49 protein-coding genes and 2 tRNA genes are annotated in these 45,194 nt (G+C 60.1%); 29 read left to right on the forward strand and 22 right to left on the reverse strand.

All coding sequences use genetic code 11. From position 1 onward, the window contains the following. The 3 genes from ACIQ47_RS03230 to ACIQ47_RS03240 all read left to right on the forward strand — a co-directional run. Positions 1-952, forward strand: a 952-nt coding sequence (locus ACIQ47_RS03230; RefSeq protein WP_396436824.1) for a DNA ligase, incomplete at its 5' end; no start/stop codon positions are given. Between the two features lie 73 nt (positions 953-1,025). Beyond that, on the forward strand, positions 1,026-1,304 hold the full coding sequence (locus ACIQ47_RS03235; protein WP_396436858.1) for a BrnT family toxin: 279 nt from the start codon (positions 1,026-1,028) through the stop codon (positions 1,302-1,304). Then, a complete protein-coding gene (locus tag ACIQ47_RS03240) occupies positions 1,273-1,566 on the forward strand; it encodes a BrnA antitoxin family protein (RefSeq protein WP_396436825.1) in 294 nt (97 codons plus the stop codon). The genes ACIQ47_RS03235 and ACIQ47_RS03240 overlap by 32 nt, the downstream gene beginning before the upstream one ends. Positions 1,567-1,761: 195 nt before the next feature. On the opposite strand, the gene ACIQ47_RS03245 is transcribed toward ACIQ47_RS03240, so the two are convergent. Beyond that, positions 1,762-2,877 carry an acyl-CoA dehydrogenase family protein gene (locus ACIQ47_RS03245; protein WP_396429097.1) on the reverse strand — a complete coding sequence of 372 codons (1,116 nt, stop codon included), beginning with the start codon at positions 2,875-2,877 and terminating at the stop codon, positions 1,762-1,764. A 12-nt stretch (positions 2,878-2,889) separates the two neighbouring features. Beyond that, complete coding sequence (locus ACIQ47_RS03250) at positions 2,890-4,071, reverse strand: acyl-CoA dehydrogenase family protein (RefSeq protein ID WP_396436826.1); 1,182 nt, start codon at positions 4,069-4,071, stop codon at positions 2,890-2,892. Positions 4,072-4,190: 119 nt separating this feature from the next. Here ACIQ47_RS03250 and purN point away from each other — a divergent pair, with 119 nt between their 5' ends. Then, positions 4,191-4,802 carry a phosphoribosylglycinamide formyltransferase gene (gene purN / locus ACIQ47_RS03255; protein ID WP_396436827.1) on the forward strand — a complete coding sequence of 204 codons (612 nt, stop codon included), beginning with the start codon at positions 4,191-4,193 and terminating at the stop codon, positions 4,800-4,802. On the opposite strand, the gene ACIQ47_RS03260 is transcribed toward purN, so the two are convergent. After that, positions 4,759-4,995: a DUF1653 domain-containing protein gene (locus ACIQ47_RS03260; RefSeq protein WP_396429094.1), complete on the reverse strand. Its 237-nt coding sequence runs from the start codon at positions 4,993-4,995 to the stop codon at positions 4,759-4,761. The genes purN and ACIQ47_RS03260 overlap by 44 nt on opposite strands. Before the next feature lie 54 nt (positions 4,996-5,049). Between ACIQ47_RS03260 and ACIQ47_RS03265 the strand changes: the two genes are divergently transcribed. Both ACIQ47_RS03265 and ACIQ47_RS03270 read left to right on the forward strand, forming a co-directional pair. Continuing rightward, entirely contained in the window at positions 5,050-6,348 is a 1,299-nt protein-coding gene (locus ACIQ47_RS03265) for an RsmB/NOP family class I SAM-dependent RNA methyltransferase (protein WP_396436828.1), read from the forward strand. A 113-nt stretch (positions 6,349-6,461) separates the two neighbouring features. Then, the gene (locus ACIQ47_RS03270) at positions 6,462-7,673 is read left to right on the forward strand and encodes a fatty acid desaturase (RefSeq protein WP_396436829.1); all 1,212 of its coding nucleotides are present in this window, start codon (positions 6,462-6,464) and stop codon (positions 7,671-7,673) included. A 154-nt stretch (positions 7,674-7,827) separates the two neighbouring features. On the opposite strand, the gene rpmG is transcribed toward ACIQ47_RS03270, so the two are convergent. From rpmG to trxB, 3 genes are all read right to left on the reverse strand, one after another. Further along, the gene (gene rpmG / locus ACIQ47_RS03275) at positions 7,828-7,998 is read right to left on the reverse strand and encodes a 50S ribosomal protein L33 (protein WP_006298735.1); all 171 of its coding nucleotides are present in this window, start codon (positions 7,996-7,998) and stop codon (positions 7,828-7,830) included. Positions 7,999-8,024: 26 nt separating this feature from the next. Then, entirely contained in the window at positions 8,025-8,258 is a 234-nt protein-coding gene (gene rpmB / locus ACIQ47_RS03280; protein ID WP_396436830.1) for a 50S ribosomal protein L28, read from the reverse strand. Between the two features lie 391 nt (positions 8,259-8,649). Further along, entirely contained in the window at positions 8,650-9,609 is a 960-nt protein-coding gene (gene trxB, locus ACIQ47_RS03285) for a thioredoxin-disulfide reductase (protein ID WP_396436831.1), read from the reverse strand. Positions 9,610-9,802: 193 nt separating this feature from the next. Between trxB and ACIQ47_RS03290 the strand changes: the two genes are divergently transcribed. The 7 genes from ACIQ47_RS03290 (at position 9,803) to ACIQ47_RS03320 (ending at position 17,932) form a co-directional block, all read left to right on the forward strand. Continuing rightward, on the forward strand, positions 9,803-12,202 hold the full coding sequence (locus tag ACIQ47_RS03290; RefSeq protein WP_396436832.1) for a DNA translocase FtsK: 2,400 nt from the start codon (positions 9,803-9,805) through the stop codon (positions 12,200-12,202). 5 nt (positions 12,203-12,207) lie between these two features. Further along, the gene (gene lolA, locus ACIQ47_RS03295) at positions 12,208-12,894 is read left to right on the forward strand and encodes an outer membrane lipoprotein chaperone LolA (RefSeq protein WP_396436833.1); all 687 of its coding nucleotides are present in this window, start codon (positions 12,208-12,210) and stop codon (positions 12,892-12,894) included. A gap of 20 nt (positions 12,895-12,914) precedes the next feature. After that, positions 12,915-14,213, forward strand: a complete 1,299-nt coding sequence (locus tag ACIQ47_RS03300) for a replication-associated recombination protein A (protein ID WP_396436834.1) — start codon at positions 12,915-12,917, stop codon at positions 14,211-14,213. A 186-nt stretch (positions 14,214-14,399) separates the two neighbouring features. Further along, a complete protein-coding gene (locus ACIQ47_RS03305) occupies positions 14,400-15,329 on the forward strand; it encodes a branched-chain amino acid ABC transporter permease (protein WP_396436835.1) in 930 nt (309 codons plus the stop codon). Between the two features lie 11 nt (positions 15,330-15,340). After that, the gene (locus ACIQ47_RS03310; RefSeq protein WP_296290922.1) at positions 15,341-16,417 is read left to right on the forward strand and encodes an ABC transporter ATP-binding protein; all 1,077 of its coding nucleotides are present in this window, start codon (positions 15,341-15,343) and stop codon (positions 16,415-16,417) included. After that, complete coding sequence (locus tag ACIQ47_RS03315; protein ID WP_396429090.1) at positions 16,414-17,214, forward strand: ABC transporter ATP-binding protein; 801 nt, start codon at positions 16,414-16,416, stop codon at positions 17,212-17,214. Before ACIQ47_RS03310 ends, ACIQ47_RS03315 begins: the two co-directional genes overlap by 4 nt. Before the next feature lies 1 nt (position 17,215). Next, positions 17,216-17,932, forward strand: a complete 717-nt coding sequence (locus tag ACIQ47_RS03320; RefSeq protein WP_296290920.1) for an ABC transporter ATP-binding protein — start codon at positions 17,216-17,218, stop codon at positions 17,930-17,932. Here the strand turns inward: ACIQ47_RS03320 and ACIQ47_RS03325 are convergent, their stop codons facing one another. Beyond that, positions 17,933-18,898: a tripartite tricarboxylate transporter substrate binding protein gene (locus ACIQ47_RS03325; protein ID WP_296290919.1), complete on the reverse strand. Its 966-nt coding sequence runs from the start codon at positions 18,896-18,898 to the stop codon at positions 17,933-17,935. It abuts the gene before it with no gap. 23 nt (positions 18,899-18,921) lie between these two features. Further along, positions 18,922-19,962: a CDP-6-deoxy-delta-3,4-glucoseen reductase gene (locus tag ACIQ47_RS03330; protein ID WP_396436836.1), complete on the reverse strand. Its 1,041-nt coding sequence runs from the start codon at positions 19,960-19,962 to the stop codon at positions 18,922-18,924. Positions 19,963-20,009: 47 nt separating this feature from the next. On the opposite strand from ACIQ47_RS03330, the gene ACIQ47_RS03335 reads away from it, so the two are divergent. From ACIQ47_RS03335 to ACIQ47_RS03360, 6 genes are all read left to right on the forward strand, one after another. Beyond that, positions 20,010-20,960, forward strand: coding sequence for an SDR family oxidoreductase (locus ACIQ47_RS03335; protein WP_296290917.1), 951 nt, complete (start codon positions 20,010-20,012; stop codon positions 20,958-20,960). 20 nt (positions 20,961-20,980) lie between these two features. Further along, complete coding sequence (locus tag ACIQ47_RS03340) at positions 20,981-21,382, forward strand: RNA-binding S4 domain-containing protein (RefSeq protein WP_396436837.1); 402 nt, start codon at positions 20,981-20,983, stop codon at positions 21,380-21,382. 300 nt (positions 21,383-21,682) lie between these two features. Then, the gene (locus ACIQ47_RS03345) at positions 21,683-21,940 is read left to right on the forward strand and encodes a hypothetical protein (RefSeq protein ID WP_396436838.1); all 258 of its coding nucleotides are present in this window, start codon (positions 21,683-21,685) and stop codon (positions 21,938-21,940) included. Positions 21,941-21,958: 18 nt separating this feature from the next. Then, positions 21,959-23,029, forward strand: a complete 1,071-nt coding sequence (locus tag ACIQ47_RS03350; protein ID WP_396436839.1) for an integrase — start codon at positions 21,959-21,961, stop codon at positions 23,027-23,029. A 61-nt stretch (positions 23,030-23,090) separates the two neighbouring features. Next, positions 23,091-23,369, forward strand: a complete 279-nt coding sequence (locus tag ACIQ47_RS03355) for a type II toxin-antitoxin system RelE/ParE family toxin (RefSeq protein WP_396436840.1) — start codon at positions 23,091-23,093, stop codon at positions 23,367-23,369. A 10-nt stretch (positions 23,370-23,379) separates the two neighbouring features. Continuing rightward, positions 23,380-23,676: a HigA family addiction module antitoxin gene (locus ACIQ47_RS03360; RefSeq protein ID WP_396436841.1), complete on the forward strand. Its 297-nt coding sequence runs from the start codon at positions 23,380-23,382 to the stop codon at positions 23,674-23,676. A 463-nt stretch (positions 23,677-24,139) separates the two neighbouring features. On the opposite strand, the gene ACIQ47_RS03365 is transcribed toward ACIQ47_RS03360, so the two are convergent. Beyond that, a tRNA-Leu gene (locus tag ACIQ47_RS03365) sits at positions 24,140-24,224 on the reverse strand. Between the two features lie 38 nt (positions 24,225-24,262). Between ACIQ47_RS03365 and cysM the strand changes: the two genes are divergently transcribed. The 3 genes from cysM to ACIQ47_RS03380 are packed head-to-tail and all read left to right on the forward strand — an operon-like array spanning position 24,263 to position 25,978. After that, the gene (gene cysM / locus ACIQ47_RS03370) at positions 24,263-25,165 is read left to right on the forward strand and encodes a cysteine synthase CysM (protein ID WP_396436842.1); all 903 of its coding nucleotides are present in this window, start codon (positions 24,263-24,265) and stop codon (positions 25,163-25,165) included. Between the two features lie 28 nt (positions 25,166-25,193). Next, positions 25,194-25,751: an NUDIX domain-containing protein gene (locus tag ACIQ47_RS03375; protein ID WP_296290914.1), complete on the forward strand. Its 558-nt coding sequence runs from the start codon at positions 25,194-25,196 to the stop codon at positions 25,749-25,751. Continuing rightward, the gene (locus ACIQ47_RS03380) at positions 25,751-25,978 is read left to right on the forward strand and encodes a sulfurtransferase TusA family protein (protein ID WP_293752419.1); all 228 of its coding nucleotides are present in this window, start codon (positions 25,751-25,753) and stop codon (positions 25,976-25,978) included. Before ACIQ47_RS03375 ends, ACIQ47_RS03380 begins: the two co-directional genes overlap by 1 nt. Here ACIQ47_RS03380 and galU read toward each other — a convergent pair whose 3' ends face one another. Further along, on the reverse strand, positions 25,979-26,857 hold the full coding sequence (galU, locus tag ACIQ47_RS03385) for a UTP--glucose-1-phosphate uridylyltransferase GalU (RefSeq protein ID WP_396436843.1): 879 nt from the start codon (positions 26,855-26,857) through the stop codon (positions 25,979-25,981). It abuts the gene before it with no gap. Between the two features lie 26 nt (positions 26,858-26,883). After that, positions 26,884-29,931 carry a valine--tRNA ligase gene (locus tag ACIQ47_RS03390; protein WP_396436844.1) on the reverse strand — a complete coding sequence of 1,016 codons (3,048 nt, stop codon included), beginning with the start codon at positions 29,929-29,931 and terminating at the stop codon, positions 26,884-26,886. A 325-nt stretch (positions 29,932-30,256) separates the two neighbouring features. On the opposite strand from ACIQ47_RS03390, the gene ACIQ47_RS03395 reads away from it, so the two are divergent. The 3 genes from ACIQ47_RS03395 (at position 30,257) to ACIQ47_RS03405 (ending at position 32,743) form a co-directional block, all read left to right on the forward strand. Then, positions 30,257-30,679 (forward strand): rubrerythrin family protein, encoded by a 423-nt coding sequence (locus ACIQ47_RS03395; RefSeq protein ID WP_089953128.1) that lies wholly within the window; start codon positions 30,257-30,259, stop codon positions 30,677-30,679. A gap of 112 nt (positions 30,680-30,791) precedes the next feature. After that, complete coding sequence (locus tag ACIQ47_RS03400; RefSeq protein WP_396436845.1) at positions 30,792-32,141, forward strand: (Fe-S)-binding protein; 1,350 nt, start codon at positions 30,792-30,794, stop codon at positions 32,139-32,141. An 11-nt stretch (positions 32,142-32,152) separates the two neighbouring features. After that, positions 32,153-32,743, forward strand: a complete 591-nt coding sequence (locus tag ACIQ47_RS03405) for a DUF3501 family protein (RefSeq protein WP_296290910.1) — start codon at positions 32,153-32,155, stop codon at positions 32,741-32,743. A 139-nt stretch (positions 32,744-32,882) separates the two neighbouring features. On the opposite strand, the gene ACIQ47_RS03410 is transcribed toward ACIQ47_RS03405, so the two are convergent. The 3 genes from ACIQ47_RS03410 to ACIQ47_RS03420 all read right to left on the reverse strand — a co-directional run bounded on the left by ACIQ47_RS03410 (position 32,883) and on the right by ACIQ47_RS03420 (position 35,334). Beyond that, a complete protein-coding gene (locus ACIQ47_RS03410) occupies positions 32,883-33,506 on the reverse strand; it encodes an L-threonylcarbamoyladenylate synthase (RefSeq protein ID WP_396436846.1) in 624 nt (207 codons plus the stop codon). Positions 33,507-33,586: 80 nt separating this feature from the next. Continuing rightward, positions 33,587-34,483, reverse strand: coding sequence for a DMT family transporter (locus ACIQ47_RS03415; protein WP_396436847.1), 897 nt, complete (start codon positions 34,481-34,483; stop codon positions 33,587-33,589). Further along, positions 34,480-35,334: a 3',5'-nucleoside bisphosphate phosphatase gene (locus ACIQ47_RS03420; RefSeq protein WP_296290907.1), complete on the reverse strand. Its 855-nt coding sequence runs from the start codon at positions 35,332-35,334 to the stop codon at positions 34,480-34,482. Before ACIQ47_RS03420 ends, ACIQ47_RS03415 begins: the two co-directional genes overlap by 4 nt. Before the next feature lie 152 nt (positions 35,335-35,486). Between ACIQ47_RS03420 and ACIQ47_RS03425 the strand changes: the two genes are divergently transcribed. Then, positions 35,487-35,735, forward strand: coding sequence for a YfhL family 4Fe-4S dicluster ferredoxin (locus ACIQ47_RS03425; RefSeq protein WP_296290906.1), 249 nt, complete (start codon positions 35,487-35,489; stop codon positions 35,733-35,735). Between the two features lie 10 nt (positions 35,736-35,745). Here ACIQ47_RS03425 and pth read toward each other — a convergent pair whose 3' ends face one another. The 7 genes from pth to ACIQ47_RS03460 form a co-directional block, all read right to left on the reverse strand. Continuing rightward, complete coding sequence (pth, locus tag ACIQ47_RS03430) at positions 35,746-36,390, reverse strand: aminoacyl-tRNA hydrolase (protein WP_396436848.1); 645 nt, start codon at positions 36,388-36,390, stop codon at positions 35,746-35,748. A gap of 113 nt (positions 36,391-36,503) precedes the next feature. Then, a complete protein-coding gene (locus ACIQ47_RS03435) occupies positions 36,504-37,130 on the reverse strand; it encodes a 50S ribosomal protein L25/general stress protein Ctc (protein WP_396436849.1) in 627 nt (208 codons plus the stop codon). A 99-nt stretch (positions 37,131-37,229) separates the two neighbouring features. Beyond that, on the reverse strand, positions 37,230-38,207 hold the full coding sequence (locus ACIQ47_RS03440; protein WP_396436850.1) for a ribose-phosphate pyrophosphokinase: 978 nt from the start codon (positions 38,205-38,207) through the stop codon (positions 37,230-37,232). 41 nt (positions 38,208-38,248) lie between these two features. Then, positions 38,249-38,325 (reverse strand) — tRNA-Gln (locus ACIQ47_RS03445). 34 nt (positions 38,326-38,359) lie between these two features. Next, positions 38,360-39,205 carry a 4-(cytidine 5'-diphospho)-2-C-methyl-D-erythritol kinase gene (ispE, locus tag ACIQ47_RS03450; RefSeq protein WP_396436851.1) on the reverse strand — a complete coding sequence of 282 codons (846 nt, stop codon included), beginning with the start codon at positions 39,203-39,205 and terminating at the stop codon, positions 38,360-38,362. Between the two features lie 45 nt (positions 39,206-39,250). Further along, positions 39,251-39,772, reverse strand: a complete 522-nt coding sequence (locus tag ACIQ47_RS03455) for a lipoprotein insertase outer membrane protein LolB (RefSeq protein ID WP_396436852.1) — start codon at positions 39,770-39,772, stop codon at positions 39,251-39,253. Then, positions 39,769-41,514 (reverse strand): tetratricopeptide repeat protein, encoded by a 1,746-nt coding sequence (locus tag ACIQ47_RS03460; RefSeq protein WP_396436853.1) that lies wholly within the window; start codon positions 41,512-41,514, stop codon positions 39,769-39,771. Before ACIQ47_RS03460 ends, ACIQ47_RS03455 begins: the two co-directional genes overlap by 4 nt. Before the next feature lie 70 nt (positions 41,515-41,584). On the opposite strand from ACIQ47_RS03460, the gene mutM reads away from it, so the two are divergent. The 3 genes from mutM to ACIQ47_RS03475 all read left to right on the forward strand — a co-directional run bounded on the left by mutM (position 41,585) and on the right by ACIQ47_RS03475 (position 44,530). Further along, complete coding sequence (mutM, locus tag ACIQ47_RS03465; protein ID WP_396436854.1) at positions 41,585-42,400, forward strand: bifunctional DNA-formamidopyrimidine glycosylase/DNA-(apurinic or apyrimidinic site) lyase; 816 nt, start codon at positions 41,585-41,587, stop codon at positions 42,398-42,400. Continuing rightward, on the forward strand, positions 42,400-43,425 hold the full coding sequence (gene mutY / locus ACIQ47_RS03470; protein WP_396436855.1) for an A/G-specific adenine glycosylase: 1,026 nt from the start codon (positions 42,400-42,402) through the stop codon (positions 43,423-43,425). The genes mutM and mutY overlap by 1 nt, the downstream gene beginning before the upstream one ends. A 91-nt stretch (positions 43,426-43,516) precedes the next feature. Beyond that, positions 43,517-44,530 carry an MBL fold metallo-hydrolase gene (locus tag ACIQ47_RS03475; protein ID WP_396436856.1) on the forward strand — a complete coding sequence of 338 codons (1,014 nt, stop codon included), beginning with the start codon at positions 43,517-43,519 and terminating at the stop codon, positions 44,528-44,530. A 103-nt stretch (positions 44,531-44,633) separates the two neighbouring features. Here ACIQ47_RS03475 and ACIQ47_RS03480 read toward each other — a convergent pair. Then, a partial coding sequence (locus tag ACIQ47_RS03480) for a hypothetical protein (RefSeq protein ID WP_396436857.1) occupies positions 44,634-45,194 on the reverse strand: 561 nt, incomplete at its 5' end.

Below are 45,194 nucleotides of genomic sequence, written 5' to 3' on the forward strand. Positions count from 1 at the left end.
CCCAGCTTTGGCTTTTTTGCCAGGCCGCGACCCGGCCCCACTCGAGGGCCGCGCTTCGCGCCGGCCTCAGGCACCCACTTCAGGCCTGTGCCGACGCGCCAGCTTGTCGGCGCTGCTCTTGTCGCCTTGGCTGATGCCCAGTGTTTGGGCCCAGGCCGTGGGGCCGGTTCCGTCTGGGGAGCCGAGTGGCGTTCAGCTGGCCATGCCCTGGCCCCCAGGGCGTTCGCCACAAGGGTTTTCAGTGAGTGAAAAATTCGACGGCGTTCGGGCCGTCTGGGATGGGCAGGTCTTGCGTTTTCGCAGTGGCCGGGTGATTGCGGCCCCGGTTTGGTTTTTGTCGGCGCTGCCCCGGGTCGCGCTCGACGGCGAGTTGTGGATGGCCCGTGGGGCGTTTGACCGGCTGTCTGGCGCAGTGCGGCAAGCCGAGCCCGATGACGAGGCCTGGCGGGCGGTGAAGTACCTGGTGTTTGACGCGCCAGGCCACGCCGCACCGTTTGCACAGCGGGTGGCATTTATGCAGTCGACCTTGGCTCAGGCGCAGCAGCCCTGGCTGATGCCGGTCGCGCAGCTTGAGGTGAACGACGCCCGCGCTTTGCAAGCGCTTTTGCAGGAGACGGTGCGCCAAGGCGGCGAGGGGCTGATGCTGCACCGCGCCGATGCCCTGTGGCAGCCCGGCCGCAGCGATGCACTGTTCAAGCTCAAACCCGAACAGGACGAGGAGGGGCTCGTGGTGGGCCACCAGCCGGGTAAAGGGCGTTTGCTGGGCATGACCGGGGCTTTGCTGGTGCAAATGCCGTCGGGCCAGCGCTTTGCCTTGGGCTCGGGCCTGAGCGATTCCCAGCGCCGCAACCCTCCGCCCGTGGGGGCTTGGGTCACTTACCGATACCGTGACCGCACGCCTTGGGGCCTGCCGCGTTTTGCGTCTTTTCTGCGGGTGCGCGAGGCGGAGTGAGTCATCAAGGGTATTCGGAATGTATAAAAAACTTGCAACCTTCATTTAATGTGCATACAATAAGAGGACACACATTAGATTCGATCCAGCCAAAAACGGCTCCAACATAGCGAGCCGTGGTTTGTCGTTTGAGCTCGTCGAGCTGTCGGAGTGGGCCACTGCACTGATGGAGGAGGACACCCGCAAAGCGTATGGAGAGCGGCGATTTCAGGTGCTGGGGTACATCGGGGAACGCTTGCACGCCATGGTCTTCACGCCGCGCGAAGGCAAGGTGCATGTCATCAGCCTGCGCAAGGCCAATTCGAGAGAGGTCAAGAAATATGCCAAAACGCCCAAATTCAGAACTGATTGATTCCGACAACCCGGAATGGACGGATGCAGACTTTGCCCTAGCCCGCCCTGCATCTGAGGTGTTGCCCGAGCTGTTTGGACCCCAGGCCGCACAGACGATGCTCAAGCCACGAGGGCGTCCAAGGGCTGAGGTTGTCAAAGAACGCATCACCATCCGCTTTGATGCCGATGTACTGGAAGCTTTCCGGTCCACCGGCAAGGGTTGGCAGACCCGAATGAATGACGCCATGCGTGACTGGGTGCGAGCCCAATCCACGCTGTAGTTCGCAGATTTGCCAACACGAAGTTTTGAGAAAAAAACCCCTTTCGGGGCCTTGTTCTTGCATGGCTCATTCAAACGATTATGGTGTTGAGCCGCAAGACGAAAGGGCGGCGCGTTTCGGCCTCAGAGGCGCTTGGCTTTGCCACATCGCCCGACCCGCGCCGCCCTCCCGCCTGGCCGGGGTTCGTTGATCGGATCAGGCGAACACGCCCGCCGTCTCCTGCATGCGGGCCGACACTTCGCCCAGTTGGTGCAAGGTGTCGCCAAACGTCATGTCCAACTGAGTCAATTTCTTGAAGTAATGGCTCACGATGTACTCGTCCGTCACCGCAATGCCGCCGTGCAACTGCACCGACTGCTGGCCGATGAAACGCATGGAGGTGCCGAGCTGGTACTTGGCACGCGCCATGGCGCGGCGGCGTTCTTCGGCCGGGGCGTGCAATTTCAGGCTGGCGTAGTAGCTCATCGAGCGGCCCAGCTCCAGCTGCATCTTCATGTCGGCCACGCGGTGGCGCAGGGCCTGAAAGCTGGCAATGGCCACACCGAATTGCTTGCGGGTGTTCATGTAGTCCACGGTGATGGCCAAGGTCTTGTCCATCACGCCCACGGCTTCGGCGCAGCTGCAGGCGATGCCGATGTCCACCGCTTCCTCAAGAGCCGACAGGCCGTTCAGGGTGATGAGCTGGGCAGAGGCTTGGCTCAAGACCACTTCGGCGGCGCGTGAGCCGTCTTGCGTCAGGTAACCCTGGGTGCTCACACCGCTGGCGGTGCGCTCGACCAAGAACAAGGCCAAAGCGCCCTTGGCCATGGCGGGAACGATGAAGGCATCGGCCTGGTCGCCCACGGCCACCACGCTCTTGGTGCCGCTCACAGTCCAGGCGTCACCCGATTCAGAGGCCACAGCGGCGCAGCGGCTCAGTTGGTAGCGCGCAGCGCGCTCTTGATGCGCCAGCACCACAATGGCTTCGCCTGTCGCCATGCGTGGCAGCCAGGCCGCTTGCAGGGCAGCAGGGGCGTGGGTTTGCAGGGTGGCGCTGGCGATCAGGGTTTGGGTCAGGGGTTCGAGCACGATGCCGCGCCCCAACTCTTCCATGGCCACCATGGCTTCGGTCGGGCCCATGCCCATACCGCCGTGTTCTTCGCTCACATACAAGCCCGTCAGGCCCAGTTCGGCCAGCTCGGTGTAAGCGGCGCGGTCAAAGCCTCCGGCCGCCACGATGGCGCGGCGGCGGTCAAAGTCGTATCCCTTGTCCACCCATTTGCGCACCGCGTCACGCAGTTGTTCTTGGTCGTCAGAAAAATCGAAATCCATGTGCTTGTCTCCTTAACCCAGAACTGTCTGGGCGACGATGTTGCGTTGCACTTCGTTGCTGCCGCCATAAATGGTGGTCTTGCGCATGTTGAAGTAATTGGCGGCCAGGGGCGCATTGGCCAGGGTGCCGCCGGGGAAGTTGCCTTGCCAGCCCGCTTCCATGGCTTCAAAGATGCAGGGCACGGCAAAAGGCCCGGCCGCTTGCATCATCAGCTCGGTGTAGCGCTGCTGGATTTCGCTGCCCTTGATTTTGAGCAGACCGGCAATGTCGAGTGAGTTCTTGCCGGACTTTTCGGCCGACAAGACACGCAACACCAACATTTCGAGTGCCACGATGTCGACTTCGAGCTTGGCGATTTCATCGCGGAAGCGCAGGTCGTCGTAGACGCCTTCGGCTTTGGCGATGCGCTTCAAGCGCTCGAGCTCGCGCTTGGCGCGGTTCACGTCGGCGATGTTGGTGCGCTCGTGGGCCAGCAGGTGCTTGGCGTAGTTCCAGCCCTTGTTTTCTTCGCCCACCAGGTTTTCCACCGGCACTTCGACGTTGTCAAACCAGACTTCATTGACCTCGCATTCGCCATCGAGCAGCTTGATGGGGCGCACGGTGATGCCGGGCGATTTCATGTCGATCAACAAAAAGGAAATGCCGGTTTGGGGCTTGCCTTCAGTGCTGGTGCGCACCAGGCAGAAAATCCACTCGCCGTACTGGCCCAGGGTGGTCCAGGTTTTTTGGCCATTCACGATGTATTTGTCGCCTTGGCGCTCGGCGCGGGTTTTCAGCGAGGCCAGGTCCGAGCCGGATCCCGGCTCGCTGTAGCCCTGGCTCCACCAGACTTCGCCGCTGGCGATGCCGGGCAAAAAGCGCTGCTGCTGCTCGGCGTTGCCAAAGGCCATGATGACTGGGGCCACCATCACGGGGCCAAAAGGCACCACTCGGGGAGCACCGGCCAAGGCGCACTCTTCTTCAAACAGGTGCTTTTGGATGGCGGACCAGCCGGGGCCGCCAAACTGTGTGGGCCAGCCCCAACCGAGCCATCCCTTTTTGCCCAGAATTTTGGACCAGGCCTGCATGTCATCACGCGTCAGGCGCATCGCGTTGTGGACTTTGTGGGACAACTCGGGGGGCAAGTTTGCCTTGACCCAGGTGCGGATCTCGTCGCGGAACGCGAGTTCTTCAGGTGTGAATGCCAAATCCATGGAGGTTTTCTTTCAAAATCAAACGACCGTGCTTTTTATCATGCGCAGCGCTTTCCGGCCTGTCCTTGGTGCGACAAAAAGCATTCGACCTTGGGCGCGCAGGGATAATCCACAGCGTCATGAAAAACATCGTTATTTTGATTTCCGGCGCAGGCTCCAACATGGCGGCCATCGTGCGCGCCGCCCAGCAAGCGCAGTGGGCGCAGCGGCTGAGCGTGCGTGTCGCGGCCGTGATCAGCAACAAGGCTGATGCCTCTGGCCTGGCTTGGGCCCAAGCCCAGGGCATTGCCACGGTGGTGCTCAACCATCAAGGCTTTGCCAGCCGAGAAGCATTTGACACCGCCCTGATGGCCGAGATCGACCGTTTTGCCCCAAATTTGCTGGTGTTGGCGGGTTTCATGCGCATCCTCACGCCGGGTTTTGTGGCGCATTACGCCGGGCGCTTGCTCAACATTCACCCGTCCTTGTTGCCCGCTTTTCCGGGGCTGAACACCCACCAGCGCGCCATCGATGCTGGTTGCCAATTTGCCGGGGCCACGGTGCACCAGGTCACGTCCGATCTGGACCACGGCCCCATTCTGGCGCAAGCGGTGGTGCCGGTGCTGCCCAGTGACACTGCTGAAGACTTGGCTGCACGGGTGCTCACGCAAGAGCACCTGATTTACCCACGCGCCGTGGCCGCATTTTTTAATCCCCAATGCGCGCAAAGCGTGGTTGAAGCTGGCCGTTGAATTCGGCCACTTCGGCAAACATGGCGGCGGGGCGTACCCACAGGCCTTGCTCGCCATACAGGGCCTGGTAAAGCGTCATGGGCTGCAAGTCTTCGCTGTGGCGCACGGTGCCCAGCACGCGGTATTGACCCCCCTTGTAGTGTTGGTAGAGCCCTTTGGGCGTTTCGATCATCGGTGGCAGTGGTTCTGACATGTCTTTCCTGATGTGTGTCTGTCACAAGGGTTGGGGATGGGACAATGCACCTCTATGCATCCCAAAGCCCTTTTAGACGCCTGCGCCGATTTGGTCAGGCTGGTCCTCCAATTTGAACATCCCGCCGACGCTGTCGTGTCGCGCTTTTTTCGTGAACACCGTGCCCTGGGGCCCCGCGAACGCGCCACCTTGGCTGAAACCGCCTTTGCCGTGTTGCGCAAAAAGCTGTTGTATGAGCAACTGGCCCGTTCGGGCTCGGGAGCCAAGGAGCGCAAGCTGGCCATTTTGGGGTTTTGGGGCCCGCGCGATTTTCTGGCTTCGGCGCTCAATGACACCGAAAAGCAGTGGTTGGCCACTTGCGATGCGATTCCCGCTGACGCGCTGATGGCCCCGCACCGCCACAATTTGCCCGAGTGGATGGCGCAAGCCCTGCAGGCCCAATTGGGCAACGACTTCTGGGCGCTGGCCGAACACCTGCAGCAACCGGGCACGCTGGACTTGCGCGTGAACACCTTCCAGGCCAAGCGCAGCGAGATCCAAAAAGAGCTGGCGCAAGCAGGCATTGCCGCCGAACCCACGCCGTATTCGCCTTGGGGTCTGCGCTTGCAAGGCAAGCCTGCCCTGCAAAAAACCGATGCGTTCACGCGGGGCGCCATCGAAGTGCAAGACGAAGGTTCGCAGCTTTTGGCCTTGCTGGTGGACGCCCACAGGGGCGAGATGGTGGTGGACTTTTGTGCCGGTGCAGGTGGCAAGACGCTGGCGCTGGGCGCGGCCATGCGCAGCACGGGCCGCTTGTACGCCTTTGACGTGTCGGGCCACCGCCTGGATGCGCTCAAACCTCGCATGGCACGCAGCGGCTTGTCGAATGTGCACCCGGCGGCCATTGCCCATGAGCGCGATGACCGCGTCAAGCGCCTGGCGGGCAAGATCGACCGCGTGCTGGTCGATGCCCCTTGCTCGGGCCTGGGCACCTTGCGCCGCAACCCCGACTTGAAATGGCGGCAAAAGCCCCAAGCTGTTCTGGAGTTGACCGAGAAGCAACAAGCCATCTTGCAAAGTGCCTCACGCATGGTCAAGTCGGGCGGCCGCTTGGTGTATGCCACTTGCAGCATGTTGCCCGAAGAAAACGAGCTGATCGCGCAAGCCTTCAGCGCTGCCAACCCCGACTTTGTTCCCCTCAATGTGGCCCAAGAACTTGAACGGCTCAAGGTGCCCGCCGCCGCCAGCTTGTGTTCCCCGGCACTTTCGGTTGATGAGTCGACGAATGAGCAATCTGGCGGTACATTTCTGCGCTTGTGGCCTCACCGCCATGCCACAGATGGTTTTTTTGCAGCAGCTTGGGTTAAAAAGTAAACATTTAAGACCTCATGGATTCCTGATGCTTTGAAACTGCTGTCCTTTTGGCGGCGGTAAACTTAAAATCAATGAATGGCCTGAAATCCGGGCTACAGTAGAAAGACAGACTCATGTTCTTGCCTGATTGGGCTTTTTGGGATGCGGTGATTCACTGGATGGGCCATGGCCTGTTCGATCTGGCCTGGTGGCAAATGGTGCTGATCACCTTGGCCCTGACCCACATCACCATAGCCAGCGTCACCATTTTTCTGCACCGTCACCAGGCGCACCGCGCTTTGGACCTGCACGCCATTCCCTCGCACTTCTTTCGTTTCTGGCTGTGGCTGACCACTGGCCAGGTGACCAAGGAGTGGGCCGCTATCCACCGCAAACACCACGCCAAGTGCGAGCAAGCTGAAGACCCGCACAGCCCGCATGTGCACGGCATCAAAACCGTTTTGTTCAAGGGTGCCGAGCTGTACCGCCAGGAGTCCAAAAACAAGGAAACCCTGCAGCGCTATGGTCACGGCACGCCCGACGACTGGATCGAGCACAATCTCTACACCCGCTTTTCCTGGCAAGGTGTGGCCTTGATGCTGATCATTGACGTGGCGCTCTTTGGCTTTTTGGGCCTGACGGTCTGGGCGGTTCAAATGGCCTGGATTCCCGCCACTGCCGCTGGCATCATCAACGGTGCAGCCCACTACTGGGGTTACCGCAACTTTGAGGCGCACGACGCCAGCACCAACATCTCGCCATGGGGCATCCTGATCGGTGGCGAAGAGTTGCACAACAACCACCACACTTACCCCACGTCGGCCAAGTTGTCGGTCAAGCCTTACGAGTTCGACATCGGCTGGTTGTACATCCGAACACTCGAAACCCTGGGGCTGGCCACCGTCAAAAAGACACCTCCGCGCTTGGCTTACGGTGACATTCGCCCTGTGGCCGATGAAAAGACCCTGGAAGCGCTGATCGCCAACCGCTACGAAGTCATGGCTGGTTATGCACGCCATGTACGGCTCATGATGCAAGAGGAAGCGAGCAAACTCAAACTCGATGCCGACGCTGTGCAAACGGCCAAGCGCTGGTTGCACCGTGACGCTTCCAAAGTACCAGCCGCTGCTCAGGCCCAACTGAAGCTGGCCCGTGCGGCCAGTCCGGCGTTGGACAAGATGGTGCAAATGCGCGAAGAATTGAGCCAGATTTGGCTCAACACCTCGCATTCGCGCGAACAACTGGCGGCAGATCTGCAGGCTTGGTGCCGCAGTGCCGAAGAAAGTGGTATCGCCGCTTTGCGCGATTTTTCGGTCAAATTGCGCGCGGTGCGTCAAACAGCTTGAGGCGTTGAAAATACCATGACAAAGGACCTTCGGGTCCTTTTTTACTGGGGCGGATCATGTCACCCTGAGTTTGTTCCGAGGCCCAGCTCGCCGCCCTTTCCGGCAAGAAAAAACCCGCCAGAGGCGGGTTTTTGGTTGGAAGGCTCAGGCCGAATCACTTCAGCTTGATTTCCTTGTATTCAACGTGCTTGCGAGCTTTGGGATCGAACTTCATGATCGACATTTTCTCGGGCATGGTTTTCTTGTTTTTGCTGGTCGTGTAGAAGTGACCCGTGCCTGCTGTGGATTCCAGCTTGATTTTTTCGCGTCCGCCTTTGGTTGCCATGGTAGATGACTCCTAATGTTCTGGGTTTAGGCTTGACCGCGTGAGCGCAGGTCTGCGAGCACGGCATCAATACCATTTTTGTCGATCAGGCGCAGAGCGGCGCTGGAAACGCGCAAACGCACCCAACGGTTTTCTGTTTCAACCCAGAAACGACGGTATTGCAGGTTCGGCAGGAACCGGCGCTTGGTTTTGTTGTTGGCGTGGGAAACGTTGTTTCCCGTCATTGGGCCTTTGCCCGTTACTTCGCAAACGCGTGCCATGTGGACACTCCGATACTTTTCAAACAGCCGGTGCCGATGGGTCTCGTGCAGATCTGCACGGGGCCTGGCGCTCCAGCCTCACCTCGCCAAGATGGGTGGCGGTATCCCAGATTGCTGTCTCTGTGACCCCGAATGACAATCCGGGCAGTTCCAGCAAAGCCTTGAATTATAGCCAGAAACCGGGGAGTTTGGACTCTGTGGACGGTCTTTTGTTAAAAAATTCAGGGTGGTTTGAGCTTTGGTGGTGAGGCGCTGCGGGTGCCTGCCGGGGTTCAGAGGCGCTTCGCTTTGCCACATCACCCCGGCAGGCACACGCAGCGCCATGGGGGAGGCTCGCTGATGGCGCACAAACGCCATTTGGCCTGCTGAGCTGCGGCCAAATGGCAGGGCTTCAACCGTTGTTCTGTTCCAAAAAGCGCTGGGCATCAAGCGCTGCCATGCAGCCCGTGCCCGCGCTGGTGATGGCTTGGCGGTACACATGGTCTTGCACGTCGCCTGCAGCGAACACGCCGTGCACCGAAGTTTGGGTGGCAAAGCCCTTCAGGCCGCTTTGGGTCACGATGTAGCCGTTTTCCAGTTCCAGCTGGCCTTGGAAGATGTCGGTGTTGGGAGAGTGGCCAATCGCGATGAAGCAGCCTTTGAGTTCCACGTCTTCCAAACTGCCGTCTTTGGTGCTTTTCAAGCGCACGCCGGTCACGCCGGTGTTGTCACCCAGCACCTCTTCCAGGGTTTGGAAGGTTTTCAGCACGATCTTGCCAGCGGCCACTTTGTCCATCAGCTTGTCCACCAGAATGGGTTCGGCCTTGAACTTGTCGCGGCGGTGGATCAGATAGACCTTGCTGGCGATGTTGGAGAGGTACAGGGCTTCTTCAACGGCCGTGTTGCCGCCGCCCACCACGCAGCACAGCTGGTCGCGGTAGAAAAAGCCGTCGCAGGTGGCGCAGCCGCTCACGCCGCGGCCCATGAAGGCAGTCTCTGACGGCAGGCCCAGGTATTTGGCCGAAGCGCCGGTGGCGATGATCAGGCTGTCGCAGGTGTAAGTGCCACTGTCGCCGATCAGGGTGAAGGGACGCTGCTCGAGCTTGACGGTGTGGATGTGGTCAAAAATGATTTGGGTGTTGAAACGCTCGGCATGCTCCTGGAAACGTTGCATCAGGTCCGGGCCTTGCACGCCGTGCACGTCAGCGGGCCAGTTGTCCACTTCGGTGGTGGTCATGAGCTGGCCGCCTTGCGCCATGCCGGTGATCAAGACGGGTTTGAGGTTGGCGCGTGCGGCGTAAACGGCGGCGCTGTATCCGGCGGGGCCAGAGCCGAGAATGAGAACGTGTGCGTGTTGGGTTGGGGTCGACATGAAAAGGGCCATCTGGTAAAAAGACAAAGCGGTGCGAAAAATTACACCAACCCCCATTGTAAGAAACACGCCAACGCATTGGGCTTTAAGGCTTTGCGGCGGCTTTGTCGGTCGTGGGACAGCACCCCTGGCAAAAGGGTGCAAGCCGATGCGCCGGGGCTGGCCTTGATCGGGTAAGCTTGAGTCTTCATTTATGACTTACTCACTGAACACCCTGACCCGAGATGGCCCTGACGCCGCCCCCGCTGCGCCAGTGACCTTGTGGTCACGTTTTGCCCAAGAAATCCTTTTGCTGCTGGGTGCCGGTCTGCTCCTCTTTTTGACTGCGGCTTTGTGGAGTTATCACCCGCAAGATCCGGCATGGTCCACTTCGGGCAGCAGCGCGGCCGTGCGCAATGGGGTGGGTCGCTGGGGGGCTTGGGTCGCGGATCTGGCTTATTTCATGTTCGGGTTTTCAGCTTGGTGGTGTGTGGTGGCGGGCTACCGGGCCTGGTTGGTGGCTTTGGCCCGATGGTTGCGCGGCGTTGACCCGCAGGATGATTTGGACAAGCCCTCGTGGCAGCGCAGTTTGTGGGTGTTTTGGCTGGGTTTGGCCGTGTTGCTCGTGGCCAGTTGCGGGCTGGAGTGGACGCGTTTGTACCGACTCGAAACCGGCTTGCCTGGGCACAGCGGCGGTGTGCTGGGTTATTGGGCTGGCGCGGTTGCTGAGCGTGGCTTGGGCTTCAACGGCTCAGCCCTTTTGGGCATTGTGCTGTCCTTGGTGGGCGTGGCCATGGTGTTCCGGTTTTCATGGGGTCAGTTGGCCGAAAAAATCGGTGCTCAGCTCGATGCTTTGATCCGGTCGCGGCATGAAAAGCGCGAGATCGAAGAAGACATGGCCTTGGGCCAACAGGCTTTGCGCGAGCGCCAACAGGCCTTATCGCCCCTGGCCATCGATCCGGAGTGGGATGTGAACCTGCCTGGTCTTGTTTCGCCAGAGGGTCAGTTGGATTTGCCTGCTGTGTCCATTCCTGTGACCAAGGCTGTGCCAAGGGTCATTGAGTCCCCCGTGATGGATGTGCCGCGCAGCGACCGCGTGGTCAAGGAGCGACAAAAACCGCTCTTCAACGAACTGCCCGACAGCAAGCTGCCTCAGGTGGATTTGCTCGACAGCCTGTCCATTCGGCAAGAAACCGTCTCACCGGATACGCTGGAAATGACCAGCCGTCTGATCGAGAAAAAGCTCAAGGATTTTGGTGTCGAGGTGCGTGTGGTGGCTGCAGCCCCCGGTCCGGTGATCACGCGTTACGAAATCGAACCGGCGACCGGCGTCAAGGGCTCCCAGGTGGTGAACTTGGCCAAAGACCTGGCGCGTTCGCTCAGTCTGGTGTCGATCCGGGTGATCGAGACGATTCCGGGTAAGAACTTCATGGCACTGGAGTTGCCCAACGCCAAGCGCCAGTCGATCAAACTCAGCGAGATTCTGGGCTCGCAGGTCTATAACGAAGCCAAGTCCATGTTGACCATGGGTCTGGGCAAGGACATCATCGGCAACCCGGTGGTGGCCGATCTGGCCAAGATGCCGCATGTGCTGGTGGCGGGCACCACGGGTTCGGGCAAGTCGGTCGGTATCAACGCCATGATCCTGTCGCTGCTGTACAAGGCCGAAGCGCGTGATGTGCGCCTCTTGATGATCGACCCCAAGATGCTGGAGATGTCGGTTTATGAAGGCATTCCACACCTGCTGGCCCCGGTGGTGACCGACATGCGCCAAGCTGCCAATGGTCTGAACTGGTGTGTGGGCGAGATGGAAAAGCGCTACAAGTTGATGAGCAAAATGGGCGTGCGCAATCTGGCCGGTTACAACCAGAAAATTGACGATGCCACAGCCCGCGAAGAGTTCATCTACAACCCCTTCAGCCTCACGCCGGACGATCCCGAACCGCTCAAGCGCCTTCCGCACATCGTGGTGGTGATCGACGAGTTGGCCGACCTGATGATGGTGGTGGGCAAGAAGATCGAAGAGCTGATTGCCCGCCTGGCCCAGAAGGCCCGTGCGGCCGGCATCCATTTGATTTTGGCCACGCAGCGCCCCAGCGTGGACGTGATCACCGGTCTCATCAAGGCCAACATTCCGACCCGCATTGCGTTCCAGGTCTCCAGCAAGATCGACAGCCGCACCATCCTGGACCAAATGGGGGCCGAAGCCCTTTTGGGCATGGGTGACATGTTGTACATGCCTTCGGGCACGGGCTTCCCGATCCGGGTGCACGGCGCTTTTGTGAGTGACGAGGAAGTGCACCGCGTGGTGAATTACCTCAAGAGCCAGGGTGAGCCCGATTACATCGAAGGCGTGCTCGAAGGAGGCACCACCGACGACGATGGCGGCATGCTGGCCGAGGGCGACAACTCAGAAAAAGACCCGATGTACGACCAAGCGGTGGAAGTGGTGCTGAAGAACCGCAAGGCCAGCATCTCATTGGTTCAGCGCCACCTCAAGATTGGCTACAACCGCGCTGCCCGTTTGGTGGAAGACATGGAAAAAGCCGGACTGGTCAGCGCCATGAGCGGCAGTGGCCAGCGTGAAATTTTGGTGCCCGCACGGGCAGAGTGAAGCGAATGAAAAACAATGTTGGACCGCGCCGCACGGTGCTGGGTTGGGGTGGCAGGGCTGTGTTGGCCGTTGCGGTGTGGGCCTTGGCCCTGCCCGCACAGGCCGACAGCGTGGACCTGCTGGCCCAGTTCATGAAGCAAGCACGCAGCGGCCGTGCCGACTTCACCCAGGTCGTCACTTCGCCAACCAGGGCGGGGCAGGTGGCGCGAACCAAGACATCGACGGGTCGGTTTGAATTTCAACGGCCAGGCAAGTTCCGCTTTGATTACCGCAAGCCCTTTTTGCAAACCTTGGTGGCCGATGGTCAGACCCTGTGGTTGCACGATGTGGACCTGAACCAGGTCACGGCGCGCCCACAGTCCCAGGTGTTGGGGGCCACACCGGCCGCGTTGCTGACAGCAGCTTCCGATTTGCAGGCCCTCAAAGCCGATTTCCAGTTCACCGCCGAGCCGGTCCAGGATGGCCTGCAATGGGTGCGCGCGACGCCCGTGCAGCGTGAGGGCCCGATCCGCTCGGTCATGGTCGGCTTGCGTGTCAGTGCTGCTGGGCCCGAGCTGGCGGTGTTGGACGTGCAAGACAGCCTCGGTCAGCGCTCTTTGCTGAGCTTTTCTGTCTTCGAACTCAACCCGGCTTTGCCCGCCAGTACCTTCGCCTTCAAGCCCCCGGCGGGTGCCGACGTGATCAAACCTTGAAGCGGGCTGGGCCCGTGGTTATGAAACCTGCTCCCATGTCGCCCCACGCCCCCCTGGCCGAGCGCTTGCGCCCGCGCCACTTGGGTGAGGTGATTGGCCAGCAGCATTTGTTGGGCGAAGGCATGGCCTTGCGCTTGGCGTTCGAGTCGGGCCAGCCGCACAGCTGCATTTTGTGGGGCCCGCCTGGCGTGGGCAAGACCACCATCGCCCGTTTGATGGCCGATGCGTTTGAGGCACAATTTTTGAGCATCAGTGCCGTGTTGGGGGGCATCAAAGACATCCGCGAAGCCGTAGAGAAAGCCGAAGCCGCCCGCACGGGCTTGGACCCCCAACGCACCATCATGTTTGTGGACGAGGTGCACCGCTTTAACAAAAGCCAGCAAGACGCTTTTTTGCCGCATGTCGAAAGTGGGCTGTTCACCTTCATTGGGGCCACCACCGAAAACCCGTCTTTTGAGGTCAACTCGGCCTTGCTTTCCCGTGCGGCTGTGTACGTGCTGCAGCCCCTTTCCGAGGACGACTTGCAGCACATCGTGGTGCGGGCCCGGGCCATCCAGGCCATTCCCGCCATCGAGCCAGAGGCACTGGCCCGCTTGCTGGCCTATGCCGATGGTGACGCCAGGCGTCTGCTCAACACCCTGGAGACGCTGGCCATGGCGGCCCAGCAAGAAAGCATCGACCCGGTGACCGACGCTTGGTTGCTGCGGGTGCTGGGCGAGCGCATGCGCCGCTACGACAAAGGCGGCGAGCAGTTCTACGACACCATCAGCGCGCTGCACAAATCGGTGCGGGGCTCAGACCCGGATGCCGCCCTGTATTGGTTCGTGCGCATGCTCGACGGGGGTGCGGATCCGCGCTACATGGCCCGCCGCCTGATCCGCATGGCCAGTGAAGACATTGGCTTGGCCGACCCGCGTGCCCTGCGCATGGCGCTGGACGCTGCCGACGTGTACGAACGACTGGGCAGCCCCGAGGGCGAGTTGACGCTGGCACAGTGTGTGATTTACTTGGCGGTGGCCCCCAAATCGAATGCCGCTTACAAAGCATTCAAGGAGGCCAAAGCCTGGGTCAAGCAAGATGGCACCCGCCCTGTGCCCATGCATTTGCGCAATGCGCCCACCCAACTCATGAAGCAGCTGGACTATGGCAAGGGCTATCGCTATGCGCATGACGAAGAAGATGGCTTTGCGGCGGGTGAGCGTTATTTGCCCGAGGGCATGCCCGAGCCCGGTTTTTATCGGCCTGTACGCAGGGGGCTAGAAATCAAAATTGCTGACAAACTGGAAGAATTGACAAAGAAAAATTCAGCCAAAGGGTAAGTCCCGACAGCAATGAGTACCGACGGGAACCTTTCTTTCACTACAATCCCGCCACCCCGCCCGGTATCGCATGAATCTGGCGGGGTTTTTGCTAGTGGTTTGGTGTGCCCACAAGGTGCGGCCTGATCTGAAAACAACAACCGAAGCGAAGAGCTGTTAAGCGCAGTTCAAAACACGGAGAAATCAATGGACGTCTTTCTGCAGCAGGTCATCAACGGCCTGGTCATGGGCAGCATGTACGCCTTGGTGGCCTTGGGCTACACCATGGTGTACGGCATCATCAACCTGATCAACTTTGCGCACGGAGAAGTGCTGATGGTGGGCGCTTTGACGAGCTGGTCTGCCATCGGCATGATGCAGGGCGCCATGCCCGGTGCTCCGGGTTGGGTCATATTGATTTTGGCCACCTTGATCGCTTGTGTGGTGGCGGTGGTGCTCAACTTCACCATTGAAAAAATCGCTTACCGACCTTTGCGCAACAGCCCCAAGCTGGCCCCCCTGATCACCGCCATTGGCATGAGCATCTTGCTGCAGACCTTGGCCATGATCATCTGGAAGCCCAATTACAAGGCTTACCCCACACTGCTGTCCAGCACGCCCATCAACATGGGTGGTGTGGTGATCACGCCCACACAAATCATGATTTTGGGCGTCACGGCCGTGTCCTTGGCCATCTTGATGTGGCTGGTCAATTACACCCGCTTAGGCCGCGCCATGCGCGCCACATCCGAGAACCCGCGTGTGGCCGCCTTGATGGGCGTCAAGCCTGACATGGTCATCTCGGCCACCTTTGTGATCGGTGCCGTGTTGGCCGCCATTGCCGGTGTGATGTACGCGTCAAACTACGGCACGGCGCAACACGCGATGGGCTTCTTGCCTGGCCTCAAAGCCTTCACAGCGGCGGTGTTTGGCGGCATTGGCAACCTGGCCGGAGCCGTCATTGGTGGTATTTTGCTGGGCCTGATCGAAGCCATTGGTTCGGGCTACATCGGTTACCTGACTGGGGGTGTGCTGGGCAGCCACTACACCGACATTTTTGCGTTCATTGTTTTGATCATCGTGTTGACCCTACGCCCCTCGGGCCTCATGGGTGAACGTGTGGCCGACCGCGCTTGATGGAGGTGAACATGAAAAACAACAAGACACTTCAGTACATCCTGATCGGCGCAGCGCTCATCGCCTTGCCCCTGATCCTGCAAATGTTTGGCAACGCTTGGGTGCGCATTGCCGACATGGCATTGCTCTACATCCTGCTGGCCATTGGGCTGAACATCGTGGTGGGCTACGCGGGTCTGCTTGACCTGGGTTATGTGGCTTTTTTCGCGGTGGGGGCTTACATGTACGGCCTGCTGTCGTCACCCCATCTGACCAACACCTTTGCGTGGATCGCTGCCGCCTACCCCACGGGTATGCACATGCCCATTTGGCTCATCTTGCCTGTGGCTGCCGCTTTGGCGGGTTTGTTCGGCATGCTGCTGGGGGCGCCCACGCTCAAATTGCGTGGCGACTATTTGGCCATCGTGACTTTGGGTTTTGGTGAAATCATCCGTGTGTTCATGAACAACTTGGACCACCCGGTCAACATCACCAATGGCCCCAAGGGCTTGTCCCAGATCGATCCCATTTCGATCTTTGGTGTGAACCTGGGTCAAAAACTGATGATTGGCGATTTTGAAATCGCCTCGGTTTCGCTTTACTACTACCTGTTCCTGAGCCTGGTGCTGGTGACGATTTTGATCTCGCACCGTCTGGAGGTGTCCCGCATTGGCCGTGCCTGGATGGCGATCCGTGAAGACGAAGTCGCTGCCAAAGCCATGGGGCTGAACACCCGCAACCTGAAGCTGCTGGCCTTTGGCATGGGCGCCACTTTTGGGGGTGTGTCAGGCGCGATGTTTGCTGGGTTCCAGGGCTTCATCTCGCCCGAGTCCTTCAGTTTGATGGAGTCGGTGATGATCGTGGCCATGGTGGTTTTGGGTGGGTTGGGCTATTTGCCCGGTGTGATTCTGGGGGCCATTTTGTTGTCGGCTTTGCCCGAAGTGCTGCGCTATGTGGCCGGCCCCTTGCAGGAGATGACCGGGGGGCGCCTCGACGCGGCCATCTTGCGCCAGTTGCTGGTGGCCCTGGCCATGATCGTGATCATGTTGATGCGGCCTCGCGGGCTGTGGCCTTCGCCTGAGCACGGCAAATCGCTCACGGCGAAATGAAGGAGCAGACCATGAATCCAACCGCCAACCAAGACACTGTTCTCAACGTCTCAGGCATCTCCAAAAAATTCGGCGGCCTGCAGGCCCTTTCTGACGTGGGCATCACCATCCAGCGCGGTCAGGTCTATGGCCTGATCGGTCCCAACGGTGCGGGCAAGACCACGTTTTTCAACGTCATCACCGGCCTGTACACCCCTGACAGCGGCACTTTTGAGCTGGCAGGCAAGCCCTACCAGCCCACAGCGGTGCACGAAGTGGCCAAGGCGGGCATTGCCCGTACGTTCCAGAACATCCGCTTGTTTGCCGAAATGACGGCCCTCGAAAACGTGATGGTGGGCCGCCATGTGCGCACCCATTCGGGTCTGCTGGGGGCGATTTTTCGCACGCCCGGCTTCAAGGCCGAAGAGGCTGCGATTGCCCAGCGTGCGCAAGAGCTGCTCGACTACGTGGGCATCGGCAAATACGCCGACTACAAAGCCCGCACGCTGTCATATGGTGACCAGCGTCGCCTGGAAATCGCCCGCGCCTTGGCCACTGATCCGCAGCTGATTGCCCTCGATGAGCCTGCAGCCGGTATGAACGCGACCGAGAAAATTCAGTTGCGCGAATTGATTGACCAGATCCGCAAAGACAACCGGACCATTTTGTTGATCGAACACGATGTGAAGCTGGTCATGGGCTTGTGTGACCGTGTCACGGTGCTCGACTACGGCAAGCAGATTGCCGAAGGCACGCCCGCCGATGTGCAGAAAAATGAAAAAGTGATTGAGGCCTATCTGGGCACGGGAGGGCACTGAGATGGCCAATGTTCTGTTGAAAGTCAAAGACCTGCAAGTCGGCTACGGCGGCATTCAGGCGGTCAAGGGCGTGAGCCTTGAGGTACGGGAAGGTGAACTCGTCTCATTGATCGGATCGAATGGCGCTGGCAAAACCACCACCATGAAAGCCATCACCGGTACCTTGCCCTTGCAAGCGGGTGACATCGAATACCTGGGCAAAAGCATCAAAGGCCAAGGCCCGTGGGATCTGGTCAAGCAAGGCCTGGCCATGGTGCCGGAAGGCCGCGGCGTGTTCACCCGCATGACCATCACCGAAAACCTGCAAATGGGCGCGTACATCCGCTCGGACAATGCTGGTATTGCCGACGACATCGAGAAGATGTTCACCATCTTTCCGCGGCTGCGTGAACGCAAAGACCAGCTGGCCGGCACCATGTCCGGTGGCGAGCAGCAAATGCTGGCCATGGGCCGTGCCCTGATGAGCCGCCCCAAGGTCTTGCTGCTGGACGAGCCGTCCATGGGCTTGTCGCCCATCATGGTCGACAAGATCTTTGAGGTGGTGCGCGATGTGTACGCCCAAGGCGTGACGGTGCTGCTGGTGGAGCAAAACGCCAGCCGTGCGCTGGCGATTGCCGATCGCGGTTATGTGATGGACTCGGGCCTCATCACCATGACGGGCGTGGGCAAAGACATGCTGGCAGACCCTAAAGTGCGCGCAGCCTATCTGGGCGAGTGATCAGTCCACCCGTGCACCGCTGGCCTTGACCACGCCTTCGTAACGGGTCAGTTCTGCTTTCATGAACGCACCAAACTGCTCTGGCGTGTTGCCCACGGGTTCGGCCATCAGTTGTGCAAAGCGTGTTTTGGTTTCTGGGGCTTGCAGCGCAGCCACAAACGCCTTGTTCAGGCGTTCCACCACATCGCGGGGCGTGGCCGCAGGAGCCACCAGACCCCACCAAGTGTCGATCGAAAAGTCTTTCAGGGTTTCGCTCATGCTCGCAATATCGGGCAGGGCATTGCTGCGCTGGGCAGTGGTGACGGCCAGGGCTTTGAGTCGGCCTGCCTTGATGTTGGCCGCAGCCGTGGCCAGGTTGTCAAAGTTGAAGTCGACCTGCCCCGACAACAAAGCCAACTGCGCGGGGTTGCCTCCGTTGTAGGGAATATGCACCGCAAAAATACCTGCGGCGCGTTTGAACATCTCGCCCGCCAAATGTCCCGCGCTGCCGTTGCCACCGGAACCAAAATTCAGCTTGGCGGGGTTGGCCTTGGCATAAGCCACCAAATCGGCCAGCGTGTTGATCCTCAGGCGCTGCGCGGTTTCGGCGTTCATCACCAGCACATTGGGCACGCGCAGCATTTGCGTGATAGGCGCAAAGTCGCGACTGGCGTCGTACGGCATTTTGGCAAACAGCCAAGGGTTGATGGCGTGCGTGGCCGTGGCCGCAATGCCGATCGTCAGGCCATCGGGCGTGGCTTTGGCCACCAGGTCCGCGCCCAGGTTGCCACCCGCGCCGGGGCGGTTTTCAATGATCACCGTGCCCAGGCTGTCTTTCACGCGCTCGGCCAAGGCGCGCGCCGTGACGTCGATGGGGCCACCCGGTGCATAGGGCACGATGATGCGGATTGTTTTGCCCTGAGCCCAGGCCGGGGCCGAGAGGACGATTGAGGCAGCAGTGAATTGGCGGCGGGTGATCAAGGTCATGAGGGGCTCCAGAAAAAGGGGTTTTAGGCTTTGGCTTTGTCAGCCTCGGAGGTGAATGAATCGGCGAAGAACTCCTCTTCGGGCAAACCGCCTTGGGCCACGTAGTCGCGCTTGGCCGAGTCCACCACGATGGGCGCGCCGCAGGCATAGACCTGATGGCCTGACAAATCCGGAAAGTCTTGCAAAACCGCTTGGTGCACAAAGCCGGTGCGGCCAGTCCATTGGTCTTGCGCTTCGGCGTTCGAGATCACGGGCACATAACGCAGGTTGGGCATCTCGGCCAAACGGGCCTCCACCCAGTCGGCCATGTACAGGTCCGCCGGGCGGCGGCCGCCCCAGTACAGCGTGGCGGGCCGGGTGATGCCCCGGTGCTGCATGTGCTCGATCAGCGCCTTGATGGGGGCAAAGCCGGTGCCCGAAGCCAGCAGCACGATGGGCTTGCTGCTGTCCTCGCGCAGGTAAAAGCTGCCATACGGGCCTTCGGCGCGCAGGATGTCTTTTTCCTTCATGGTGGTGAACACCGGGTCGGTGAACTTGCCGCCGGGCATGTGTCGGATGTGCAGATCTACCGTGGGCGGGGCCACTTCGAGGGTGTGCGGGGCGTTCGCCATGCTGTAGCTGCGGCGTGAACCGTCGCGCAGCAAAAATTCGATGTACTGACCGGCGTGGAACTTCATCACGTCGTTGGCAGGCAGTTGCAGTTTCAGCACGATCACGTCGTGTGATTTCTTTTCCAGAGTGACCACCCGCACTGGCATCTTCTTGACGGGTAAGCCACCTTCAGCGGTGACTTGCTTGGATTCGAGCACCACATCGCTTTGGGCCGTGGCGCAGCAAGTCAGCACCAAGCCTTGGGCTTCTTCATCGTCACTCAGGGCTTTGGACTGGTGCGGGCCATGGATCACAGTGCCCGAAACTTTTTTGCATTTGCACGAACCGCAGGCGCCGTCTTTGCAGCCATAGGGCAGGCCGATGCCCTGGCGAATGCCGGCGGCCAGCAGGGTCTCGTTGGTGTCGGCGGTGAAGCTGCGGCCGCTGGGCTGCACGGAAATCTGAAAGCTCATCTTTTGGGTATCCTTGAGGGGTTGCAATCGACCCGGAACCCCTGATTTTGCCTTCAAACCAAACCCCCTTGGGCGCGCTGCCTGCCCGCTTTCGTCGCCAGCGTGTCCTGATCGTGGGCTGTGGCGACGTGGGGCTGCGCACGGCGGGCCAGCTGGGGGCACCGCAAAGCCAACGCGTTCGCCTGATGGCGTTGACTTCCTCGCCGGATCGCGTGCGTTTGCTGCGCGCTTGCGGCATCACGCCTTTACAAGGCAACTTGGACGATCCCGCGAGCATTCAACGCTTGGCGGGCATAGCCCACCGTGTGATTCACCTGGCACCACCGCCGACCGACCGTGCGGGCGCGTCCGAGCGTGATCCGCGCAGCTTGGTGCTGGTGCGCGCTTTGCGTTTGCGCACGCCCCCGCTGGCGCTGGTGTATGGCTCCACAACGGGCGTTTACGGTGACTGCGGCGGGCAGCGGGTGGATGAAACGCAGACTGTGAATCCCCACACGCCACGCGCCCAGCGCCGTGTGGATGCGGAAAACCTGATGCGGTTTTTGGGGCGCAGCGGTGTGCGGGTGAGCGTGTTGCGCATTCCCGGTATCTACGCGGCCGACCGAGAAGGCGGCACACCCCGTGAGCGCTTGCTCAAAGGCACGCCGGTGCTGGTGGCCAAAGACGATGTTTACACCAACCACATCCATGCCAACGACCTGGCGCGCGCTTGTGCGGCAGCGCTGTGGCGCGGTAAACCCCAGCGTGTGGTCAATGTCACCGACGACACCGATCTGAAAATGGGCGATTATTTTGATTTGGCCGCCGGCTTGTTCGGCCTGCCCAAACCGCCCCGCCTGCCGCGTGACCAAGCCAGCTCAGCCTTGCCCTTGATGCTGCTGAGTTTCATGAGCGAGTCCCGGCGCCTGGACAACACGCGCATGAAGCAGGAACTGCGGCTCAAGCTGCGGTACCCGCATGTGCGCGATGGCCTGAGCCCACAAGGCCAGCTGATCTGATGTTTTCTGGACCCTCTGCGATGAATTCCTTGCGCATCGACAAATGGCTGTGGGCTGCACGTTTTTTCAAAACCCGCAGCATCGCCAGCGAAGAAATCGGCAAGAACCGCGTGCAGGTCAATGGGCAAGATGCCAAGGCCTCGCGCGAAGTCAAGGCAGGCGACACGGTGCGCCTGCGTCAAGGCGCGGTGGAGCGCACGGTGCGGGTCTTGGGTGTGAGCGGTGCGCGTGGCCCGGCGCCTGTGGCCCAGTTGCTTTACGAAGAAACGCCAGAAAGCACCGAAGCCCGCCAAAAAGCCGCCGAGCAGCACCGCTTGGCCCGCGAGCCGGCGCTGAGCATCGAGCAAGGCCGCCCCACCAAACGCGACCGTAGACAGATTGAGCGCAACTGGAACGACCGGTGGAGTGCGGGGATCGATTGAGGGCAAGCTCAACAGTGAAGCGCCTAAGAAAAAAGCCACAAGTTCATTGAACTTGCGGCTTTGGTCTGGCGCCCGGGGCCGGACTCGAACCGGCACGCCTTGCGGCGGGGGATTTTGAGTCCCCTTGGGTATCCATTTCTTTGTGTTGAGTAATGTAGATATAATCAATATAAATCAACAACTTAGGTCTGTATACTGGACAAAATGACAGCCGCAACTGTTGATTGATATTCCCCAAAATGGGGCGAATTTGGCTACACAGTGGCTACACGGTGGTTACACCGCAAGCTGGGGACAAGCATGGCACGACCCAAAAAAAGCGAGGCACTGGACCTGACCGAGCGCATTAATCTGACCGTGGGGGCCATCGACCGCCTGAGCTGCCGCACGGATATCAAGTGCCAAGCCTTTTTGCGAGACAGCGAGGTGCCTGCGCTGCGCGTGCGGGTGACCAATACCGGGGCCAAGTCCTTCGTCTTCGAGAAAAAGCTGAACCGCCAAACCATTCGCCGCACCATTGGTTCCACGACCGACTGGACCATTGACGCCGCCCGCTAGGCAGCACAGGCGCTGGCCGTGACGCTGAACAAGGGCGACGACCCGAGAGCACTGGACCGAGCAGAAACAGAGGCCAAAGCCCAAGCCAAGGCCGAAAAGGAACGCGCCTCCAAATTCACCTTTGGGGCACTGATGGCCGATTACGCCAACGAGCTGGAGCACCAGGGTAAGACTTCACACGCCAAGGTCCGGGGCTTGGTGCGGCTGCACCTGATTGATGGTGCCCCCAAGCTGGCCAACACCACCGCCGCACTGGTGACCGCTGAGCAAGTGGCTGACCTGCTGCGTGGCCTGCGCGAAGCCGGGAAAGAGCGCACCGCCGGAAAGCTTCGGAGCTATTGCCGCGCAGCCTTTGAGATGGCCCGAACATCCAAGCTGAGCCTGCTGGTGCCCGTGCACTTTAAGAGCTATGGGGTGCAACACAATCCCGCCGCTGAGACCGTGGCCATCAAGTTGGTGCCCGACAAAAACCCTTTGATGCCCGTGCACCTGCGCCAATATTGGCAAGCCATCGAGCCGCTGCAAGGTGTCCGGGGTGCCGTGCTGCGCCTGCATTTGCCGACAGGTGGCCAGCGCATCGAACAACTGCGCCAGCTGGTCAGGGCCAACGTGGGCGAGGGCGCTATCACCTTGCTGGATGCCAAAGGACGCACAGGCCGAGGCGCAAGGCCTCACACCATCCCGCTTCTGCCTGCCGCCCGGGAAGCCCTGCACACTTTGCTGGCGCTGAACCCCGGCGAGTTCCCTTTGTCGGTGGGTGGCGGCGCGTCACCCGTGAGCGCCAAGGCGATTGCAGATTGGGCCAAAGATGCAGCCACTGGACTGGAGTGGGTGCTGACGGATAAACCAGTGGGCCAGTTTCAAGCCAAGCGCATTCGTTCTGGCGTGGAGACCGCATTGGCCAGCCTGCGCGTTAGCCAAGAAATCCGGGGGCACTTGCTGAGCCATGGCGTGACGGGGGTGCAAGCTGCCAGCTATGACGGGCACGATTACGCGCCGCAAAAGTTGGAAGCCTTAGAGACGCTGCAACGATTCCTGACCGTGAGCAGCGCCAGCGTGGTGCATATTGCATCGAGGGTGGCGGCATGAAAAACCAAAAGACAAATGCAAGTTGCCAATGTGCGACTTGTAAACCCATGATTTACAGATTATGATTCTTTCATTCCGACACAAAGGGCTTGAGGCCTTCTATCAAACGGGTGGCATGGCAGGCATTCAACCCATTCATGCCAAGCGATTGCGCGAGTTGCTGACGGCGCTGAGTGTCGCCATTGGGCCGCAAGATTTGATGCGCCCATCGTGGCGACTGCATGGCTTATCAGGTGACCGTGCAGGCTTTCATGCCATGACCGTGCAAGCCAATTGGCGGCTGACGTTTCGCTTTGTTGGTCAGGATGTTGAATTACTGGATTACGTGGATTACCACTGAAAGACACACCATGAACATGCACAACCCCGCACACCCCGGCGAACTGCTCACAGGCTGGCTGGATGACCTGGGCGTGAGCGTGACCGCCTTTGCCGCACACATCGGAATCAGTCGGGTGATGTTGTCGCGTGTCTTGCATGGTCATGCTGCCGTAAGCGCCGACATGGACCTCCGCTTGTCCGAGGCTTTGGGCACGAATCAGGGGTATTGGCTGGCGCTGCAAACCCAGCGTGACCTTTGGACGGCAAGGCAAAGCGCCAAGGACCGAAGCCGCATCAAGCCGATGACGGCCATTGCACCAGTTTGAGGACGTAAAAAAAAATGGCGCAGCCAAACAGAAAATCTGCCGTTAGCGATTGGAAGCGAGTCAAGCGCGAGGCCGCACAAGACGCGCCCATTGCACACACCGCCACTGATAGTCCCTGTGATCCCAACGATGCCGCAGCCGTTACAGCATATTGGCAACAGGCCAGCATCAATGTTGCGCTGCGTGAGGCTGTGGCGCATGGGTTGACCAAGGCGTGAGTTTTCTCCCCAGCTAGGCCCGCTTCGAAACCGGGCTGAACGCCAGTGCTGAATACTTTGAGCGCCAGAAACAAGTCGAAGAAGTTGTGCCCTGATCCGTTGGCGATCCGGAAAGCGCACTGACGCTGAAACTCTGTACCAGTGGCTACACAGTGGCTACACCGCGACAGACAAGAAAAAAGGCCAACCCGTGAAGGTTGGCTTTGATTCGCTTGGAACCCGCATGGCTGCCGGGTTTCCAGAGATGGTGCCCGGGGCCGGACTCGAACCGGCACGCCTTGCGGCGGGGGATTTTGAGTCCCCTGAGTCTACCAATTTCACCACCCGGGCGGTATTCGTGAAGCCACGAATTATGGCACATTAATGGGATGATTTATCCAACCATTGAGGATGCGATCGGCAAAACACCATTGGTGGCTTTGCAGCGATTGGGTGCTGCCGACATGGCGGCCCGCAGCAACGTGATTTTGGGCAAGCTCGAGGGCAACAACCCGGCGGGTTCGGTCAAGGACCGACCGGCTTTGTCGATGATCCGCCGGGCCGAACAGCGCGGCGAGATCAAGCCGGGTGACACCCTGATCGAGGCCACCTCGGGCAACACCGGCATCGCCCTGGCCATGGCCGCAGCCATCCGGGGTTACCGCATGGTTTTGATCATGCCCGAGGACTTGTCCATCGAGCGGGCCCAGACCATGAAGGCCTTTGGTGCGGAGCTGATCCTCACGCCAAAGAGCGGGGGCATGGAGTACGCCCGTGACTTGGCCGACAACATGGCCACGCAGGGCAAGGGCCGCATCTTGGACCAGTTTGCCAACGCCGACAACCCGCGTGTCCACTACGAAACCACTGGCCCCGAGATTTGGGAGCAGACGGGCGGCAAAGTGACCCATTTCGTGAGCGCCATGGGCACCACCGGCACCATCACGGGTGTGTCGCGGTTTCTGAAAGAAAAGAACCCGGCGATCCGCATCGTGGGCGCACAACCCAGTGAGGGCTCTCGCATTCCGGGCATCCGCAAGTGGCCAACAGAGTACTTGCCCAAAATTTACGATCCCAGCCATGTGGATGAGCTGGTGTATGTCAGTCAAAACGATGCCGAAGAAACCTGCCGCCAGATGGCACGCAGCGAAGGCATCTTTGCCGGCGTCTCTGCAGCGGGTGCCTGCTGGGTGGCCCAGCAAGTGGCCAAGACGGCGCAAAACGCGACCATCGTGTTCATCGTCTGCGATCGCGGTGACCGTTATCTCTCCACAGGCGTGTTCCCTGCCTGAACGGCTGAACTCTGACAAGGCTTGAACCATGGCTGAATACCGTTTTTGTCCGATGTGTGCCAGTCCTTTGGCCTGGCTCTCGCAAATGGAAGACGGGGGCGAGACGATGCGCCTGCGTTGCACCGCTTGCGACTTCACGCACTGGAACAACCCCACGCCCGTTTTGGCAGGCATTGTGCAGGTGGGTGATCAGATTTTGCTGGCCCGCAATGCGGCCTGGCCAGGGCGGCGTTTTGCGCTGATCACCGGCTTCATGGAGGCGGGCGAAACGCCCGAAGAAGGCATCACGCGCGAGATTGCCGAAGAAACCAACCTGAAGGTCTCGGCCCTCCAGTTGATCGGCGTGTACGACTTCCAGCGCATGAACCAGGTGATCATTGCCTACCATGCGGTGGCCGAGGGCGAAGTGCGCTTGTCGCCTGAGTTGGCCGAGTACAAAATGTTTGATTTCCAGGATTTGATTTGCTGGCCAGCAGGCACCGGTTACGCCTTGGGCGACTGGCTGCGCACCATTGGCATCGAGCCCAAGTTCATGACTTGGGAAGAGCGTGCTGCACAAAGCCAGGAAGTGAATCAGGGCTCATGATGCACATCGACAAGGAAATTGACACCAGTGGGCTGAACTGTCCGCTGCCCATTTTGAAAGCCAAGAAGGCTTTGAATGAGATGGTCAGCGGCCAAGTGCTCAAGGTGATCGCCACCGACCCTGGGGCTTGGCGAGATTTCGAGGCTTTTGCCCGTCAGACGGGCAATGAGTTGGTGATGCAGGAAAAAACCGAAACCAGCTTTGTCTTTGGCCTCAAGCGGCGCTGATCAGAGAATCAAGCCCTTGAGGTACTCACGGAAAGAAGCACCCACTTGCGGGTGCTGCAAAGCCAGTTCCACCGTGGCTTCCAAAAAGCCTTCCTTGCTGCCGCAGTCGTAGCGCTTGCCTTCGTACTGGAAGGCATAAACCGCTTCGCGCAGCATTAAGCGACCAATCGCATCGGTCAGCTGGATCTCGCCCCCCACGCCTGTGGGCTGGTTGCGGATCTCGTCAAAAATGCCAGGGGTCAGGATGTACCGACCGGCCACGCCCATGCGTGAGGGCGCTTTGTCGGGGCTGGGTTTTTCCACGATTTGTTCGACACGGATGAGCTGTTTGCCAGCCGGTTCACCGGCCACGATTCCGTAGCGCTTGACCTGATCGAGCGCTACTTCTTGCACGGCCAACACAGAGCGGCCTTGCTTGGTGTAAGCCTCGACCATTTGGGACAAGATGGACGGGCCTGCGTTGACCATCAAATCGTCGGCCAGCAGCACCGCAAAGGGCTCGTTGCCCACCAGCGGCTCGGCGCACAGCACGGCGTGGCCCAGGCCCAGCATGCGGTTTTGCCGCACATAAGCGCAAACCATGTCGTCGGGTTGAACCGAACGAACCAAGGCGAGCAACTCGTCTTTGTGGGCAGCTTCGAGTTCGCTTTCGAGCTCGTAAGCGGTGTCAAAGTGGTCTTCGATGGCCCGCTTGCTGCGCCCCGTGACAAAAATCATGTGCCGCACGCCTGCCGCGTAGGCTTCTTCCACCGCGTACTGGATCAGCGGCTTGTCCACGATAGGCAGCATCTCTTTGGGGGCAGCTTTGGTGGCGGGCAAAAAACGGGTGCCCAGGCCCGCGACGGGAAACACGGCTTTGCGGATGACGTTGTGGCTCATGGTCGATTCCTTGTCCAATTGGGGCTTCAGCCCAGGCGTTGCAGTTGCTGGCGGATTTTGTCGAGCGTGTCACCGAAGTCGGCCACGCGTTTCTTGGCTTCGTCGATCACAGCCGGGGGGGCTTTGGCCACGAAGGCCTCGTTGCCGAGCTTGGCGTTGGCCTTGGTGATTTCGCCTTCCAGGCGAGCGGCCTCCTTGGTCAGGCGGATTTTTTCTGCGGCGGCATCGACTTCGATGAACAGGCACAAACGCGCTTCGCCCACCACGGCCACGGGCGCGGCTTGTGCTGCGGCCACCCACTCGGCTTCGGCTTCAAAGACTTTGACTTCGCTCAGCTTGGCCAGCGATTGCAACACCGGCGCCACGCTGTTCATGAAGGCGGTGTCGCCCAGCACATACAGGGGCATGCGGGTGGCGGGCGAGACGTTCATCTCACCGCGCAAGTTGCGGCAGGTGTCCACCAGCGTCTTGAGCTTGGCCACATGGGCTTCGGCGGCTGTGTCGATGCGATCGGGTTGGCTTACGGGGTAAGCCGCGATGCTGACCGACTCACCCGGAAGCCCCGCGACCACCGACACTTTTTGCCAAAGCTCTTCGGTGATGAAGGGGATGATCGGGTGCGCCAGGCGCATGATGGTCTCGAGCGTGCGGATCAGGGTGCGGCGCGTGGCGCGTTGCTGCGCATCGTTGCCGGTGTTGATCTGCACCTTGGCGATTTCGAGGTACCAGTCGCAAAACTCGTTCCACACAAAGTCGTAAATCGTGTTGGCCACGTTGTCCAGGCGGTATTCGGCAAAGCCTTTGGCCACGTCGGCTTCGACGCGCTGCAGTTGCGAGCTGATCCAGCGATCGGCTTGGCTGAAGTCTAAGTAGCCGTGCGCCGGGCCACCGGGTTGGCATTCGGCTTTGGTGTGCTTTTTCAAGCCGCAGTCTTGGCCTTCGCAGTTCATCAGCACGAAGCGGGTGGCGTTCCACAGCTTGTTGCAGAAGTTACGGTAACCCTCGCAGCGCTTGGAGTCAAAGTTGATGCTGCGGCCCAAAGACGCGAGCGCGGCAAAGGTCAAGCGCAGGGCGTCCGCGCCGTAGGCCGGTATGCCTTCGGGAAATTCTTTTTCGGTCTGCTTGCGCACCTTGGGGGCGGTTTCGGGTTTGCGCAGGCCCTGGGTGCGTTTGTCGAGCAAGGGCTCCAATGTGATGCCGTCGATCAGGTCCACCGGGTCAAGCACGTTGCCCTCGGATTTGCTCATCTTCTTGCCTTGCGCATCGAGCACCAGACCGTGGATGTAGACGTGCTTGAACGGCACTTTGCCGGTGAAGTGCGTGGTCATCATGATCATCCGGGCGACCCAGAAGAAGATGATGTCGTAACCGGTGACCAGCACGCTGCTGGGGAGGTAGAGGTCGTAGTCGCTTGGGCTGTTATCGGCGTTGGTGGTGGCGGTGGTTCCGCTGGCGAGCGTGCCGGGCTCGGACTTGCTCATACTCGCTGCGCTCGCAAAGTCGCTGCGTCCGAGCCCAGTATGCTCGCCAGCTGCGTTCTTGGTGCTCGTCTCGTTGTTGGGCCAGCCCATGGTGCTGAAGGGCACCAATGCGCTGGAGTACCAAGTGTCCAGCACGTCTTCGTCGCGCTTGAGTGTTTTGCCGGGCGAGAGCTTGTCCGCTTGTGCTTGCGCCTCGGCTTCGTTGCGGGCCACATACACCTTGCCGTCTTCGTCGTACCAAGCCGGAATCTGGTGGCCCCACCACAGCTGGCGCGAGATGCACCAGTCCTGGATGTTGTTCATCCACTGGTTGTAGGTGTTGACCCAGTTCTCGGGCACAAAGCTCACTTGGCCGGACTGCACCGCGTCGATGGCTTTTTGCGCAATGGTCTTGCCGGTGACGTCGCCTTGGTCGACTTGGTTCATGGCCACGAACCATTGGTCGGTCAGCATGGGCTCAATCACCTGGCCGGTGCGGGCGCAGCGCGGCACCATGAGTTTGTGTTTCTTGACTTCGACCAAAGCGCCTGCGGCTTCCAGATCAGCCACCACGGCCTTGCGGGCCACGAAGCGATCAAGGCCACGGTATTTTTCTGGGGCGTTGGCGTTGATGGTCGCGTCCAGGTTCAGCACGCAAATCAGGTCCAGTTTGTGGCGCTGGCCGACTTGGTAGTCGTTGGTGTCGTGCGCAGGCGTGACCTTGACCACCCCGGTGCCAAAGTCTTTGTCCACATAATCGTCGGCGATCACGGGGATGGAGCGTCCGCACAACGGCAGGTTGACCTGCTGGCCGATGAGGTGTTTGTAGCGCTCGTCTTCGGGGTGCACCATCACGGCCACGTCGCCCAGCAGGGTTTCGGGGCGGGTGGTGGCCACGGTCAGGCTGCCTGAACCATCGGCCAAGTCATAACGGATGTGCCACATCGAGCCGTCTTCTTCGGCGCTCTCCACTTCCAGATCAGACACCGCGCTTTGCAGCACCGGGTCCCAGTTGACCAGTCGTTTGCCACGGTAGATCAGGCCTTGCTCGTACAGTTGCACAAAGGTTTCGGTCACGGTTTGGGACAGCTTGGGGTCCATCGTGAAGTACTCGCGGCTCCAGTCCACGCTGTCACCCATGCGGCGCATTTGACGGGTGATGGTGCTGCCCGATTCTTCTTTCCACTCCCAGACCTTGCTCACAAAGTTCTTGCGGGCTTCGGCAGGCGTGGGGCCCATGTCGTGGCGGCTGATGCCTTGGGCTTGCAGTTGGCGCTCCACCACGATTTGTGTGGCGATGCCCGCGTGGTCGGTGCCGGGAATCCAGGCGGTGTTGAACCCTGACATGCGGTGGTAGCGGGTCAACGAGTCCATGATGGTCTGGTTGAAGGCGTGGCCCATGTGCAGGGTGCCGGTCACGTTGGGCGGCGGCAGCTGGATGGAGAAGGCGGGCGCGTCTGCAGCTGGTGCAGCCGTGCCCCGAAAACCGGCCACGCCATAGCCGCGTTTTTCCCATTCGGGGCCCCAATGGGCTTCCAGTGCGGCGGGTTCGAACGATTTGGACAGGCTGTATAAGCCAGGTTGTTCGAGGGGGACGGCGGGGGCGTTGCTCATGGCGGACTTTTCAAAAAGAAACGGCAGCTCAGCTGTTGCCGCATGGGGCCTTGTTTGGCCCAGAGCGCTGATTTTACCCAGCCATTCAAGCCTTATCTGTGTCTGTCAAACCCTGTTTTCGGGATTGTCACCCGTGGGCTCTCTTGCAAAAACACAGGGCATGCCTGATTAGTAGATATTTATCAAACGAGTCATTTAATAGCATTGGCCAATCAATGCCATTGCATCAATCTATTGGGCAGACTGGGTGGTGCAGAGTTAACCTAAGCCGTCTCTGGCGATTTTGCCAGGGCAACCTCACGTTTAACCCCACTAGGAGATATCCATGGCAGCACTCAAAGGCTCGCGCACGGAACAATGCCTGAAAGACGCCTTCGCAGGCGAATCCCAGGCCAACCGTCGCTATTTGTACTTCGCGAACAAAGCGGACGTTGAAGGTCAGAATGACGTGGCAGCCCTGTTCCGTTCCACCGCTGAAGGTGAAACTGGTCACGCCCACGGTCACCTGGAGTTCCTGGAGCAATCCGGCGACCCGGCTACCGGCATGCCCATCGGCTCGACACGCGACAACCTGGCTTCGGCTGTGGCTGGCGAAACCCACGAGTACACCGACATGTACCCTGGCATGGCCAAGACCGCCCGTGAAGAAGGTTTCGACGAAGTCGCTGACTGGTTCGAGACTCTGGCCAAGGCTGAGCGTTCACACGCCAACCGCTACCAGAAAGCTTTGAACGAACTGGTGGATTGATTCCCCCCGTTTCTTCAGCCCGCTGCGCTGAAAGGTGCAGCGGGTTTTTCTCAGGGCTCTGGCTGCAGAGTCTTCAGAAAAACCCCACAAAAAATTCCCAATGGAGCATTTCATGGCCAAAGAAGGCAACCTCGAAGCCCCCACCCGTCACGCGCTGGCTTGGCAGACCCCGGACTTCTACAACGAAGAAAAGTGCTTCGACGAACTTGAGCGCATTTTTGACATCTGCCACGGTTGCCGCCGCTGCGTGAGCTTGTGTGGCTCTTTCCCCACCTTGTTTGACCTGGTGGACGAGAGCAGCACCATGGAAGTCGATGGCGTGGACAAGAAGGATTATTGGAAAGTGGTGGACCAGTGCTTCATGTGCGACCTGTGCTACATGACCAAATGCCCCTACACCCCGCCGCACGAGTGGAACCTGGACTTCCCGCACACCATGCTGCGGGCCAAGGCCATCAAGTTCAAAAAAGGCGAAGTGGGTGCAGCCGAAAAGTTTCTGGCCTCGACCGACACCCACGGCTCTTTTGCGGGCATCCCGATTGTGGTTCAAGCCATCAACGCCATCAACAAAACCGAAGCGGCGCGCAGCGTCATGGAAAGCGTGGCAGGCGTGGACAAAAACGCCTGGCTGCCTTCCTTGGCCATTAAAAAATTCCGCTCCAGTGCACCTGCTGCCCAGTCGGTCAAAGTGGTGGAAGGCGAGAAAACACCCGGCAAAGTGGCGATCTATTCCACTTGCTACATCAACTACAACGAGCCAGGCATTGGGCATGACCTGCTGAAGATTTTGGACCACAACGCCATCCCGTATGTGCTGGTCGAGAAAGAAAAGTGCTGCGGCATGCCCAAGCTCGAGTTGGGCGACCTGGACTCGGTCAAGCAGTCCAAAGAAGCCAACATCCCGGTGCTGGCCAAGTACGCCAAAGACGGCTACGCCATCATGGCGGCGGTGCCCAGCTGTGCGCTCATGTTCAAGCAAGAGATTCCGCTGATGTTCCCCGATTGCGCCGATACCCAGTTGGTCAAAGACGCGATGTGGGACCCGTTTGAGTACTTCATGGCCCGCAAGCGCGATGGCTTGCTCAAGACCGAGTTCCCACAAAAACTGGGCAATGTGAGTTACCAGATTCCATGCCACGGACGGGTGCAAAACATCGGCAAGAAAACCGAGGAAATGCTCAAGATGATCCCGGACACCCTGATCAACACCATCGAGCGCTGCTCGGGCCATGCCGGTACCTACGGTGTCAAAAAAGGCTCACACGACATGGCGATGAAGATCGGCAAACCGGTGTTCAAAGCCATGGCCACCATGAAAGACGGCTCCAAGCCCGACTTCATCAGCTCCGACTGCCCGCTGGGCGGCCACCACATTGCCCAAGGCTTTGAGGTCAATGGTCTGGGCGCTCCCGAACTGAACCACCCCTTGACCTTGGTGCGCAAAGCCTACGGTCTCAAATAAGGAACACTGCCATGCAATTGACCGGAAAAATCACGCCCGAGACCCTGATGTCTTTGGAGGCCTACACCAAGTGGCGCAAGGTCCACAAGCCCGAAGTCATTGCCCATCGCAAGCTGCGCAGCGTGCGGCTGGGCGAGCACATCAACATGCAATTTGAGAGCGAAACCACCATCCGCTACCAGATTCAGGAAATGCTGCGCATCGAAAAAGTCTTCGAGGAAGAAGGCATCCTGCAAGAGATCGAGGCCTATGCCCCGCTGGTGCCGGACGGCAGCAACTGGAAAGCCACCATGATGATCGAGTACACCGACATCAACGAACGCAAGCGCGAGCTGGCCAAGCTGATTGGTGTGGAAGACCGCATGTTTGTCGAGGTGGAAGGCCATGGGCGCGTCTACGCCATTGCCGACGAAGACCTGGACCGCGAGACCGATGAAAAAACCTCGGCCGTGCACTTTGTGCGCTTCGAACTGAAGCCTGCCATGTCGGCTGCGGTCAAGGCCGGTGCTGGCGTCAAGATGGGCTGTGACCACACACACTACCCCTCCCACATCGATGTTTCCCCGGACACACTGGCCAGCTTGGCAGGCGATTTGAAGTAATTCTCGCAGTCCGTTCTGGCTTGACCCTGCTGTGGCCTCTGCGTTGCTGCAGGGTTTTTGTTTTTGGGGTCAGTGATCGCTGTTCAGACCTTTGGCGGCGCAAGGCAAGCTCCGTGTGTGCTCTGCCTGTAGCGCCAAGTCAAAGGCCCAGCAGGGCCGGGTCACCTTGACCGAGCCTCAGCACTTCGGGTTCGTCGCCGCTCATGTCGATCACGGTGGTGGGCTGCAAAGAGCAGGCCCCTGCATCGATGACCGCGCCCACTTGGTGTTCCAGCCGTTCGCGTATTTCTTCCGGGTCGTTCAGCGGCAGCGCTTCACCGGGCATGATCAGTGTGGCGGCCAACAGCGGCGCGCCGTGCAGGGCCAGCAGTTCCTGCAGCACTTTGTGCTCGGGCACCCTCAGGCCGATGGTTTTGCGTTGCGGGTGGCTCAAACGGCGTGGCACTTCCTTGGTGGCTTCCAGAATGAAGGTGAAAGGCCCGGGTGTGGCTTGTTTGATGGCCCGAAATTGCCGGTTGTCCACCCGCGCGTAGTTGGCCAACTCGCTCAGGTCGCGGCACAGCAGCGTCAGGTGGTGTTTCTCGTCCACAGCGCGAATGCGGCGCAATTGGTCGGCAGCGGTTTTATCGTCCAGGTGGCAGACCAGGGCGTAGCTGGAGTCAGTGGGCACGGCCAGCACGCTGCCTTGGTTGAGCAATTGCACGGCTTGCTTGAGCAAACGCGCTTGCGGGTTGTCGGGGTGAACGCTGAAAAACTGGGCCATGGGTTTCGACAGTCAAGGGTCGGTATTGAGCAGTATGCGATACAGAAGAGGCCAAAACCCCGCAATGCCAAAGCGAGAACTCATGATTGTGCGGGAGGGATGGCGACGCGGTTCTCTCGCAGCGTGAGCCAAGCCCCCAAAGCCCCGCACAGCGCGACCAGGCCCATGCCTGCAAAAGTCCATTGGTCAGGCAAGTGGTTAAAAACCACCCAGCCGCCCAGAACGGCAAAGCCAATTTGGCTGTACATATAAGGCGTGAGGGTGGCTGCCGGGGCGCGGCCGTAGGCCAGGATCAACAGAAAGTGTCCGATCGAGGCGAGCACGCCCATCAAGAGCAATTGGAGCCATACGGTCCAGTCGCTGGGCATTTCCCAGACAAAAGGCAGGATGAGGGTGGCCAAGGCCGTGCCAATCCAGCCGGTGTAAAAGTGGGTGGTGATGGGGTCTTCGGTTTTGGACATTTGGCTGGTCAGCAGCTGAAATGCGGCGTTGGTGCCCACCAGCATCAAGGGCAGGACGACGGTCCAGTCAAAGTGCTGGCTGCCGGGACGGATGATGATCAGGGTGCCGATGAAGCCACCCAGCACCAGCAGCCAGCGCAGTGGGCGAATTTTTTCCTTCAGCATCCAGGCCGCGAGCAAGGTGATGACCAAGGGGGCCAGCAGTGTGATGGCGGTGAATTCGCCCACAGGCATGTACTTGAGGCTCAAAAAGGCCAGGATGCTGCAGGCAAACAGCAGCATGCCGCGCGCCAGTTGAAAGCGCGGGTGTTGGGTGCGCAAGATTTGGCGGCCACGGCCTGGCCAGACGACGACCGTGGTGATGACGGCCTGAATGGCGTAGCGGAACCACAGCGCCACCAACACCGACAGGCCCGCGCTGACGTGCCGGGTGGTGGTGTCCAGCGTGGCAAAGCACGCAGTGGCCAGAACGGCAAAACCGATGCCGTGCAGCGCAGTGTCCTTGAACGAACTCACTGAACGCGGTCGGTCAGCAGTTCCCAAACAGGGGTCAGTTGGCCAGGCAAGAAGGGCAGTGTGCCCAAGTCGATGCGGCTCTCGGTAGGGCTGTGAAAGTCACTGCCACGAGAGGCTGCCAAGTCGAATTCGAGTGCGGTTTCTGCGTAGCGTACTGCGTCGGGAGACGAGTGGCTGCCGGTAACGACCTCGACGCCGCGCCCACCGTGCGCTTTGAATTCACTGAACAGCGCGTACTCCTCGTTGGGGCTAAAGCCGTAGCGCGCCGGGTGGGCGATGATGGCCATGCCGCCGGCATCGGTGATCCATTGCACGGCTTCTTGCAGGCGTGCCCAACGGTGCGGCACGTAGCCGGGTTTGCCCTCAGTCAGGTATTTGCGAAACACTTCCGAGGTGTCGCTGCACACGCCTGTGTCGACCAAGTGCCTCGCAAAGTGGGTGCGTGAAATCAATTCCGGGTTGCCAACATAGCGCAACGCGCCCTCGTAGCAGTTGAGGATGCCGACTTTGGCCAGGCCATCTGACATTTCCTGGGCGCGTTCACTGCGGCCGCCTCGGGTGCGGCGCAGGCCTTCGACCAAGGCGCTGTTGTGCGCGTCGAAACCCAGGCCCACAATGTGCACCGTCTGGTGGGCAAAGGTGACCGAAATTTCGGTGCCTGTGAGGTAGGGCAGGCCTTGCGCGCGCGCGGCGGCCAGTGCGCGTTCTTGGCCAGCCACTTCGTCGTGGTCGGTCAGCGCCCACAGTTCCACGCCGTTGGTTTTGGCGCGTTCGGCCAAGGCTTCGGGGGTGAGGGTGCCGTCAGAGATGACGGAGTGGCAGTGCAGGTCGGCGTTCATCATGCGTTCCATTTTAGGCGCATGCCGCTGGAACGGTGCAGCTTGTGGGGTCATTGGGGATGAGAGGCCCAGGGGCCTGTAACAGCCCTGCAGTTTCTCGGGCTCAGACCTGTGGCCGATAATCCGGTAATGACCTCGATGCAGAACTTTGCGGAGCCCCAGCCATGGCACTGATGATCACCGACGAATGCATCAACTGTGATGTGTGTGAGCCCGAGTGCCCGAACCAAGCGATTTACCTGGGCGAAGAAATTTACGAGATCGATCCGTCCAAATGCACAGAATGCGTGGGCCATTTTGACGAGCCGCAGTGTGTCCAGGTCTGCCCCGTGGCCTGCATTCCAGTCAACCCGCAGCACGCAGAAAACCAAGAGTCGCTCTGGGCCAAATACCGTCGCCTGCAAGGTCAGTAAGGCACTGGGTTCAGCTCTGCTGACCGGGTTCGGTCGTTGGGGCGGGCTCTGCTTTCGGCGGTCTGGGTGGTTTGGGCCTGGGGGGCTTGCTGGTGTGGATTTTCACCATCGCTTTTTCCATCTCCCCCGCCAACAAAAGCGGCAAGGCCAACACCGCGCGGTGGATGCTGTCGTCGATGGCTTTGCGGTGCTCCAGCATCGGCTTCTTCAAGACCCAACTCACCACTTCGGCCTTGTCACCCGGGTGGCCCACGCCAATGCGCAGCCGCCAATAGTCGGATGTGCCGAGTTGGGCATGGATGTCGCGCAGGCCATTGTGGCCAGCGTGGCTGCCGCCCAGCTTGAGCTTGGCCTCGCCCGGCACGATGTCCAGTTCGTCGTGTGCCACCAAAATCTCTTGCGGCTGGATTTTGAAGAACCTGGCCAGGGCGCTCACCGACTTTCCCGACAGGTTCATGTAGTTCTGCGGTTCCAACAACCAAACGGTCTGGCCGCCGACCGTGGTGCGGGCGACCAGCCCGTGGTAGCTGCGCTCGGGCACCAGAGACACCTTGAGTTCACGGGCAATGGCATCGATCCACCAAAAACCGGCGTTGTGGCGGGTGTCTTCGTATTCATTGCCCGGGTTGCCCAGGCCGACTAGCAGTTTGATCATGGTGCGAGATTATCCTTGCTGCTGGGTGCACAGCTGACAAGCATGGGCACAAAACAAAAGGCCCGCTTGCGCGGGCCTTGAAAGTGCAGGGCTTGAAAGCCCGAGCCAGAAGATTACTTCTTGCCTTTGCCCTTGCCTTTGGCGTCCACAGGAGCGGCCACGGGAGCTGCCACAACTTCTTCCACAGGCGCCACCACGGACACGAGGACCGGGTTTTTCTTGCCGTGGGTGACGGCCTTGCAGCCAGCAGGCAACGTGATGTCGTTCAGATGCAAAGACACGCCTTTGGTCAGGCCGGTCAAGTTCACTGCAATGAACTCAGGCAGGTTGGCAGGCAAGCAAGCGATTTCGAGCTCCGTCACCACATGGTTGACAGTGCACTTGTCGGTCTTGACGGCTTCGGACTCTTCTTCGCCGCTGAAGTGCAAAGGCACTTTCATGTGCAAAGTGGTGTTGGCATCGACGCGCTGGAAGTCGATGTGTTGCACCAACTGCTTGTAGGGGTGCATCTGGTAGTCACGCAACAAGACTTTGCTGGACTGACCGTTGAATTCCATGTCCAGAATCGTGGCGTGGAAAGCCTCTTTTTTCAGGGCGTGCCACAAAGCGTTGTGGTCCAGCTCGATCAGTTGGGGGGCCGATGTGGAACCGTAAACGATGCCAGGTGTGCGACCGGAATTGCGGAGACGGCGGCTCGCACCCGTGCCCTGCTTAGCGCGCTCAAAAGCGACAAATTTCATAGATTTCTCCTTCTAGGGCCCACCGCGACCAATGCGACCCTGACTCAAAAAAGCCAGCCAGTCCAGTAGGACGGCTGGCCACTAAAGGCCTCTTTCCGATCAGGTTTGATCGGAAAACAGGCTCATCACCGACTCGCCATGGGCAATCCGGTTGATCGTTTCGGCGATCAGCGGAGCCACGGAGAGTTGGCGAATCTTGGTACACGCTGCGGCTGCTGCTGTCAGCGGTATGGTGTTGGCGACCACGACTTCGTCGAGTGCTTCGCCCTTGGCGATGCGTTCGATGGCCGGCCCCGAAAAAATCGGGTGTGTGCAATAGGCGTAAACTTTTTTGGCTCCGCGCTCTTTGAGCACTTCGGCGGCTTTCACCAAAGTGCCTGCGGTGTCGATCATGTCGTCCATGATCACGCAGTTGCGGCCTTCGATCTCACCAATCACGTGCATGACTTCGCTGACATTGGCTTTGGGGCGGCGCTTGTCGATGATGGCCAGGTCGCAACCGAGTTGCTTGGCCAGTGCGCGAGCGCGCACAACACCGCCCACGTCAGGGGACACGACGATCAGGTCTTCGTAATTTTTTTGGCGCAGATCACCCAGCAGCACGGGTGACGCGTAAATGTTGTCGACCGGGATGTCAAAAAAGCCTTGAATCTGGTCAGCGTGCAAGTCCATGGTCAGGACGCGGTCCACACCCACGGCCTGCAGCATGTTGGCCACGACTTTGGCCGAGATGGGGACGCGGGTAGAGCGAGGACGTCGGTCTTGGCGGGCGTAACCGAAATAAGGGATGACGGCACTGATGCGACCAGCCGATGCGCGTTTGAACGCGTCGACCATGATCAGCAACTCCATCAGGTTTTCGTTGGTCGGCGCGCAGGTCGACTGCACCACAAACACTTCTCGAGCACGGACGTTTTGTTTGAGTTCAACGGTGACTTCGCCGTCAGAGAAGCGGCCCACATCGACGGCGCCGAGCTGCGTGCCCAGGCATTTGGCAATTTCGGCGGCCAACACGGGGTTGGCATTACCGGTGAACAGCATGAATTCTGGGGGAAGTGAAGCAGGCTGCATGTGCATTCCAGCGATCAGATAAAGGGGCCTGTACGAATGAACGTATTTGGCAGGGGAAGAAGGACTCGAACCTTCGCATGCTGGAATCAAAATCCAGTGCCTTAACCAACTTGGCGACTCCCCTACACGGGTTGACCGCTGAAACAGCGATCAACCGATCAACTATCGCTGGATGCCCAAGCTGTCAAGGGATGGGCTTCCAAATTACTGCAAAGCCTGGCCAGAAAGTGATCAGGGATCGAAACTTTCGTGGTGTTGTCCATGCAATGGGCAAACACGGCACTGCCGGAACCCGTCATTCTGGATTTGAGACCGGCTTGGTTGAGGGCTTGTAGGGCTTGCTCAACACCGGGGCACAAAGCCTGCGCAACGGATTGCAGGTCATTGTGACCGAAGTCATATGCGTCTGCAGCGAAGCTCGACATTGTAGCAGCGTTTGTGTCGCGTTTGAGGTCTGGATGGGCAAAAATTTGAGAAGTATCGATGCCTTGGGGCGGCTTCACCACCCAAAACCGGGCGGCAGGCAGTTCGATCCGGGTGATTTTTTCTCCCACGCCTTCGACCCAGGCGTTGTGACCGCGCAGGAAAAATGGCACGTCTGCACCGAGCTGAAGTCCCAACTTTTCCAATGTGAGCAGTTTGAGTTTCAGACCCCACAAGCGGTTGAGCGCCAGCAGGCAAGTGGCCGCATCGGAGGAGCCGCCGCCCATGCCCGCTTGCGCGGGGATTTGTTTTTCAACAGCAATGTGCACGCCATCGGTGCAGCCGGTGTGATGTTGCAGCAGCTGCGCTGCGCGGGTGATCAAGTCTTGTGCGGGCAAGGCGAGGGTGAGGTCTTCGCGGCTGATGGCGCCACCGGGCCGCTTTTCAAAATGAAGCGTGTCGCACCAGTCGATCAGCATGAAGACCGATTGCAGTTCATGGTAGCCATCGGGGCGACGGCCCGTGACGTGCAAAAACAAATTCAGTTTGGCCGGTGCAGGCACATCGTGCAGCGATTTCATAGGGGGATTATCGCCAGGCTTGGGGTGCCCGAAAAAAAGGCCGGCTCAGCGGTCCAGCGCGATGCGCAGCACCGCACCCGGGCTGGGTTCGCGCCGCTCTGCGTTGATGCGGCCTTGGGCGTGTGCCGACAAGTCGACTTGCCAGCCGAGTGCCTCGGTGGGGCGGCCCGCCAGCCACTCGAACAAAGCCGCTATGGGCAGTTCCGTGCCCGTCAGGCGAGCCCCCAGCCTTTGCAGACTCGGGCTGTCCACTTGTTGCTGGCCTTGTGTCAGGCGTGCGCCTTGGGGCGTCCATTCCAGGCGGGCCAGAGTGGTGCCGATGGGGCTGAGCAAGACCATCTCGCCAGCTTGGGCTGAGCCTTGCAGCTCGAAACCGGCACTCAGCGATTCTGGTGGGTCCTTGAGTACCTGGATAGCCATGCGCCCGGACCAATAGGCGTTGGCGTCCATGGGGGTCATGCGGGGTGAGGCGCAGCCTGCAGCCAGCAAAACGCTGGACAAGGCCAGCGCCAAAACCCGTCGCCGACCTTTGCTGGCGGGCTCTTTGGCGAGTGCGCAGGGCTTCATGGCTTGAATTCGAAGCGCTTCAAGGTTTCGACCAAGGTGTCGTTGTCGGCTTTGAGCAGCAAACCTTCGCGCCAGATCGCCCCGGCTTCCAGACGCTGTCCCATGACCCACAACACTTCACCCAGATGGGCTGCAATTTCTGCATCAGGGCGGGCTTTGTAGGCAGTCTGCAATATTTTGAGTGCCTCGGCATATTGGCCTTGGCGAAACGCGACCCAGCCCAAGCTGTCCTGGATGTAGGCATCTTCGGGGGCCAGCTGCAGGGCCTGCGTGATCAGTTGGCGGGCTTCAACGAGACGGATGTTGCGATCGGCCAGGGAGTAACCCAGGGCGTTGAAGGCCTGGGGATCTTCGGGTTTGAGTTTGATCAGATCGCGCAGCAGGCTTTCCATTTCGTCAAAGCGTTTGAGCTTTTCGTTGACCATGGCCATCTCCGACATCAAGTCGGTGTTTTGCGGCTGAGCATTGAGGGCTTGCTTGACCACGGTGTAAGCCTCGTCCAATTGCTTGTTGTCCCGCAACCACATGGACTGCACCAGAATTTTGCGCGTGGCCTGCTCGGCATTGGTGGTTTTGATTTGTGCGAGCACTTGTCGTGCTTCTTCCTTGCGCCCTTGTTGTGTGAGCAAGTCGGCGCGGCGGCTGGCCAACTTGATGGGGTCTGCGCCAGGCGGCACCTGGGCCAGCCATTGCTCGGCTTGAGGCAGTTGACCTTGGCGCTGCGCCATCTGGGCCAACGCCATCAAGGCTTCGGACAGTCCGGTGGGCGTTTCCTTGTCCTGGCTGACTTGGGCCAGTTCCACGTGCTTGCGCAGTTTTTCTTCAGCCTGGGCCAACTGGCCAGTTTCCTGCAGCAGCAAACCATGCACCAGCCAGCCATCGGCAAAGGCGGGGTGTTCTGCGTTCAGGCGGACAAGTTGACGCAAGGCTTCGGCCTGCTGGGATTGGGAGATGAGGTGCCTTGCGTAGCCCATTCTCAATTCAGGCTGCACCGGGCCTTGCATGGCTTGGGCCAACAAGGGCTTCATCTCGGCCGGTGCCGCAGTGGCCAAGCTCAGTGCCAGGATCAGGGGTCCAGGGGCCGATGCATCGGCCGCGCGTGCCTGGCGAGTGGCCTCAACGGCCAGAGCCAGTTGGCCGGCTTCGCGCCGCATGCGCCCGACGGAGGTCCATGCGGTGGCGGCTGTGCTGCTTTGTTTCAAGGCCGAAGTCAGGGCTTTTTCGACGGTGTCGGCGGCCATCTTCTTGTCTTGTACTCTGGCAAAAATGCGCGGCACCGAGGCAATGGCGTCATTTTGTTCTGCCGCAGGCAGCTCCCGGATCGAGACGCTCAGGGCCTGCCCAGCTTCGTCCACCCTGTTCAGGGCCAGCAAAATTTGCAGTTTGTAGCGGTTGGCTTCGGTGGCTTCGGGAATGGCACTTTTCCAAGCCTGTACCGCTTGCAAGGCCGATTCGCCAGAGCGCGATTGCAAGGCCAGATCGACGGCGCGTTGGAACAGTGCCGGATCGCGAGTCTTGCGTGCGGCATCCAGGATGAAAGAAAACCCACTGCCCGGCGAGCCGCTGCGCACGTTCAATTCGCCCAACAGCAATTGGTAAAACAAAGCGGCATCGAGCGCGGATTGTTGAGGGGCGCCTTTGTCCTTGAGCGGACTGGGGGTGCTTGTGATCGGCTTGGCCGGTTGCGCCCAAGCGCTCCAGACGCAAGTGAAGATGAGGGCAAGTCGAAACCAGAATTTCATGGCTTCATCATAATCCAGCCACCTCCTCGCGCGAACCGCGCGGCTCAAGTCCCTTTTTGTCCCAGAGCCCATGCCCGAACTCCCCGAAGTTGAAGTCACACGCCGCAGTTTTGTCGACCGCATCGCCTCGGCCCACATTTTGGCGCTGCAGCTGGGCAAACCCCTGCGCTGGCCGCTGGGCGCGCCCGCTGCCAGCCTGGTGGGGCGGCAAATTTGGGGCGTGCGAAGGCGTGGCAAATACCTGCTGCTGGACCTGGACCAAGGCCTGCTGCTGGTGCATTTGGGCATGTCGGGCAGCCTGAACTTCGCCTCCACACAGCCCGAAGCCGGCCCGCACGACCACATGGATTTGGTGACCGACCGGGGCGTGTTGCGCCTACACGACCCGCGCCGCTTCGGGGCGGTGGTCTGGGCGCCTTCCGAAGACTCTCCCCAAGCGCAAAAGTTGCTGGGGCGGCTGGGTGTGGAGCCCTTGAGCGGCCAGTTCGATGTGACGGCCTTTGCGCAAGCCCTGAAGAAACGCCAGATGGCCATCAAGCAGGTTTTGCTGGCGGGGAGTGAGGTGGTGGGCGTGGGCAATATTTACGCTTGCGAGGCCTTGTTCATGGCGGGCATTCGTCCCACGACCAAGGCTTCGCGTCTGACCAAACCCCGGGTGGCCCGGCTGCATGCGGCCATCATTCAGGTGCTGAACCGCGCAGTGGAGCAGGGGGGCAGCTCACTCAAGGATTTTGTGAGCGCCGAAGGCCGCACCGGTTACTTTCAGCTGGAAGCCGCGGTGTACGGTCGTGCGGGCGAGCCTTGCAGGGTGTGCACCACAAGCATCAAGTCCATGCTGCAAGGCCAGCGCACCACTTTTTACTGTCCCACATGCCAGAAACCATGATGACTTTGCCCCAAGGGTTTGCCCGCTGCATGGTGGATTGGCAGCGTTTGCACGGCCGCCAAAGCCTGCCTTGGCAAAACACCCAGGACCCTTACCGCGTGTGGCTGTCCGAGATCATGTTGCAGCAAACGCAGGTGACCACCGTGCTGGACTACTTTCCCCGGTTTATGACGCGCTTTCCCGATGTGGCTTGCCTCGCGGCGGCGCCGCAAGACGATGTGCTGGCGCTGTGGAGCGGCCTGGGTTATTACAGCCGCGCCCGCAACCTGCACAAGTGCGCCCAAGAGGTGATGGGGCGTTTTGGCGGGGCCTTTCCGCGCCGCGCCGAAGACCTGCAGACCCTGCCCGGCATTGGCCGATCGACCGCAGCGGCCATCGCGGCCTTTTGCTTTCGCGAGCGTGCCGCCATTCTGGACGGCAACGTCAAGCGTGTGCTGACCCGGGTGCTGGGCTATGGCGCGGACTTGGCGGTGGCCAAAAACGAAAAAGCCCTGTGGGCGCTGGCCCAAGACCTTTTGCCCGCTAAAGCCGCAGACATGCCGCGTTACACCCAGGCCTTGATGGACCTGGGCGCCACCATGTGTTTGCCGCGCAAGGCGCAGTGCGCGGCCTGCCCTGTCAGCACGGTCTGCCAGGCCCAAGCGCAGGGAGAGCCGCTGGCCTATCCCGTCAAAACCCGCAAGCTCAAGCGCAGCAGTGCCACGTTGTGGTTGCTGTGGGCGGTCAATGCGCAAGGCCAGGTGTGGTTGCAAAAACGCCCTGACAAGGGCATTTGGGCTGGCTTGTTCAGCTTGCCGGTTTTTGAATCGGAAGCGGATTTGCTGGCTGCCTGGACACAGGGCGGGGAGCCGCGATACATCGCATCCTGGAAGCATGTGCTGACGCACCGCGATCTGCATCTGCACCCGATTCACATGCTTGGGTCTGAGGAGTTTCCTCCGGATTGTGAAGGGCAGTGGGTGGATGCCATTGCCTGGCCAGATTTGGGTTTGCCCGCACCCATCCGGGCCTTGTTGGGTTCTTGAAAGCGAACGCGGCGCTGGTTCTGGAATTCAACAATCCGTAATGCATTTCGTTTAGGTAAAATCACTCCATTCATTGACCGGAGAAATTTCCATGTCCAAAGCACCCAACAAAGCCCCAACGAAGGCTTTTGCCAGCCAGGCCGACCTGACCGAAAAGAAGATCACTTTCGAGCAGCTCAGCGCGCACTGCTGGGCCTATACCGCCGAGGGTGACCCCAACTCGGGCGTGATCATCGGGGACCGTTTCATCATGGTGAGCGACGCCACAGCCACCCCGGACATGGCGCAAGACCTGATCAAGAAGATCCGCACCGTCAGCGACTTGCCCATCAAGTACGTGCTGCTGACCCACTACCACGCGGTGCGCGTGCTGGGCGCTTACGCTTACGCCGCCGAAGGCGCGACCGAGATCATCGCCAGCGAAGGCACTTTGGGCCTGATCAAGGAGCGCGGCGCGCAAGACATGAAAAGCGAGATGGAGCGCTTCCCGCGCCTGTTCCGTGGCGCGGACAGCGTGCCCGGCCTCACCTGGCCGACCATGGTGGTCGGTGGCGGTAACCCCACAACAGGCGAAGTGCCCGGCAAGCTGAGCATCAACCTGGGCGGCGTGGTGGTGCAAATCTGGCATCCGGGCCCGGGGCACACCCGTGGTGACACGATCGCTTGGGTGGAAGAAGAAAAAGTGCTGTTCTCGGGCGATTTGGTCGAGTACGAAGCCGGCGTGTACACAGGCGATGCCCAGCTCGAAGAATGGCCTGCCACCCTGGAGGCCCTGCGCGCCCTGAAGGCCGAGTTCATTGTGCCCGGCCGCGGCGAAGCCATGAAGGGCAACGCCAACGTGAACAAGGCGCTGGACTACACGAAGCGCTGGGTCGAGACCCTCTACAAAGCAGGCAAGGAAGCCGTGGCCGGCAAGATGGACCTCAAAGCCGCCATGGCCCATACCCGCCAAAGCATGGACCCGATCTTTGGCCATGTGTTCATTTACGAGCACTGCCTGCCGTTTGACGTGACCCGCGCCTACGACGAAGCCAGTGGCATCAAGAACCCCCGCATCTGGACCGCCGAGCGCGACATGGAGATGTGGCAAGCGCTGCAAAGCTGAGCCCTGCTGCAGTCCCATCAAAAAAACCGCCAAATCACGGCGGGTTTTTTGTGGGTGCTGCTTGGCGAAACGGGCTTTCAGGCTGGGTATTCAGTGTGTGTGATCAGGGCCGGTTCAGGTCCAGCAGATCCCGCTCATAGGCGCGCAAGCGCCGAGACAAACGCACGCGTTGCTCGGCTGTGGCCGTGTTGTGCAACTGCGCCAGGTTTTCGCAAGCGCGTTGCGACAGGCTTTGCACCACAGCGCGTTGTCCTGCATCGGGCGGCTGCAGCCAGCGCTGCCACACCCCCCACAACTGGGCTTCAGCTTGCGCCTGCGTCAGGTTGCTTTGCGTGATGCGCTGCAGCGTCGACAGCAAATCCTGCTGGCGGCGCTGGCGATCGCGCCGACCCCATTCGGCCGTCCAGGGGGATTGCGCCAATTGCGTCTTGATCAGGTTGATTTGAGCCGTGTTCAATTCGCCATAAAAAGAGTTGTAGCGGCTCAATGCCTTGTCCAGCCGGCGCTCCATGCGGGCATCAGTGTCCCCTTGCAGCCATTCCTTTTCCCACTCTTCGTTTTGCCGCTCCCAGTGCCTTGCCATGTGGCTGAGCTGGCGCGGTCCCAGAGCCATGGCCACGGGGGCGGCCTGCACCACCGCCTGGCGCATCAGGGTGTCGAGCCG

The organism is Limnohabitans sp. (assembly GCF_044373035.1).
Lineage (GTDB): Bacteria > Pseudomonadota > Gammaproteobacteria > Burkholderiales > Burkholderiaceae_C > Limnohabitans_A.

Bases quoted from the DNA above. Each gene is read 5' to 3' on its own strand.
- ACIQ47_RS03240 (WP_396436825.1), top strand. From the start codon at position 1,273: ATGCCAAAACGCCCAAATTCAGAACTGATTGATTCCGACAACCCGGAA.
- ACIQ47_RS03245 (WP_396429097.1), bottom strand. From the start codon at position 2,877: ATGGATTTCGATTTTTCTGACGACCAAGAACAACTGCGTGACGCGGTG.
- ACIQ47_RS03250 (WP_396436826.1), bottom strand. From the start codon at position 4,071: ATGGATTTGGCATTCACACCTGAAGAACTCGCGTTCCGCGACGAGATC.
- purN (WP_396436827.1), top strand. From the start codon at position 4,191: ATGAAAAACATCGTTATTTTGATTTCCGGCGCAGGCTCCAACATGGCG.
- ACIQ47_RS03260 (WP_396429094.1), bottom strand. From the start codon at position 4,995: ATGTCAGAACCACTGCCACCGATGATCGAAACGCCCAAAGGGCTCTAC.
- ACIQ47_RS03265 (WP_396436828.1), top strand. From the start codon at position 5,050: ATGCATCCCAAAGCCCTTTTAGACGCCTGCGCCGATTTGGTCAGGCTG.
- ACIQ47_RS03270 (WP_396436829.1), top strand. From the start codon at position 6,462: ATGTTCTTGCCTGATTGGGCTTTTTGGGATGCGGTGATTCACTGGATG.
- rpmG (WP_006298735.1), bottom strand. From the start codon at position 7,998: ATGGCAACCAAAGGCGGACGCGAAAAAATCAAGCTGGAATCCACAGCA.
- rpmB (WP_396436830.1), bottom strand. From the start codon at position 8,258: ATGGCACGCGTTTGCGAAGTAACGGGCAAAGGCCCAATGACGGGAAAC.
- trxB (WP_396436831.1), bottom strand. From the start codon at position 9,609: ATGTCGACCCCAACCCAACACGCACACGTTCTCATTCTCGGCTCTGGC.
- ACIQ47_RS03290 (WP_396436832.1), top strand. From the start codon at position 9,803: ATGACTTACTCACTGAACACCCTGACCCGAGATGGCCCTGACGCCGCC.
- lolA (WP_396436833.1), top strand. From the start codon at position 12,208: ATGAAAAACAATGTTGGACCGCGCCGCACGGTGCTGGGTTGGGGTGGC.
- ACIQ47_RS03300 (WP_396436834.1), top strand. From the start codon at position 12,915: ATGAAACCTGCTCCCATGTCGCCCCACGCCCCCCTGGCCGAGCGCTTG.
- ACIQ47_RS03305 (WP_396436835.1), top strand. From the start codon at position 14,400: ATGGACGTCTTTCTGCAGCAGGTCATCAACGGCCTGGTCATGGGCAGC.
- ACIQ47_RS03310 (WP_296290922.1), top strand. From the start codon at position 15,341: ATGAAAAACAACAAGACACTTCAGTACATCCTGATCGGCGCAGCGCTC.
- ACIQ47_RS03315 (WP_396429090.1), top strand. From the start codon at position 16,414: ATGAAGGAGCAGACCATGAATCCAACCGCCAACCAAGACACTGTTCTC.
- ACIQ47_RS03320 (WP_296290920.1), top strand. From the start codon at position 17,216: ATGGCCAATGTTCTGTTGAAAGTCAAAGACCTGCAAGTCGGCTACGGC.
- ACIQ47_RS03325 (WP_296290919.1), bottom strand. From the start codon at position 18,898: ATGACCTTGATCACCCGCCGCCAATTCACTGCTGCCTCAATCGTCCTC.
- ACIQ47_RS03330 (WP_396436836.1), bottom strand. From the start codon at position 19,962: ATGAGCTTTCAGATTTCCGTGCAGCCCAGCGGCCGCAGCTTCACCGCC.
- ACIQ47_RS03340 (WP_396436837.1), top strand. From the start codon at position 20,981: ATGAATTCCTTGCGCATCGACAAATGGCTGTGGGCTGCACGTTTTTTC.
- ACIQ47_RS03345 (WP_396436838.1), top strand. From the start codon at position 21,683: ATGGCACGACCCAAAAAAAGCGAGGCACTGGACCTGACCGAGCGCATT.
- ACIQ47_RS03355 (WP_396436840.1), top strand. From the start codon at position 23,091: ATGATTCTTTCATTCCGACACAAAGGGCTTGAGGCCTTCTATCAAACG.
- ACIQ47_RS03360 (WP_396436841.1), top strand. From the start codon at position 23,380: ATGAACATGCACAACCCCGCACACCCCGGCGAACTGCTCACAGGCTGG.
- cysM (WP_396436842.1), top strand. From the start codon at position 24,263: ATGATTTATCCAACCATTGAGGATGCGATCGGCAAAACACCATTGGTG.
- ACIQ47_RS03375 (WP_296290914.1), top strand. From the start codon at position 25,194: ATGGCTGAATACCGTTTTTGTCCGATGTGTGCCAGTCCTTTGGCCTGG.
- ACIQ47_RS03380 (WP_293752419.1), top strand. From the start codon at position 25,751: ATGCACATCGACAAGGAAATTGACACCAGTGGGCTGAACTGTCCGCTG.
- galU (WP_396436843.1), bottom strand. From the start codon at position 26,857: ATGAGCCACAACGTCATCCGCAAAGCCGTGTTTCCCGTCGCGGGCCTG.
- ACIQ47_RS03390 (WP_396436844.1), bottom strand. From the start codon at position 29,931: ATGAGCAACGCCCCCGCCGTCCCCCTCGAACAACCTGGCTTATACAGC.
- ACIQ47_RS03395 (WP_089953128.1), top strand. From the start codon at position 30,257: ATGGCAGCACTCAAAGGCTCGCGCACGGAACAATGCCTGAAAGACGCC.
- ACIQ47_RS03400 (WP_396436845.1), top strand. From the start codon at position 30,792: ATGGCCAAAGAAGGCAACCTCGAAGCCCCCACCCGTCACGCGCTGGCT.
- ACIQ47_RS03405 (WP_296290910.1), top strand. From the start codon at position 32,153: ATGCAATTGACCGGAAAAATCACGCCCGAGACCCTGATGTCTTTGGAG.
- ACIQ47_RS03410 (WP_396436846.1), bottom strand. From the start codon at position 33,506: ATGGCCCAGTTTTTCAGCGTTCACCCCGACAACCCGCAAGCGCGTTTG.
- ACIQ47_RS03420 (WP_296290907.1), bottom strand. From the start codon at position 35,334: ATGGAACGCATGATGAACGCCGACCTGCACTGCCACTCCGTCATCTCT.
- ACIQ47_RS03425 (WP_296290906.1), top strand. From the start codon at position 35,487: ATGGCACTGATGATCACCGACGAATGCATCAACTGTGATGTGTGTGAG.
- pth (WP_396436848.1), bottom strand. From the start codon at position 36,390: ATGATCAAACTGCTAGTCGGCCTGGGCAACCCGGGCAATGAATACGAA.
- ACIQ47_RS03435 (WP_396436849.1), bottom strand. From the start codon at position 37,130: ATGAAATTTGTCGCTTTTGAGCGCGCTAAGCAGGGCACGGGTGCGAGC.
- ACIQ47_RS03440 (WP_396436850.1), bottom strand. From the start codon at position 38,207: ATGCACATGCAGCCTGCTTCACTTCCCCCAGAATTCATGCTGTTCACC.
- ispE (WP_396436851.1), bottom strand. From the start codon at position 39,205: ATGAAATCGCTGCACGATGTGCCTGCACCGGCCAAACTGAATTTGTTT.
- ACIQ47_RS03455 (WP_396436852.1), bottom strand. From the start codon at position 39,772: ATGAAGCCCTGCGCACTCGCCAAAGAGCCCGCCAGCAAAGGTCGGCGA.
- ACIQ47_RS03460 (WP_396436853.1), bottom strand. From the start codon at position 41,514: ATGAAATTCTGGTTTCGACTTGCCCTCATCTTCACTTGCGTCTGGAGC.
- mutM (WP_396436854.1), top strand. From the start codon at position 41,585: ATGCCCGAACTCCCCGAAGTTGAAGTCACACGCCGCAGTTTTGTCGAC.
- mutY (WP_396436855.1), top strand. From the start codon at position 42,400: ATGACTTTGCCCCAAGGGTTTGCCCGCTGCATGGTGGATTGGCAGCGT.
- ACIQ47_RS03475 (WP_396436856.1), top strand. From the start codon at position 43,517: ATGTCCAAAGCACCCAACAAAGCCCCAACGAAGGCTTTTGCCAGCCAG.